Annotated in this window: 51 protein-coding genes and 6 pseudogenes (1 of these 57 cut by a window edge); 31 read left to right on the top strand and 26 right to left on the bottom strand. The window is 67.6% G+C overall.

What is annotated here, in order from left to right; all coding sequences use genetic code 11:
• The 3 genes from ACZ66S_RS40010 to ACZ66S_RS40000 all read left to right on the top strand — a co-directional run.
• Positions 1 to 232, top strand: the end of a protein-coding gene (locus tag ACZ66S_RS40010) for a hypothetical protein (RefSeq protein ID WP_469906509.1). Its footprint begins 1499 nt before the window's first position; only the last 232 of its 1731 coding nucleotides appear in the window; the start codon falls outside the window, past its left edge; its stop codon occupies positions 230 to 232.
• Positions 229 to 1122, top strand: a complete 894-nt coding sequence (locus tag ACZ66S_RS40005; RefSeq protein ID WP_469906508.1) for a 5'-methylthioadenosine/S-adenosylhomocysteine nucleosidase family protein — start codon at positions 229 to 231, stop codon at positions 1120 to 1122. The genes ACZ66S_RS40010 and ACZ66S_RS40005 overlap by 4 nt, the downstream gene beginning before the upstream one ends.
• A 62-nt stretch (positions 1123 to 1184) precedes the next feature.
• Entirely contained in the window at positions 1185 to 1850 is a 666-nt protein-coding gene (locus tag ACZ66S_RS40000) for a hypothetical protein (RefSeq protein WP_469906507.1), read from the top strand.
• Positions 1851 to 2125: 275 nt separating this feature from the next.
• On the opposite strand, the gene ACZ66S_RS39995 is transcribed toward ACZ66S_RS40000, so the two are convergent.
• Positions 2126 to 2740: a TetR/AcrR family transcriptional regulator gene (locus ACZ66S_RS39995; RefSeq protein ID WP_469906506.1), complete on the bottom strand. Its 615-nt coding sequence runs from the start codon at positions 2738 to 2740 to the stop codon at positions 2126 to 2128.
• Between the two features lie 58 nt (positions 2741 to 2798).
• Between ACZ66S_RS39995 and ACZ66S_RS39990 the strand changes: the two genes are divergently transcribed.
• The 7 genes from ACZ66S_RS39990 (at position 2799) to ACZ66S_RS39960 (ending at position 7331) form a co-directional block, all read left to right on the top strand.
• Complete coding sequence (locus tag ACZ66S_RS39990) at positions 2799 to 3257, top strand: ester cyclase (protein ID WP_469906505.1); 459 nt, start codon at positions 2799 to 2801, stop codon at positions 3255 to 3257.
• A gap of 6 nt (positions 3258 to 3263) precedes the next feature.
• Positions 3264 to 3758 carry a DUF3237 domain-containing protein gene (locus ACZ66S_RS39985; RefSeq protein ID WP_469906504.1) on the top strand — a complete coding sequence of 165 codons (495 nt, stop codon included), beginning with the start codon at positions 3264 to 3266 and terminating at the stop codon, positions 3756 to 3758.
• A gap of 437 nt (positions 3759 to 4195) precedes the next feature.
• Positions 4196 to 4636, top strand: coding sequence for a hypothetical protein (locus tag ACZ66S_RS39980; RefSeq protein WP_469906503.1), 441 nt, complete (start codon positions 4196 to 4198; stop codon positions 4634 to 4636).
• Between the two features lie 561 nt (positions 4637 to 5197).
• Positions 5198 to 5623: a hypothetical protein gene (locus ACZ66S_RS39975; protein ID WP_469906502.1), complete on the top strand. Its 426-nt coding sequence runs from the start codon at positions 5198 to 5200 to the stop codon at positions 5621 to 5623.
• Positions 5624 to 5692: 69 nt separating this feature from the next.
• The gene (locus tag ACZ66S_RS39970; protein WP_469906501.1) at positions 5693 to 6031 is read left to right on the top strand and encodes a hypothetical protein; all 339 of its coding nucleotides are present in this window, start codon (positions 5693 to 5695) and stop codon (positions 6029 to 6031) included.
• 326 nt (positions 6032 to 6357) lie between these two features.
• Positions 6358 to 6849, top strand: coding sequence for a hypothetical protein (locus ACZ66S_RS39965; protein WP_469906500.1), 492 nt, complete (start codon positions 6358 to 6360; stop codon positions 6847 to 6849).
• Between the two features lie 128 nt (positions 6850 to 6977).
• A complete protein-coding gene (locus ACZ66S_RS39960; RefSeq protein WP_469906499.1) occupies positions 6978 to 7331 on the top strand; it encodes an antibiotic biosynthesis monooxygenase family protein in 354 nt (117 codons plus the stop codon).
• A gap of 66 nt (positions 7332 to 7397) precedes the next feature.
• Here the strand turns inward: ACZ66S_RS39960 and ACZ66S_RS39955 are convergent, their stop codons facing one another.
• Both ACZ66S_RS39955 and ACZ66S_RS39950 read right to left on the bottom strand, forming a co-directional pair.
• Positions 7398 to 9962: an FtsX-like permease family protein gene (locus ACZ66S_RS39955; protein ID WP_469906498.1), complete on the bottom strand. Its 2565-nt coding sequence runs from the start codon at positions 9960 to 9962 to the stop codon at positions 7398 to 7400.
• Positions 9962 to 10750 carry an ABC transporter ATP-binding protein gene (locus ACZ66S_RS39950; protein ID WP_469906497.1) on the bottom strand — a complete coding sequence of 263 codons (789 nt, stop codon included), beginning with the start codon at positions 10748 to 10750 and terminating at the stop codon, positions 9962 to 9964. The genes ACZ66S_RS39955 and ACZ66S_RS39950 overlap by 1 nt, the downstream gene beginning before the upstream one ends.
• A 270-nt stretch (positions 10751 to 11020) precedes the next feature.
• Here ACZ66S_RS39950 and ACZ66S_RS39945 point away from each other — a divergent pair, with 270 nt between their 5' ends.
• From ACZ66S_RS39945 to ACZ66S_RS39935, 3 genes are all read left to right on the top strand, one after another.
• Positions 11021 to 12325: a sensor histidine kinase gene (locus ACZ66S_RS39945; RefSeq protein ID WP_469906496.1), complete on the top strand. Its 1305-nt coding sequence runs from the start codon at positions 11021 to 11023 to the stop codon at positions 12323 to 12325.
• On the top strand, positions 12297 to 12983 hold the full coding sequence (locus ACZ66S_RS39940) for a response regulator (RefSeq protein WP_469906495.1): 687 nt from the start codon (positions 12297 to 12299) through the stop codon (positions 12981 to 12983). Before ACZ66S_RS39945 ends, ACZ66S_RS39940 begins: the two co-directional genes overlap by 29 nt.
• Before the next feature lie 278 nt (positions 12984 to 13261).
• Positions 13262 to 13672, top strand: a complete 411-nt coding sequence (locus ACZ66S_RS39935; RefSeq protein ID WP_469906494.1) for a hypothetical protein — start codon at positions 13262 to 13264, stop codon at positions 13670 to 13672.
• A gap of 274 nt (positions 13673 to 13946) precedes the next feature.
• On the opposite strand, the gene ACZ66S_RS39930 is transcribed toward ACZ66S_RS39935, so the two are convergent.
• Complete coding sequence (locus ACZ66S_RS39930; protein WP_469906493.1) at positions 13947 to 14321, bottom strand: hypothetical protein; 375 nt, start codon at positions 14319 to 14321, stop codon at positions 13947 to 13949.
• 667 nt (positions 14322 to 14988) lie between these two features.
• Positions 14989 to 16071, bottom strand: coding sequence for an aldo/keto reductase (locus ACZ66S_RS39925; protein WP_469906492.1), 1083 nt, complete (start codon positions 16069 to 16071; stop codon positions 14989 to 14991).
• A 124-nt stretch (positions 16072 to 16195) separates the two neighbouring features.
• Between ACZ66S_RS39925 and ACZ66S_RS39920 the strand changes: the two genes are divergently transcribed.
• The 5 genes and pseudogenes from ACZ66S_RS39920 (at position 16196) to ACZ66S_RS39900 (ending at position 20986) form a co-directional block, all read left to right on the top strand.
• Positions 16196 to 17077, top strand: a complete 882-nt coding sequence (locus ACZ66S_RS39920) for an AraC family transcriptional regulator (RefSeq protein ID WP_469906491.1) — start codon at positions 16196 to 16198, stop codon at positions 17075 to 17077.
• A gap of 234 nt (positions 17078 to 17311) precedes the next feature.
• A pseudogene (locus ACZ66S_RS39915) lies at positions 17312 to 17989 on the top strand (LysR substrate-binding domain-containing protein); the annotation flags it as partial.
• Positions 17990 to 18423: 434 nt separating this feature from the next.
• Positions 18424 to 18702 carry a polyprenyl synthetase gene (locus ACZ66S_RS39910; protein WP_469906490.1) on the top strand — a complete coding sequence of 93 codons (279 nt, stop codon included), beginning with the start codon at positions 18424 to 18426 and terminating at the stop codon, positions 18700 to 18702.
• Positions 18695 to 19747, top strand: coding sequence for a polyprenyl synthetase family protein (locus ACZ66S_RS39905; protein ID WP_469906489.1), 1053 nt, complete (start codon positions 18695 to 18697; stop codon positions 19745 to 19747). Before ACZ66S_RS39910 ends, ACZ66S_RS39905 begins: the two co-directional genes overlap by 8 nt.
• Before the next feature lie 78 nt (positions 19748 to 19825).
• Positions 19826 to 20986 (top strand): oxygenase MpaB family protein, encoded by a 1161-nt coding sequence (locus ACZ66S_RS39900; protein WP_469906488.1) that lies wholly within the window; start codon positions 19826 to 19828, stop codon positions 20984 to 20986.
• A gap of 1393 nt (positions 20987 to 22379) precedes the next feature.
• On the opposite strand, the gene ACZ66S_RS39895 is transcribed toward ACZ66S_RS39900, so the two are convergent.
• On the bottom strand, positions 22380 to 23033 hold the full coding sequence (locus ACZ66S_RS39895) for a TetR/AcrR family transcriptional regulator (protein ID WP_469906487.1): 654 nt from the start codon (positions 23031 to 23033) through the stop codon (positions 22380 to 22382).
• A gap of 188 nt (positions 23034 to 23221) precedes the next feature.
• Here ACZ66S_RS39895 and ACZ66S_RS39890 point away from each other — a divergent pair, with 188 nt between their 5' ends.
• The 5 genes from ACZ66S_RS39890 (at position 23222) to ACZ66S_RS39870 (ending at position 26865) form a co-directional block, all read left to right on the top strand.
• Complete coding sequence (locus ACZ66S_RS39890) at positions 23222 to 23770, top strand: carboxymuconolactone decarboxylase family protein (RefSeq protein WP_469906486.1); 549 nt, start codon at positions 23222 to 23224, stop codon at positions 23768 to 23770.
• A gap of 92 nt (positions 23771 to 23862) precedes the next feature.
• The gene (locus ACZ66S_RS39885) at positions 23863 to 24687 is read left to right on the top strand and encodes an isocitrate lyase/PEP mutase family protein (RefSeq protein WP_469906485.1); all 825 of its coding nucleotides are present in this window, start codon (positions 23863 to 23865) and stop codon (positions 24685 to 24687) included.
• 56 nt (positions 24688 to 24743) lie between these two features.
• On the top strand, positions 24744 to 25391 hold the full coding sequence (locus ACZ66S_RS39880; protein WP_469906484.1) for a nitroreductase family protein: 648 nt from the start codon (positions 24744 to 24746) through the stop codon (positions 25389 to 25391).
• 52 nt (positions 25392 to 25443) lie between these two features.
• Entirely contained in the window at positions 25444 to 26361 is a 918-nt protein-coding gene (locus ACZ66S_RS39875; protein ID WP_469906483.1) for an NADP-dependent oxidoreductase, read from the top strand.
• 120 nt (positions 26362 to 26481) lie between these two features.
• On the top strand, positions 26482 to 26865 hold the full coding sequence (locus ACZ66S_RS39870; RefSeq protein WP_469906482.1) for an MmcQ/YjbR family DNA-binding protein: 384 nt from the start codon (positions 26482 to 26484) through the stop codon (positions 26863 to 26865).
• Between the two features lie 234 nt (positions 26866 to 27099).
• Here the strand turns inward: ACZ66S_RS39870 and ACZ66S_RS39865 are convergent.
• From ACZ66S_RS39865 to ACZ66S_RS39840, 6 genes and pseudogenes are all read right to left on the bottom strand, one after another.
• Positions 27100 to 27186: pseudogene (locus tag ACZ66S_RS39865) on the bottom strand (hypothetical protein); the annotation flags it as partial.
• 235 nt (positions 27187 to 27421) lie between these two features.
• Entirely contained in the window at positions 27422 to 27661 is a 240-nt protein-coding gene (locus tag ACZ66S_RS39860; RefSeq protein ID WP_469906481.1) for a hypothetical protein, read from the bottom strand.
• A gap of 71 nt (positions 27662 to 27732) precedes the next feature.
• Positions 27733 to 28206, bottom strand: coding sequence for a GNAT family N-acetyltransferase (locus tag ACZ66S_RS39855; protein ID WP_469906514.1), 474 nt, complete (start codon positions 28204 to 28206; stop codon positions 27733 to 27735).
• Positions 28207 to 28269: 63 nt separating this feature from the next.
• Positions 28270 to 28747 (bottom strand): annotated as a pseudogene (locus ACZ66S_RS39850) (hypothetical protein); the annotation flags it as partial.
• 155 nt (positions 28748 to 28902) lie between these two features.
• The gene (locus tag ACZ66S_RS39845) at positions 28903 to 29340 is read right to left on the bottom strand and encodes a universal stress protein (RefSeq protein WP_469906480.1); all 438 of its coding nucleotides are present in this window, start codon (positions 29338 to 29340) and stop codon (positions 28903 to 28905) included.
• A gap of 35 nt (positions 29341 to 29375) precedes the next feature.
• Positions 29376 to 30542, bottom strand: coding sequence for an MFS transporter (locus tag ACZ66S_RS39840; protein ID WP_469906479.1), 1167 nt, complete (start codon positions 30540 to 30542; stop codon positions 29376 to 29378).
• Between the two features lie 801 nt (positions 30543 to 31343).
• Between ACZ66S_RS39840 and ACZ66S_RS39835 the strand changes: the two genes are divergently transcribed.
• A complete protein-coding gene (locus ACZ66S_RS39835; protein WP_469906478.1) occupies positions 31344 to 31844 on the top strand; it encodes an ATP-binding protein in 501 nt (166 codons plus the stop codon).
• Positions 31845 to 32254: 410 nt separating this feature from the next.
• Entirely contained in the window at positions 32255 to 34114 is a 1860-nt protein-coding gene (locus ACZ66S_RS39830) for an AfsR/SARP family transcriptional regulator (protein ID WP_469906477.1), read from the top strand.
• A 14-nt stretch (positions 34115 to 34128) separates the two neighbouring features.
• On the opposite strand, the gene ACZ66S_RS39825 is transcribed toward ACZ66S_RS39830, so the two are convergent.
• Positions 34129 to 37065 carry a helix-turn-helix transcriptional regulator gene (locus ACZ66S_RS39825; RefSeq protein ID WP_469906476.1) on the bottom strand — a complete coding sequence of 979 codons (2937 nt, stop codon included), beginning with the start codon at positions 37063 to 37065 and terminating at the stop codon, positions 34129 to 34131.
• A 1038-nt stretch (positions 37066 to 38103) separates the two neighbouring features.
• Between ACZ66S_RS39825 and tal the strand changes: the two genes are divergently transcribed.
• From tal to ACZ66S_RS39810, 3 genes are read left to right on the top strand one after another with little or no spacing between them, the layout of a single operon-like run.
• Positions 38104 to 39234: a transaldolase gene (tal, locus tag ACZ66S_RS39820; RefSeq protein ID WP_469906475.1), complete on the top strand. Its 1131-nt coding sequence runs from the start codon at positions 38104 to 38106 to the stop codon at positions 39232 to 39234.
• On the top strand, positions 39225 to 39572 hold the full coding sequence (locus ACZ66S_RS39815) for a WhiB family transcriptional regulator (protein WP_469906474.1): 348 nt from the start codon (positions 39225 to 39227) through the stop codon (positions 39570 to 39572). Before tal ends, ACZ66S_RS39815 begins: the two co-directional genes overlap by 10 nt.
• Positions 39569 to 40099: a molybdenum cofactor biosysynthesis protein gene (locus ACZ66S_RS39810; protein ID WP_469906473.1), complete on the top strand. Its 531-nt coding sequence runs from the start codon at positions 39569 to 39571 to the stop codon at positions 40097 to 40099. The genes ACZ66S_RS39815 and ACZ66S_RS39810 overlap by 4 nt, the downstream gene beginning before the upstream one ends.
• 1186 nt (positions 40100 to 41285) lie before the next feature.
• Here the strand turns inward: ACZ66S_RS39810 and ACZ66S_RS39805 are convergent.
• Positions 41286 to 41885, bottom strand: a complete 600-nt coding sequence (locus ACZ66S_RS39805; protein ID WP_469906472.1) for a molybdopterin-dependent oxidoreductase — start codon at positions 41883 to 41885, stop codon at positions 41286 to 41288.
• A 154-nt stretch (positions 41886 to 42039) separates the two neighbouring features.
• The gene (locus ACZ66S_RS39800; protein ID WP_469906471.1) at positions 42040 to 42753 is read right to left on the bottom strand and encodes a sigma-70 family RNA polymerase sigma factor; all 714 of its coding nucleotides are present in this window, start codon (positions 42751 to 42753) and stop codon (positions 42040 to 42042) included.
• A 448-nt stretch (positions 42754 to 43201) separates the two neighbouring features.
• On the opposite strand from ACZ66S_RS39800, the gene msrA (ACZ66S_RS39795) reads away from it, so the two are divergent.
• Complete coding sequence (gene msrA, locus ACZ66S_RS39795) at positions 43202 to 43711, top strand: peptide-methionine (S)-S-oxide reductase MsrA (protein ID WP_469906513.1); 510 nt, start codon at positions 43202 to 43204, stop codon at positions 43709 to 43711.
• Between the two features lie 71 nt (positions 43712 to 43782).
• Here msrA (ACZ66S_RS39795) and trxA read toward each other — a convergent pair whose 3' ends face one another.
• From trxA to ACZ66S_RS39770, 5 genes are all read right to left on the bottom strand, one after another.
• Entirely contained in the window at positions 43783 to 44112 is a 330-nt protein-coding gene (gene trxA / locus ACZ66S_RS39790; protein WP_469906470.1) for a thioredoxin, read from the bottom strand.
• A gap of 101 nt (positions 44113 to 44213) precedes the next feature.
• Positions 44214 to 44987, bottom strand: coding sequence for an SDR family NAD(P)-dependent oxidoreductase (locus ACZ66S_RS39785; protein WP_469906469.1), 774 nt, complete (start codon positions 44985 to 44987; stop codon positions 44214 to 44216).
• A 151-nt stretch (positions 44988 to 45138) separates the two neighbouring features.
• Positions 45139 to 45288: a hypothetical protein gene (locus ACZ66S_RS39780; protein ID WP_469906468.1), complete on the bottom strand. Its 150-nt coding sequence runs from the start codon at positions 45286 to 45288 to the stop codon at positions 45139 to 45141.
• 960 nt (positions 45289 to 46248) lie between these two features.
• Entirely contained in the window at positions 46249 to 48093 is a 1845-nt protein-coding gene (locus tag ACZ66S_RS39775; RefSeq protein WP_469906467.1) for an AfsR/SARP family transcriptional regulator, read from the bottom strand.
• 356 nt (positions 48094 to 48449) lie between these two features.
• Entirely contained in the window at positions 48450 to 49253 is an 804-nt protein-coding gene (locus ACZ66S_RS39770) for a TetR/AcrR family transcriptional regulator (protein WP_469906466.1), read from the bottom strand.
• A 1713-nt stretch (positions 49254 to 50966) separates the two neighbouring features.
• Between ACZ66S_RS39770 and ACZ66S_RS39765 the strand changes: the two genes are divergently transcribed.
• Positions 50967 to 51203 (top strand): hypothetical protein, encoded by a 237-nt coding sequence (locus ACZ66S_RS39765; protein WP_469906465.1) that lies wholly within the window; start codon positions 50967 to 50969, stop codon positions 51201 to 51203.
• A 195-nt stretch (positions 51204 to 51398) separates the two neighbouring features.
• On the opposite strand, the pseudogene ACZ66S_RS39760 reads toward ACZ66S_RS39765, so the two are convergent.
• The 5 genes and pseudogenes from ACZ66S_RS39760 to ACZ66S_RS39740 all read right to left on the bottom strand — a co-directional run.
• Positions 51399 to 51869 (bottom strand): annotated as a pseudogene (locus ACZ66S_RS39760) (encapsulin); the annotation flags it as partial.
• A gap of 156 nt (positions 51870 to 52025) precedes the next feature.
• Positions 52026 to 52355 carry a hypothetical protein gene (locus ACZ66S_RS39755; RefSeq protein WP_469906464.1) on the bottom strand — a complete coding sequence of 110 codons (330 nt, stop codon included), beginning with the start codon at positions 52353 to 52355 and terminating at the stop codon, positions 52026 to 52028.
• A gap of 187 nt (positions 52356 to 52542) precedes the next feature.
• Positions 52543 to 53013: a peptide-methionine (R)-S-oxide reductase MsrB gene (msrB, locus tag ACZ66S_RS39750; protein ID WP_469906463.1), complete on the bottom strand. Its 471-nt coding sequence runs from the start codon at positions 53011 to 53013 to the stop codon at positions 52543 to 52545.
• Positions 53014 to 53198: 185 nt separating this feature from the next.
• Complete coding sequence (gene msrA, locus ACZ66S_RS39745; protein WP_469906462.1) at positions 53199 to 53699, bottom strand: peptide-methionine (S)-S-oxide reductase MsrA; 501 nt, start codon at positions 53697 to 53699, stop codon at positions 53199 to 53201.
• An 853-nt stretch (positions 53700 to 54552) separates the two neighbouring features.
• Positions 54553 to 54750: a hypothetical protein gene (locus ACZ66S_RS39740; RefSeq protein ID WP_469906461.1), complete on the bottom strand. Its 198-nt coding sequence runs from the start codon at positions 54748 to 54750 to the stop codon at positions 54553 to 54555.
• Positions 54751 to 55316: 566 nt separating this feature from the next.
• Between ACZ66S_RS39740 and ACZ66S_RS39735 the strand changes: the two are divergent.
• Positions 55317 to 56023: pseudogene (locus tag ACZ66S_RS39735) on the top strand (transposase family protein).
• A 58-nt stretch (positions 56024 to 56081) separates the two neighbouring features.
• On the opposite strand, the pseudogene ACZ66S_RS39730 reads toward ACZ66S_RS39735, so the two are convergent.
• A pseudogene (locus ACZ66S_RS39730) lies at positions 56082 to 56242 on the bottom strand (dihydrolipoyl dehydrogenase); the annotation flags it as partial.

The raw sequence follows: 56242 nt of genomic DNA, 5'->3' as shown, positions 1-56242 counted from the left end.
AGGTCGCCTGAAAACCATAGAGCAGCGCCTGCTCAGCGCAGCCAGCGACTTCCTCCAGGACCGAGGCGTCGATACATCCGGCTTCAACGACCGCGCACTGAAGATCATCAACAGCGGGATCTTCAACTTCGGCGACAACAACAGCTTCAGCAACAATGCCGTAGGAGACGCAGCTCAGGTCAACGTCTCCGCGAACCAGCCCGCACAGGCCGACAACGGAGCAGCTAAATGACCAACAACAAGGGCATCATCAGCCGCGGCAACAACAACACCTTCAGCAGCATCGCCATCGGAGAGAAGGCGCAAGTCTCCACAACCGCCCCCCTTCCCTCCGCTGAGCCCGCGACTGAGGCAGGCGTGTCATGGGATCTCGGGATCGTCACCATCCTCAGTGAGGAACTGCGCTCTGTCATCGACGAGTTAAAGCTCCAGCGGCACAAGGCGCCCAGCGGTCTCTACTTCTACCAGGGCGAACACACCGCCCCCCATGCCACGTTGCGCATCGTGGCCACACAAACTCAAAGCCAGGGCCAGCGCTCCACCATGGCCGCCCTGGAAAACCTCCGCCGCCACTACAACCCCCGCGTGTGGGCCCTCGTCGGCATCGCGGGAGGCATCCACGACGACCACGCCCGCATCGGCAACGTGATCGTCTCCACCGACGTCGTCTACTACGAGAACCGCAAGATCAATCCGCAAGACACCCGCCGCCGCGGAGAACACCGGCAAGCACCGGCGCACATCGTCCACGCCGTGAACGCCTACTTCACCGAGCACGGCACCCCGGCACGCATCAACGGCCAACTGGCCTCTCACGCCGGTCAACAGTACGAGGTCTACCCCGGAGTCATCGGGTCCGGTGAAGCCGTCATCGCCGACCGGGCCAGTGACATCCGCACGTACCTCACCACCTACCACGAGAAAGTCCTCGCCGTAGACATGGAAGCCGGTGGCCTCAGCCAGTACTGGCAGGAAAACTCGGTTCACGGCACAACCAACCCAGGCTGGATCGTCATCCGCGGCGTGTCCGACAACGCAGACGAACGCAAGGGCCACAGCCACCACGAACTCGCAAGCCGAAACGCCGCTCACGTCCTCAGCCGACTGCTCCCCTACCTCTGAAGGGCCAGGCCCGAGCGTCAGTCATCTGCACAGCCCACGGAGCCCCCCACCGGAGCCTCAGCATGAACGCCTTTCTGCTCGGCATACTCAGCTCCCTCGCCACCAGCGCCCTGCTCCTCGCCCTCAGTCTCCTGCATGCAGCACGACCCCTGTGGTGGCTCACCGCCGCCTGCTCCTGGTTCAACGGCACAGGGCTGCACCGCGTCTATCGCCGACAAGCCTCCGCAGAACAGACCATGCGCCAGGACCTCGCCCGCGCCCACTGGGTCAAAGTCATGGCAGGACGCGGCAACATCCTCACCCGCGAAGCCTTCGCGCCTCTGTGGTCGGGCACCAGCTCACCCGCGTCCGTCCAGATCCTGCTCCCCGACCCCGACATCCCCCGCGATTCCTGGCTCGACCGCCGCTCTCACCATGTCGCCCACTTCGACCCGGGATTTACCCCTGAACTCCTCAGAAGCCAGGTCCGGGCCAACATCGACTACCTCACTCAAGCCGCACACACCCAACCCGCTATCCGGCTGCGGCGCTACAACCTGCCCCACACATGCCGCGTCATCGCCACCGACAAGGCCGCTTACCTCACCTTCTACGACGACAACGCGCACGGCAGGAACTCTCCCTGCCTGTATGCACGAGCACCCGGCCTCCTCTACACCATCGCTCTCCAACAATTCGACACCGCATGGGCAAACAGCACCGACTCCCCCCTCACGCAACATCCCTGACACCGGATCGGACAACTGATCAGAGGCGCCACCTCTCCACCGCCTATAGCGGGCTGGCGGTGCAGGGCTGACTGGAACCGAGACGGGCGAGAACTACCCCAAGCGGCAGTGCACCCACCTAGATGGCCGTCCCGAGAAGACGAAGATTTACCCCACGCAACGAAGGTGGCCCGAGATGCCTGCGGAGACGACGTAGCTCAGCACCCTGGCCCCGTCCCCCCTGCAACGCTTGCTGCTCCACACCGCATGAAGCCGAACCCTCTTCTCTTTCGTGCTCAGCTTTGAAGCAAGTTCTCAGTCACTCTGCGCACCTGCTCAACTGCCTGTCCGTCCCCGCAACGCAGTGCGGTGTTCGCGGCAATCAGGATCGCATCGAGCTGAAAGGCCGCCAGTTCGGCGTCCGTCGCGCCGGCGTGACGGAGTTCGTGAGCCAGAAGCGTGCGCCAGTCTCGGCGGCCCGCAAAGAGCGCGTCGTGGACAGGGCCGGGGCGGCTGTCGAAGGCGGCCTGGTTCGCCGCCCAGAAGCAGCCGCCCGGGAAGAGGGGGGCAGAGGCGTAGACAAGCCACGCCTCGACCAGCGCTCGCAGACGCGGAGCGCCGTGCGGTGTGGTGCCGGCGGGGCGCACGACGGCCTCGTCGAAGACGCTGCTCGCACACCCGACTGTGGCGACCTGGAGCTTTTCCTTCGTCCCGAAGAGAGTCTGGACACCGCTCTTGCTCATGCCGAAGCCGGTGGCGAGGACGCCGAAGCTGAGCCCGTCCAGGCTGTCGAGGGAGGCCAGGTCGACGGCCTGCCGCAGAATCGCCTGCCGTGAACGCGCCCCGCGCAGCAGTCGCCGATCGACGGTCGGCTCCGCGGTCGTTTGAAGTCCGGTGTCCTCGTGGCTCATACCTGCATCCTGCCAGACCCCCTTGCCGAATACGTACGTACGGCCGTACGTTTTGTTCATGACCCCAGAGAACGCCTCACGGGCCTTACAACTGGCGCACGCCCTCGCCGCCGCCAAGAACCGGCAGGACGTACCCGCCGCCATGCGCTACTTCCACCCCGACATGACCCTGGAGGCTCCGGCCTTCGGCACCGTGGCCCGCGGCCTCGACGCCAACGAGAAGACGCTCACCCACTTCTTCACGTCGTTCCCCGACTACGAGGTCACGCTGGAGGGCCACGCGATCGGCGACGACACGCTGGCGTGCTGGGGGACAGCACGGATGACGATGACCGGCGAACGGTTCGGAGTGCGGCCGAACGGGCGACGCGCCGAGCTGCCGGTCTTCATTCGCTTCGGGTTCCGGGAGGGCCTGATCTCCAGCGAGCGGTTCTGCTTCGATCTGGCGGAGCTGTGCGCGCAGTCGGGGGTCTCGACGGACACCGTCAGAGCCACCTTGTTCACGGACGGAAGGTGAGGGGGCATGGCACTCGATCCGCGCGTGAAGGACGTCGCCGAGCCCCGTACCGTCCGCCTCTTCGACATGCTCGTCGACCTGGATCCGCGCCTCGACATCGGGCCGGGACCGCTGGGCCGGCGGATGTTCTTCGGCTCGGCGGGTGGCACGTTCGAGGGTCCACGGATCCGGGGCGACGTACTGCCCGTGGGCGGCGACTGGGGCCTGTTCCGGCCCGACGGCGTGCTCGCACTCGACGTCCGACTGCCCCTGCGCACCCACGACGGCGACCTCGTGCACATGACCTACAACGGACGTTGGGTCACCCCGCCGGAAGTGCGGGCGGCCGTGGCGGATTCCGAGCGGCGCCACCTCGTCGACCCCGCGCGCTACTACTTCCGCACGAACCCTCTCTTCGAGACGGGCTCCGAGCGCTACGCGTGGCTCAACGACGTGGTCTGCGTAACCACGGGCTATCTGATCAAGGGCGGGATCGGGTACCGGGTCTCACAACTCCTGTGAGACCCGGCAGCACCAGCACGACGCAGGCAGGCGGGTACCAACGGACGGGCAGTCCACAAATCCTGGACACTCGCTGCGCGTCCACGGCAGGGCCTGGCCGAACCTGCAAAGGAACGGGCAGGAACTGCCCGGATCGCTCGGCATTCGCGTGGTGCGCCGTTGCCGGCAACTTCACGATCTGTGGGCTTTGTTGATCACTTACGGGGTGGAACACGGTGGGAACGAGTCGTTCAGTACGGCATCACATGAGGGCCACAGCGGTGGCCGGGGCGTTGTACATCGCTTTGACGGCATGCGGAGGCAACGGTGCTGAGACATCCGGGGGCAGTGGCGGGCATAGGGGCTCCTCTGACGGCCCGGTGCACAAGCAGGCGGACCCGACCACGGTGCTGAGCGGGAAGGCGCAGGTGGAAAATGCTCTTCCGGACCCCGGGGCCATGGGGGGCCTACAGGGCATCAGCGCCTCCGTCACCACTGCGGACGGCCACCTCGACTGTCCCAGCGTGCAGGAGTGCAAGGGCAAGTGGTTCGGCCGCGCCAAGTACGCCCTGGGCGGCGACGACACGTACTACGTCAACTTTCACCTCACGACCTACACCACCCGGCAGGACGCCAGGGAAGGGCTGAAGCGCGAGGCTGGTCAGCACCCTGCGTTGTCGAAGCCCACCATCGGCAACGAGAGCCTGGCCTACTCCAAGTCGGCAGGCGGTCTGCAGGGCGTGTACCTCACCATGCGGATCGGCACGGTAGTCGCCACGACCTTCGTGGAGGGCGGTGGGGCCGAGCCGATGCTCACCCAGGGGGCGACCATGTTCGCCCAGCGCATCACCCAGATCGAGGCCGGACACACGGCCACCGCGACCCTGCCCCAGTCCTGATGGACAACCTTCAATCCATCACACTCCGCAGGCTCTCCGACAGCGACACTTAACGCGCATTGGTCGAAGGCGTCCGCAAGGGGTCGCTCAACCCGAACATCACCATGCCCGAGCACCCTGGCCCGCTGGCACGACGCCTGAGAAGCGGGGAGTGGCGCCCGAAGCGGCGCGCGGAGGCAACCGCTCTCGGGCTGGATTGGCCGTACTGCAGGGTGGGCGCGATGTGGGGTGCTGAGGACGTGGCCCGGCCACGGCAGTTCGAGGGAGCAGGCACGACGGAGAGCCGCCCGCAATCACCAATTTACTTGCCGGGCTGTGCCAGTTGATCACTGATCCTTTGACACAGTCTCGTGGGCGGGTCCGCGCCGCGTTGGCTGTTTTGAGCGGGGCAGACTGACTGATCGGTAAGGTTGGATCTTGGGGTGGGCTCAAGCAGCACGGGAGGATGGCTTGGCAGTGCCGTGGGAGATAGTGGTCTCGACCGTGGGCGGTGTCGCCGCTACGGTCGTAGGTGTCTTCGCAGGGGGCGTTGTCGGGCGCCGAGGCCAGCACGAGCAGTGGGTGAGGGACAACCAGACGGCTACCTACGCGACGTTCCTGCGGGAGTTTGTCGCAGTCGAGATAGAACTTCGTACCGCGTTTCTCGCGGACCGGCCGCACCGGCTCGACTGGGCGCCGTGGAATGCGGCGCTGGTCGCGCTCAGCCTGGTTGCCACCCGGGAGGTGGCGGCAGCCGCTGCGGAGTTGACTGGAGCTGTCGGTCGTTTCGCGGAACTGGTGGCACGTTCTCCCAAGACACGGCAGGAACTGCGGGAGGTTCAGGAGGCCCTCGCCGCAGGGCAGTTGCGCTTCGTCAACGCGGCCCGCGTCTCGTTGGACGGCTCCCAAGCGCATCTCGACTGGCAGCTCGGAGGGCCACCTGCCTGGGCGGAGACCGAACCATACGCACCCGACTCGGACGCAACCGCTGATCCATCCTCCCGCTAGCGGCTGGACTTGGCGCCGAGTGGCGGATCCGTGTCCTGTTCGTCAGTGGCGCCGGTTAGGTTGCCGGGCATGACGAGTTGGATCGACTGTGGCGTCATGGCCTGGATGGAAGAAGACCGGTACCAGGAGGACGAAACCGTCCTGGTCTGGTTCAGGGGGATCGGCCTGGCCGCCATGGCCGAAGGTCTGTCCGCGCAGCACCGGCCGCCGTTCGCTTACCGCAGCGACACGACACCTGGCGACTGGGGCATGATCGTGCACCACATGTTCAGCTCTTCCCGAGACGACTACGACGAGATCAACCAACGCAAGCTATGCCCTCAGGGTGCCGAGCTGATGGTGTTCATTCCCAACCCGTCCATTGCCAGGGCTCATAGGCTCAAGGCGTACCACTACAAGGACGGCTGACCCACCTGATCTGGAACATCTGGGGCTGCCCGCGCTGGATTGCGACATCATCACAGTGGACCGCAACCCTCTGGCCTCCTACTTCTAGGAAATCTTCAACCCGCGTGTGATGGGGAGGGGTTGGATGCCGGGCCTGCTCTCGCGATGACTCCCCCGATGAGGCGGGGGCAGTGCTGCATACGTCTTACTCGCGCCCTCACCAGCACAGTGAGCTGACCGAGGCTGCGTTTGGTGAGGGTGGCCAGCGATCTCTTCAGGTGCGACCACGCACCCTCAAGGACAGGTTCCTGGTGGGGATCACATAGGCGCTGGGTCGGAGGACTGAAATGAGCGACGAGGTCGAACGCGGTACTGCCAGCGTTCCCGTGCAGTATCACCAGTTCGACATCAGTGACGAGGACGGGCCAACCGGCCCCGATCTCGAGCGCGGGCACAACGAACTGGTCCGGGTCGCCGACGGTGTCACCATCGTCACGACCGGCATCCACACCGGTGACGTTCACGTCACCGTCACCCTCCACGAAAGCGAGCCGGCACCCGACAACGACAACTGGCCGGAGATTGTGGAGGTCTCGGCACACTCCGCATCCGGAGACCTCATGGTCCGCGGCATGATGGACGACCTGGACGAAGAACTGCCCGTCCTGTCCTTCCGCGGGCCCGGCGACTACCGCCTGCGCGTTCACGCCCGCGGCCGGGACACCGCCGTCGGCCTGGCCCCGGATCACATCACCGAGTGGTACCTCATCCAGGCCTGGCCGGCCCCCGGCCCACCAGGCCCAGGTACTCCGTCAGACCGAGCTGACAGCTCCCTCTGATACGCCGGATGGCCCAGACGGGTTGCTCAGCTCACGGTTGCGGCATTCCACGCGGCGACCGACCGGAGGACGTACATCGGCACCCGCCGACCGGTCACACGCGCCGGGCCTCCTCGGTCATTAGGGACATGAGCCATTCCCTCGCGTCGAAGACCAGCACCGACGAGCCTGTCACTGTCATCAAGAGCTATACCGTGCCGGCGGACGAAGCCGATCACTTCACCGTGGTGTACCAGGAGAACGCCCGCATCATGGCGGCTCAGCCCGGGTTCCTCCGTTCCCGCTTGCACCGTCCCCTCGGCGAAGGGCCGGAAACCCGCTTCGTGCACGTCGCGGAATGGGCGTCGGGGACCGCCCTCGACAGGGCCACCGACAATCCCGAGTGGCATGCCTCGCTGCAGCGCATGTTCGCCGACCCCGACCTTCACATCACCTCGGAACCGGCGAGCTACCGCGTCGTCGTCGAACTCCACCCTTCCTGACAAGGCGGCACCCAGCACGTCACTCCCAACGGGGGCCGGCCACCGCCTGTCGGTGCGCTTCCGGTGTCATTCCTTGGTGCCGATGGAGTGCACCGCGGGTGTCCGCAGCATCAGCCGGGTGGGCAGCATCGCTCCGGCCACCGCCAGGAGTGCTGTCGATCCGACGATCGCGAGCCAGCCCAGGACGGGAACGGTGGGCACAGGGCTGCCGGTCAGCGCGAGAGCGACGAGGGCCAGTGGAGGCACGGACAGCAGGGTGCCCAGAAGGCTGCCGACGGCCGCCACCGTGGCGCTCTCCCTCCGCATCATGCCCAGGACCTGGGAGCGGCTTGTGCCGGTCAGCCGTAGGAGCGCGAACTCCCGGCGGCGGGTTGCGGTGTTCATCGCCTGTGTGTTGATCACGGTGAGGGCGGTGTAGGCGATGATGAGACCGACGACCACGTAATTCACCCAGGCCAGCGCCCGCTGCTCGCGGACCTGCGCGTCGGCGGCCAGCGCGGTGCTCAGGGTCGTACCCGGGTAACTGCGCGCCAGTGCGGACAGTTCGGAAGCGTCGGCGGACTGCGCGCGGATCAGTACCGACTGGTCGACGTGCGCTGTGGTGTGGGGCAGCAGCAGGTCGTGGTCGAAGGTCAGATCGGCGAAGCCGAGCCCGCGGCTGTAGACGGCGATGACTTTGCCGCTGAAGGGCGTGCCGTCGCCGAGGTGGAGGCGGGCGCGATCGCCGATGTCCAGGCCCAGCCATGAGGCCGCTGTCGTGCTGAGGGCGACCGTCCTGGGGGTCAGGTTCGACAGATTGCCTTCGCGGACGTCCAGGTCGACGGTGTCGGCCAGGGCAGAGGGTTTCAGGCCCTGGGCGCTGAGTGAGACGGTCTCCTGGGTGCCCAGCAGCGTCCCCACGCCGATGGCCTTGGAGCGGACCACACCGGTGGCGGCCGTGACACCGGGCAGTTGGGCTGCCCTCTCCGCGAAATCGGGGGACATGCCCTGGGGGGCGTTCACCACCTGGGTCGCGAGTGTGCCCGCTCGGGTCTCGTCCGCGGCCTGGTGGAGCTGTGTGGTCTGGGTGAAGACGACCGTCGCGGCCAGGGACACGGCCAACAGCAGTGGGGTGACGGCTGCCGCGGTCCGTGCGGCGCGGGTACGGGAGTTGGCGGCTGCGAGCCAGCCGGTGGCGCCGGTACGGGCCAGCAGGGGTGCCAGGACGGTCATCGCCGCCCGGGTGACGAGCGGGCCGAGGACCGCCGCGGCAATGACGAGGACCAGCACCAGGGAGTTGGCCAGTCCGACCAAGGTCATGAAATCGGCGCGGTATCCCAGTCCGAGGCCGAGCACGGACACGGCCAGCGCCAGCAGGACGCCGCCGGTGATCAGGCGTCCGCGGCCGAGACGGGTGGGTTCGGTCGACGCCTCGCGCAACGCCTCGGTCGGGCGGACACGGACCGCCCTGCGTGCCGCGACGAGGGCCGCGACCACCGCGGTGAGCATGGTGGTGCCCACCGCTGCCAGGAACGGCAGCGGGCCGATCACGGGCTGGAAGTCCGGTGGCACCAGGCCGCGCCCCGCGAACTGACCGCTGAGCCAGTAGACAACGCCGACGCCGAGCGGACATCCGAGCACCCCGGCGACCATGCCTGCCACGGCGGACTCTGCCGCGATCATGCGGCGCAGTTGGCCGGGGGTGGTGCCGATCGCGCGCAGCAGAGCCATCTCACGGCGGCGGTGGCGCACCGCGAGCGAGGTGGTGGCGCACAGCACGAACACGGCCACCAGCAGAACGTTGCCGCCGATGCCGGTGGAGAGCTGCACCAGGTTGGCCGCCCCGACGGCGAGGTCGGTGAACTCCGCTTCGCCGCGGCTGTCGCCGGTGTACACGGCTGCGTCGCGTCCTCGCAGCGCCTCTTCGACTGCCGCCGCCACGTCCGACACGTCAGTGCCGGGCCGGGTGAAGACGCCGAAGGCATTGACGCGGGCACTCGAGCGGGGTGCGAGTCGATCCATCGCGGCCGAGGAGGCGAACAGCACGGATTGCCGGGGTGTGCGTCCGCCGTCGAGACTCACGAGTCCGGCCACCTCGAAGGTGAGCGGTGTGGAGGTCGCCATGATCTGCACGCTGTCGCCGGTCCGCAGCCCGGCCCGCGCCGCGAGATCACGGTCCAGGACGATCTGCCGGCTGCCTTGGGGGCTGTGCCCCTCGTTGAGCCGGAAGCCGCCGAGGACCCGGCTGTTCCAGGTATGGGCCTGCGGTACGGCTCCGTTGGCGCCGGTCACGGTCCGCTCGTCGGCCAGCAGGCGGACGGGGGTGCCGCGGTCGGGCACGACGGCAGCCACTCCTTTCACGACGGCAAGGTCCTTGGCCAGTGCGGCGTCGAGCCGTGGCCGCTCGGACAGCGGCTGGGAGCTGCCGTAGGCGGAGCCGTCAGCGGATTTCACCTGCAGGTCGACGGCCTGGCGGCCGGCCACGAGGACAGGAGCCTTGTCATACCGCTCGGGCGGCACGGAGGAGCGCAGGCCTGATTCCAGGAGTACGCCGCAGGCGGTGATCACGGCTGAGCCCAGCAGGAGGGCTGCGAACGTGGCAGCGAAGGCTCCGGCGCGCGTGCGCAGGGTCGCGAGAGCGATGCGCAGCATCAGGCGTTCCTCCTCAGCTCGGTCATGGCGGCCTTGATCTCAGGGGCGGAGGGCGCCGTCATGCGGCGTACCACGCGGCCCGCGGCGAGGAAGATCACCTGGTCGGTGTGCTGGGCGGCGGCCGGGTCGTGGGTGACCATCACGACGGTCTGGTGCAGGTCGGTGACCGCTTGCCGGAGCAGGGTGAGGATGTCGTCGGCGGTGTCCGGGTCCAGCGCGCCGGTCGGCTCGTCCGCGAAGATCACTTCCGGACGGGTGATGAGGGCGCGGGCGATGGCCACGCGCTGCTGCTGTCCGCCGGACAGTTCCGTCGGGTGCCGGGTGAGCAGTCCTGTCAGGCCCACCGCATCGGTGACGCTGCGGACGGTGTCGTAGTCGGTGCCATGGCCGTTCAGGCGCAGGGGCAGGGTGATGTTCTGCTCGACGGTGAGCGCGGGCAGCAGATTGAAGGCCTGGAAGACGAATCCGATGCGGGTGCGGCGCAACCGGGTGAGCTGCGTCTCGTCCAGTTCGCCCAGGTTCTGGCCGCCGAGCTGGACCGTTCCCGACGTCGGCCGGTCGAGTCCGGCGGCGCAGTGAAGGAAGGTGCTCTTTCCTGAGCCGGACGGGCCCATCACCGCGGTGAAGCTGCCGGCTGCGACGCCGATGCTGACGTCGTCCAGTGCGACGACCTTGTGGGAACCGCGGCCGTACTCCTTGGTCACCCGGGTCAGTCGTACGGCGTCGCGGGATGGATCGATTCCGATGGGGTCGCTGGGGGACTTTGTGCGGCTGCGTGCTCCGAGCATGGTGGAACCTCACATTGCGTGGCAGGGGTTCTTCCAGTTGATCGGGCCGGGGGGTCCTGAGCCTCCGCCTCCGCGTCGAATCGGACGCTCCGCCTGACGGCGGAGGCCCGTGCAGCCTTCCTCCCACCGAAGGAGCGCGGGACGCGCATCGGGCGTCGCCGCGGAGGGTGTCTCCTTCGCAAGGAGGAGGACCGGGAGGAGGAAGCCTCGCGGCGCGAGTCAGACCTGGGAAGGTCATCCCGCGTGATCAGCGCCTTTACCGTGGAGAGCATGAGAAAGTCGGGGCCCTTCGCGGGCCACCAGGTGCCGGCGGCAGTCACGGACGCCACACTGGCCGTCCTCGCGGCGGCCGCGTGCCTGGCCCTGCCCGCAGCGATCCCGCCCGGTGGGCAAGGCCTGCGGACACCCGATCAGTGGTGGTACGTGCTGGCGCTGCTGTCCAGCCTGCCGCTGGCCGTGCACCGCAAGCTGCCGCTGGTGAGTCTGCTGGTCATGGCTGTCGCGTCAGCGACGCTGCAGTACTTCTCCTACATCCCCCAGCTCTCCGGGCCGGACGGCACCTCCATCGGGCCCACCTATCTGGCCGTGGCCATCGCCGTGTTCCTCACGGCGGTACGCGGAGCACCGCGCGTCACGACCTTCGTGGCCGCCGTGGTCATTCCCCTGAGCGCGTTGACGGAGGCATTGCTGGCGCCCTCCGGGTACGCGCTGGCCGCGCTGCTCACGGACGCCGTGCTGCTGCTGGCGGCGTGGGCCCTGGGCCGCCTGTCCCGGGCCCGGAAGGCCGTAAGAGACGAGGTCGTACAGCGTGTCGCGGCCTTGGAGCGTGAGCAGGCGGCCAACGCGCGAGCCGCGGTGATGGAGGAACGGGCACGCATCGCCCGCGAACTGCACGACATCGTGGCGCACAACGTGAGCCTGATGGTCGTGCAGACGATCGCCGCCGACCGTATCCAGGACCGCTCCCCCGACAAGGCGCACGAACTGCACTCCGCCATCGAACAGACGGGGAGGGACACCGTCACCGAACTGCGTCGGCTGCTGGACGTGCTGCGCACCGACCAGGACGCGGATGCGACACCCTCGAAGGAACCACCCCAGCCGACCGTCGCGGCCCTGCCCGCCCTCGTCGACGCCGTGCGCGCCACCGGCGCAAAGGTGGACTACGACGTCTCGGGCACGCCGGTGTCGCTGCCGGCGGGGCTCCAACTGACGGTCTATCGCATCGTGCAGGAGGCACTGACCAACACCGTCAAGCACGCGGGACCGACCCACGCCCGGGTCCGGCTGCTGTGGGGAGAACACCCGCAGGAGCTGCACGTCCGCATCTGTGACGACGGGCCCGGCGTCGCCGAAGGGCCCGTGGCACAGGCCCCCGCAGCCGCAGGCGGCTCAGGTCACGGCCTGCTGGGGATGCGGGAGCGGATCTCCGCGACAGGCGGCACCCTGCACACCGGCCCACGCCCCGGTGGCGGATACTGCGTCCACGCCGTACTTCACCTGCCCGACGAGGACGGCATCTCGACCACCGGAGGAACAGCACACCATGCGGCCGATCAGCGTCCTGCTGGCTGACGACCAGCCGATGATCCGCACCGGCTTCCGGTTCATCCTGGAGGCGGAGGCGGACATCCACGTCGTGGGTGAAGCCGCGGACGGTCAGGAAGCCGTCGAGGAGACCCGGCGCCTGACCCCGGACGTCGTTCTGATGGACATTCGCATGCCCCGCATGGACGGGGTCGAGGCCACCCGCCTGATCGGCGAGTCCGGCCTGCCCAGCCGGGTCATCATCCTGACCACGTTCGATCTCGACCAGCATGTGGTGGACGCCCTGCGGGCGGGGGCAAGCAGCTTCCTCGTCAAGGACGGCCCGGCCGACTCCCTGGTGGCGGCGATCCGCACCGTGGCAGCCGGCGACGCCGTGCTCGCCCCCCGGGTCACCCGACGCCTGCTGGAGAGGTTCGCCGGCATGCCCTCCGAGACCACTCCACCTGTCCCACCCAAACTGGACATCCTCACTGGGCGCGAGGTGGACGTCCTGCGGACCCTGGCCCGCGGTCTGTCGAACGCGGAGATCGCCGCTGAGCTGGGGGTCGGGGAGACCACCGTGAAATCACACATCGGACATATTCTGGACAAATTCTCCCTGCGGGATCGCGTGCAGGCGGTGATCCTGGCGTACGACTCCGGGTTGGTGACCCCACACAGGGGTCACCGGCCTGACGCGAGCTGACCGCGGAACACAGCCCGGGAACGATCCAGTACTCCCTGCCGGGGTTTCTGCGGCACAGCTCCTTGAGGGTTGGGCGACTGACTCTCACTGCGCAACCAGGACCGCATGTGGCAGCGTGAGCATCAGCGGCAGTGGCGCCATATCCGCCTGTCCATGTGGAACGAGTTCCTGGCGGCCGCCAACCGACCGCCGTCGGCGCGGTCAAGTACCGCGTTACGACGCGTAGTTCCCCAGCGCGTGTCCTGGCGGTAGGGAGGACTTGCCTGGATGGTGGCGGGATGGGGAAGCGGGAGACCGGGGAGGAAGTGGTCCGTCGGGTGGGGCGCGAGGCCCTCAGCTTTCTGACCGAGGCTGGGTTCGCGATGCCGTCCGAGGTCGACGGAGGCCTTGAGTACGTCGGTCACGGTCTGAAGATCACTGTCCACCACTACGTGTGGCCTTGCGAAGTCGCGGTGTCCGCGTTCGTGAAGGTGACGCAGGATGCCTCAACTGCACGCCACCGGGCTGAGGTTGCGCAGCTCTGGGCGGAGTGCGGGCTTGGTGCGCAGAATCAACTGCCCGGAACGACAGGCACTGCGCGCCTGACGGAGGTCAGGGTGCGGGCGTACGCGAGGGCCCTGAGAGAGCTGCTGCCGTACCTGCTGGGCGCCGACCGAGAGGCAGTATTGCGCAGGGCTTCGGCACGCTGATCGACGCGCTCAGTGTCTGGCAGCCATACGGGCTCCGGGCCAGCCCCGCCTCCTACGTGACCTCCCACCCAATGGTGTCTAGAGCGAGGAGGGCGAGGACCAGGACGACCGCGCCAGTCAGTGGGAGGCGATGCCGCCGTCACCGGGGACCGGCTGAGCGCGGCCGGTCCCCCGCCGTGTCTGCCCCGGCCGAGGCACACTCCGTCATCCGCAACTCAGCCGGGGCACGGGCGAATGGGGCCGCAAAGACGGTGTCAGACCCCAGCACGTGTTCTCAGCAGTTGGGCAGCGGGTTCGTCTCGCTGGAGATCGCCGTGTCCTTCATCCAGCCCCACTGTCCGTTGTCCGCCTTCGTGAACTCCCAGCGCCTCGGGTGCGGTCCGCCCACCCAGGCCTGGTCGTCCATCTTGCACTCGAACCAACTGGGGTTGGAGTACATGTAGCCGACGATCACATCGGGGTCGGGGTACTGCGTGCTCGCTCCCATCGTCCCGTAGACGGGCGCACCCGACACGTTGTTGCACCACCAACGCCCGCCGCTCTGCCAGCACCCGCTGGCCGCTCCGACGGACGACGTGCCGGCTCCCACCACGGTGACGGCGATTGCGGCGGTGGTCAGCACCGCACCCACCCTGTTCCTCTTACGCATGTGAATCCCCCGTAGGTCCTTTGCGTGGTGCTCCCCATCACGGAGCACCGTGACATCCCCTATCGCAACACGAGGGGATGCTGACGGCCATTAGTTGGTCCGGTACAACACAACACAGCTACAAACCATGCTTCAGATTCCGCAACAGCGTGAATGTGGCCGGGGATCGAGCTGTTCTGTCGAGCGGGGTCGGCTATCGCGGCGAGCCGCGGGCAGGTGTCCCTTTCGGCTGACCCGTCCGGGGTAGGAGCCCGGCGATCTGCGGCTGGTCTGCACCGTGTGGGCGCGGAATTCCCCGAAGCAAGGCCACGGAGAGGCCACGGGCCCGAGCAAGCCGGCCGCGTACCCGCCCCGTGACGAGGCGACCGATCAGCGGTTTCCGTTCTCCGCCCGCATCCTCCGACGGCTCGGGGGTGAGACGGTTGGTCGGATCGTTCATTCGGTTACGCGTGGGACGGACGAGTCGTGTGCCGGTCAGGGCCGCGTCACGAGGAGACTGTCTCGGCTCCGTTCTGCTCGGCAGCGGCGATGCGGACACGCCGAGGCGTGGGCGTTCGGCACGCTGCGGGGCCTCGCGCAAGGAGCACCCCTGACCCACGAGTTGCAGGGGGCTGTCCTTGGCCTGCGCCGTCACCGCACGGCCCAGAAGGCCGCACGGCGTTCGCGCTCAATAGCGGGCTGCGCTCTCCAGCAGCGGTGGGTACACCGCGCTCGGCACGCCGTCGACGGTGGCGCCCGCGTACTTGAGCATCGGGCCCACCTGACGGTTGAGGTCGTAGGGGAAGTTGAGAGTGGGGGCCGACACCTCATCCAGTGCCGCCGTCTGGGCCGGGGCCAGGTCGAGCTCCAGGGCTGCCAGGTTCGCTTCCAGGTGCGCCTGGGTACGGGGGCCGATGAGCGTGGAGGTCACGCCGGGGCGGGACCGGAGCCACGACAGGGCGACCGCCGCGGGACTCGCGCCCGTCTCCTGCGCCACGGTGATCACCGCATCGATCACGGTGAACTGGGCCGGGGTGGGACCGCCCAGGACCGCCGAGCGCCGGGTGTCCTCGGGAACGGCCCCGGCCCGCCGGTACATTCCGGACAGGAAGCCGCTCTTGAGCGGGCTCCAAGGGAGGACGGCCATGCCCGCGTCCTGGGCGAGGGGGATCAGCTCGCCTTCGATGGTGCGCTCCAGCAGGGAGTACTCCATCTGAAGTGCGGTGATGGGCGTCCAGCCGCGCAGCAGGGCCATGGTGTGGGCCTTGGCGGTGAACCAGGCCGGGGTGTCGGAGAACCCCACGTATCGGATCTTGCCCGCAGTGACCAGGTCGTCGAGGGTACGCAGGGTCTCCTCCACCGGGGTGGACCAGTCGTGGTTGTGGAGCCAGTACAGGTCGATGTAGTCGGTGCGCAGCCGGCGCAGCGATTCGTGCAACTGGCCGATGATCGCTTTGCGGCCGGCGCCGCCGCCGTTGGGGTCGCCGACGTGGAGGTTGCCGTAGAACTTGGTAGCGAGTACCAGCCGGTCCCGCACGCCGGGGCGGGCGGCGAAGAAGTCGCCGAGGATCGCCTCCGAGTGGCCGTTGGTGTAGAAGTTTGCGGTGTCGACGAAGTTGCCGCCGCGGTCCAGGTAGGCCTGGAGGATCTTCTCCGATTCGTCGACGCCGCAGCCGAAGCCGCCGTCCTCGCCAAAGTTCATCGCACCGAGGCAGAACGGGCTCACCTTGAGTCCGGACCGGCCGAGACTGACGTACGAGTCGAGTGTCATGGACTGCTCCCGAAAGAGTTTGGGTAATTGCCTGCTCTTCGAGGAGACCACTGTGAGCTGCACAGTCGTTAGTGCGATCGCGCCAGACTCTTGCACGATCCTGCTTGTTTCGTCAGGATTGGACGTGTCCCTCGATGAACTCCGCACCCTGATCTCCCGCCACGTCGACCAGCCGACCAGCATCGACCGTGTTCTGCTCTCCCGCGTGGACGCCCCCACCCCGCCGACCGCGAGCATGGCCGACCCCGTGGTGGCCGTCGTCGCGCAGGGATCGAAGCGGCTGACGCTCGGCGATCGGATCTACGACTACGGCGCCGGTCAGTACCTGGTCGTCTCCGTGGACCTGCCGGTCACCGGGCACTACACGCGCGCGAGCGCCGAGCAGCCGTTCCTCGCCTTCGGTCTCACCTTGGAGCCGTCGGCCATCGCCTCGCTCCTGTTGGAGAGCGGATCTGCGGGAAGGCCGACCACCGCCACGCCTCCCGGACTCGCCGTGAGCGACGCGCCCGCCGAACTCGTCGACGCGGCCGTGCGCATGCTGCGGCTGATCGACCGCCCCGCCGACGTGCCAGTGCTCGCCCCGATGATCGAGAAGGAGATCCTTTGGCGGCTCATCACCGGTGAACAGGGCGCGCTGGTACGGCAGATCGGGCTGGCCGACAGTCGGCTGCGGCACATCGGCAGGGCCGTCAAGTGGATCCGCGAGCATCATGCGGACACGCTGCGCGTGGAGGACCTCGCCCGCCTCGCCGCGATGAGCGTCTCGCCCTTCCACCGGCATTTTCGCGCGGTGACCGCGATGACGCCGATCCAGTACCAGAAGCGGATCCGCCTCCAGGAGGCCAGACTGCTGCTGATGAGCGGCTCGAACGATGTGGCCTCCGTCGGCTTCGCGGTCGGCTACGACAGCGCGTCCCAGTTCAGCCGCGAGTACCGGCGGCTGTTCGGAAGACCACCGGGCCAGGACGCGGTACTGCTGCGCGAGCGGGCAAGCGCGGGCGGCTGATCTGAACGAACGCGCCGCTCAGTGAAACGCCGGCCGTGTTTGCCGGAGTGTGCTGCCACACCGCACGGCGGGGTGAGCTGTGCGGGGCGGATGACGTCGTACATGATCGTGAAAGCAGGCGCCGGGTGCGCGACCCTGTTCCATCCGATTTGGTCGGCGCCCCTTCCGATCGCCTTCCGCGCGGCTTGGGCGGCAGCTCGGTCTTCGAAGAGGGCAATGCTCAGCCCGTTCCCGGAGGTTCAGAAGGTGCTGGCCCCCAGCCATGAACTCGATCTGGCAACGCTGGAGCGCACCTTCACCCCGCGCCGGCAGGACTCCCCGGTCCCATCGAGCGGCCCCGGGTTGCTCGCCGCCGTACGCGTGCAGGCGCCGGGCCTACGACTGCGCTTCGTCGCGGAATCCAGCACCGACACCCCCGAACTGCGCCGCGGCGAAGTCGACCTGGAAGCGAACGCCAACCAACCCGGCGCACCGGACATCCGTGCCGAGCAGGTGGGCGAGACACGCCTCGTGGCCGTCGTGAGAAAGGGGCGCGCTTTCACCCGTGCCGCAACCGTCACCACACCGCAGTACGCCGACGCTGACCATGTCACCGTCTCGCGGCGGAACCCTCAGCAATCCCCTTGACGACGCCCTCGCCCAAGTCGGTCTGCCCGCCGTGTGGTGGCCACTGCACCCACGCAAGCGACCGCGCTGGGGCTCGCGCGCGGCTGCGACCTCGTGATCAGTGTCCCGGAAGCCACCACGAGGAAAGCGGTCGCAGACCTCGGGCTTGTCAGGCTCCCCTTGCCTCTCGAACTACCGTCGGCGGCTGTGTACCTGTCATGGCACCAGCGCTACGACGCCGACCACGCTCTCGCCTGGCTGCGCGGGCTGGCACGCACAGCGCCAGCCGCCCACGCGGCGTCGTAGCCGACGCCGTGCGACCAGTTCCCCCCGGTCCACCCAGCCAGCCGATCAGCGTCCTGACCCTTCAGCCGCGTCCATCGCTGATCAGGTCAGCCGTCCACGATCCAGCCTGCGCCAACTCCGCCCCCGATCCGCTACGCCGGTCTCGCCTCAGGCGACACCGAACCACCCACTCCAGTCCCCGTTGGCCAGGACACCATCAGCAATGGGCGATCACAGGAACTCGAACGATCGCGACAAGCGGGCTTGGCGGAACCGGAGTGCGGGCGGCCAACAGGTGCGACCACCGGCTCGTAGGGGTCGGTGCCGGCCCGTACATCCATACGGTGTGATCGCTCGTTGGTGAGTTCTCCGGGCCATCCACCTGGTGGGCCAGCACGCTGGGGGCAGCGGCGCGCGACTGGCGCCTTCACATTCCTGCGTGGGTGGGGGTAGGCATGACTCAGGGAGCGGAACGCCCTGGCCATCCGGAACAGCAAGTGGTCCTACTGGTGGCGGGGTTGGCCGATCTGGCGGTGAGCACCTTGGGTTCGGCGCTCACGACAGTGCGCGGACTGTTGCGTCGCTCGGACACCGCGGAGCTGGCCGCTGAGGCCGAGCAGGACCTGATCGCACGCGGGCGCCTGGTGCTCAACCAGTACGCGGCCGCCCCACCGGCCCATCTGGAGGTGCTCGCCCGGCAGTCCCTGGCCCGGCAGGCCGACGACAGTGTCTGAGCGCTGGGAAGCGGCCGCGTTCAAGGCCCGCGTGGATGAGGTGCTGCGCGCGTTCGTCGCCGAGGAAGCCGACCGGTTCGCGGCGGTCGATCCAGCTCTGGACCCCGTTGCTCGCCAACTGGAGCAGGCGGTCGCGGACGGCAAGCGGCTGCGGGCGGCGTTCTGCTACTGGGGCTGGCGTGCGGCAGGGCAGCCGGACAGTGACGCGCTGGTGCGAGCCGCGGGCTCCATGGAGCTGGTGCACGCCGCCGCGATCGTGCACGACGACCTCATCGACGACAGTGCGCTGCGCCACGGCCGCCCCACCGCGCATGTCGCCCTGCGCAGCGTGTTGCGGCGCCGCCCGCGCGCGACGCACGCCGCCCGCTCACTGGCGATGCTGGTGGGGGATCTGCTGATGTCGCTGGCCGGTCAGATGTTTGTCTCCAGCGGCCTGCCCGCCGCCTACCTCGGCCGGGCCCGCCCGCTGTGGGCGGCCCTGGCCCGCGATCTGATCGCCGGTGAGTGCCTGGAGATCCTGCACACCGGGGCAGTGCCGGACACCTCCGCATCATTGAAGGTGATCCGCTACAAGACCGCCAAGTACACGGTCGAGCAGCCCCTGCTGATCGGCGGCGCGCTGGCTGGCGCCGGTGAGCGGTTACGGGAGGGGTACTCCGCCTACGGGTTGCCGCTGGGTGAGGCATTTCAGCTCAGAGACGATCTGCTGGGCCTGTTCGGGGCTTCGGACTCCACCGGGAAGGCCAACCTCGACGATCTGCGCGCTCACCGGCCCACCGCCCTGCTCGCGGAGACCTGGCGTATCGCCAGTGACCAGGAGCGTGAGCAGTTGGGCGCCCTGCTCGGCCGGCGCGACCTGGACGGAGACGGTCTGGAGATCGTGCGTGCGCTGATGCGGCGGCTGAAGGCGCCGGACCGCATCGAGGAGATGATCACCGCGCGGGTCGAAGCGGCCACACGCTGCCTGCACGACCTGGACCTCCCCGGGCATGCCACCGCCGCCCTGACCGCCCTTGCCCGGTCGGCGGCTGTCCGCCACCACTGACTCCCCCGCAGCATGTCAGCCCCGCCCCCTCATGCCCGCGACGACCCTCGCCCGCCCGGCAGCCCAAGGAGCCCCGTGATGAGCTACACCGAGACGTCGATGGACGCCCTGCGCCAGGCCGGTGACGAACTCGCCGACGCAACCGTCGCCACCCTGTTCGAACGCGGTGAGGTCGGCACGTTCAACACCCTCATGCGATACGTGTCCACCGCCGATGCACCCCTGCCCGACGGGCTGCCCGACGTGGCGCGGGAGTACCTCCAGGTCACCGGCGCACCGCCGTCGTGGGTGGACTGGGCCGAGATGGAAAAGGCCCGCCTGTTCTTCATCGACAACAACGTGCACATCTCCACCGCGCTGTCGTTCGCCTCCATGCCGGCCTGCTACGTCGTTCCGCACGTGGCCCGACTGCTGTCGGCCACCCACGGCCTGCAGTACCCCGCCAAGCGGATGGCGGAGACCGGACAGTTCACCGTCTACCTCATGCAGCCCGGCGCCTTCGAGGCCGGCAGCCGCTTCATCCCGGCCGTCCAGAAGGTCCGCCTCCTGCACGCCTCCATCCGCCATCACCTCAAGCGCGAGAACCGCTGGGACAGCACCGCGCAGGGCGTGCCGATCTGCCAGGAAGACATGATCGGCGGGCAGATGTTCTTCTCCCTGCTGGTCCTGGACTCGCTGCACCGTCTGGGCATCCACATGTCCACCGACGGCGCCGAGGCCTACTTCTACGCCTGGCGAGTCGTCGGCGCGATGCTCGGCGTCGACCAGGACGCCGTCCCCAAGTCCCTCGAAGCTGCACGCGAGTTCCTCGACCGGTACATGGTCCGGCACATGGGGCCGTCCGAGGAGGGCACGCATCTGACCCGGCAACTGATCGACTTGTACGAGGACGTCGTCCCCGGCACCTTCTTCGATCCGATCGTCTCCGCGCTGATCCGCCACCTGATCGGCGACACCTGCGCCGACTGGCTCCACGTCCCCCGTACGCCCTGGGACACCGTGGTCAAAGCAGTTCCCCACCTGCTGGGCGTCCTGGAAACCATCGAGGACCGCTCACCGCTGGGCGCCTGGGCACTGGACCGCCTCGGCCACCTCACCACCGTTCTCGAACTGTCCTCCCTCACCCGAGGACGCGTCATGCACTACGCCATCCCCGAACATCTGAAGAACGACTACGGCGTCACCGCCACCGTGCCCCGCACCCACCGCTGGACCCCACCCGCACCCACCACCACCTGACACACAGCACAGAGAGACGCGTACGACGGCGCCCAGGCGGGAGATCGTCCGTACCCGCAGCACCTCCCCCGGTCGGCCGGCATCGATACCGAGGAAGCCAGCGCGGCAGTGGCGACCTCGCGCCCAACGCCGCCCGTACCGACGGCGGCTGGCTGCGCCTAGCCCAAACGCCCGCGCGCGTGCTGGGCATCCTCCATATCGTCGGCCTCGACGCCGTCATCCCCCTCTACCCGACCCTGAGCAGGGCGATCGCAGCGCAGAAGGCCGCCTGAGCTCCGGCCACCGCAGCACCGACGGCTGGGCGCGATGGCCTCGCCCGTCGCGCAACGCCCTCGCCCGCACCCCGATCGCGGCAGCGTCCAGGCCGTCCATCTCGCCCATCCCGCTGCGCAACTCCGGCCAGGTGCCTCAGGTTGCCGTTGCCGAGAACCTAATCCGCCCTGGTGGGAGGCGGTGCGAGGGTGTGCCGAGAACTGCGGGAACATGATCGACCGAGCTCCTGCGACTGGCCTGGCCAGGTGTGACGAATGTGTTCGCCCTGCTGTGCCTACTGCCGATGAGCGACCAAGGCAAGGACGCCGTAATCCCTCGCCATTCGCCCTCAGATGGGGGTACAGGAGCGCCAGCTCGACGGCCGGGGAGCGCGGTTCACCCCCGGGCGATCGCGCGAGCCTGGCAGCATTGCCGCGGCGGTCACCGACGGAGGTGCTGCGCGGGGTGCGGGTGCTGATGCGGCCGGACACGGCGATGCGCCGGCACCGTGATCTTCTCCCGCACCGCCATACGGCCCGCTCCACTGTGTGGAAGATCCTGAACGATGCCGGGACCGACCGGCACCCGAACACGCCGTAACGCCCTGGGTAGGCTTCCTGCGCTACCGCTGGTGGCCTGACGGCCTGCGACTTCTACGAGACCATCACTCCGTCCGGGACACGACCGTACGTGTTCGCCGTGCCCGAGCACGGCAGTCGGCGCATCCGGGTCCTGGGCGCCACCGCGCACCCAACCGCTTCCTGGGTGACACGCTGGGTGCAGACCTGCCGGCACGAGCTGCTGGACCGCACGCTGATCTGGAACCAGCACCCATCTGCTCACGCCCTGCCTGCCCAGCACTACAACTCCCATCGGCCCTACCAGGGCTTCGCAGGCGTCCGACCACTGCCCGCCTTGCCCCACCGATCACCGATCCGGAGCAGCTCACCCACCTCGACATGCGCCGACGTGAGAACCTCGGCGGCACCCTACACGAGTACCGACATAAGGCCTGACCTGCACGGACAGCGTCCTCGGCAAGGGCAGGGGCAGCCGCACCATGGCGGCCTCGCAGGCGCTTTGCCCAAGCACGGATCGCCGTGCACCGCCACGCTTCGCCGACCCGTACGGGCGGAAGCGGCTACCGAGCTTCGACCATGTCGGCGTCAGGAGACGTCGCAAAGGTCTGCAGGTGGTCGATGGCCGCCTGCAACGCGTCCCTCAGCGGAGCGATGCTCCGAGCGACCTGGGCTAGGAGCATGCCGCCCTGGAAGGCGGCGAGGAACAGATGGGCCAACTGCGCGGGGTCTGCCTCGGTGCTGATCCGGCCGAGTCGCTGCATGCGCTCGATTCCATCGCGGAAGATCCCCCGCCACTGGTCGAACGCACTCGCGAGCTCGTCGTGGACGTCGAGATCGGTCTTGATGATCTCACTCGCCAGGGAACCGAGGGTGCAGCCTTCTTGGTAGGCACGCTCGTAGCCGACGTAGAAATCCGCCCACTCCCGGAGCGCGTCGAGGTTGTCGAAGCCGGTGAACCTCTCGTCGCGGTGGAACGTGAGGACGCGCTCGGCCTGCCAGGCGATCACGGCCAGGACGAGACTCTCCTTGGTCGGGAAGTAGTGGTTGAGCTGCGATCCGCTGACGCCGGCGGCACGGCGGAGCTGCTCGTTGTTCGTCGCGTGGACTCCCTTCGCGTAGATGAGTTCCGCCGCGTGCTCCACGATGCGGGCACGCGTCGCCCGCCCCTTCGATGTCAGCTCGTGAGGCGCCGGAGCCGTCGTAGTCGTGACCATGCTTCGAGGATACCCCAGATTGGGCTTGACAGCCCAGAAACGAGTGGTGTTCACTCCAGGAAGTGGGCCGAGCAGCCCAAAAAATGTCCCGAGGTTCGCTGTCACAACAGCGACCGGCTCTCTGCGGCAGTAAGAACCGCCCTGGGCTCGACGCTGACCTTTCACAACTCACCGGAGGTTGATTCGCCATGTCACGCTTGAACGTTCCCTCTCCCGACGACGTCACCGCCGGCGCAAAGGGCATCCTCGACAACATCGGCGGGCAGTTCGGCTTCGTCCCGAACATGTTCGCGACCCTCGCGTCGAACCCGACCGTTCTCGACGTCGTCATGACCCTGCAGAGCACCTTGAGCCGGGTCCTGGACGCGAAGACGCGGCACACCATCGCTCTGGCCGTGTCACAGGCCAATAACTGCGATTACTGCCTGGCAATGCACACCTACGTATCGTCCGCACTCGGCGGCATGTCGAGCGATGACATCGACCTGGCCCGGTCCGGAAGCTCGACCGACCCCCAGCGTGCCGCGGTCGCTCGTTTCGCTCAGCAGGTGGTGGAGAGCCGCGGTCAGGTCAGCGACGCCGACCTCGCAGCGGTGCGAGACGCCGGGTACACCGACGCGCAGATCCTGGGGATCGTGACGGTGGCGGTGCAGGTCCTGCTGACCAACTTCATCAACAACGTCAACCAGACCGACGTCGACATCCCCGCCGTCAACTCGGCCGCCACGCACGTCTGATCACCGGGCCCCGTCGCGTCCGCGTATACAGCCGGCGACCCCTTCACCGCCTCACTTCACCGCCCCACAACGATCACTCGGAAAGGTTCGACATGCCGGGCTCCGACCTCTATGAGCGCTTCATGGCGCTGCACACTCGTGACGGTGGCCTCGTCATGCCGAACGCATGGGACGGCCTCTCGGCGCTGATGCTGGCCGACGCCGGCTTCGAGGCGATCGCGACATCATCGGCGGCACTCGCCACCACGCTCGGCCGGTCCGACGGGCGACACGAAGTGACCCGTGGTGAACACCTCGACCATGCGCGGCTGCTCGGCCGCCTCACCGGGCTACCCGTCAACGGCGACTTCGAGGACGGCTACGGCGACACGCTCGAAGACGTCGCCACGACCGTGGAAGCCGCCGTCGAGTCCGGCCTGGCCGGTATCGGGATCGAAGACACCTCAGGCAATCCTGAACACCCGATCCGCGACTTCGACGAGGCGGTGAACCGCGTACGCAGCGCCGTCGACGCGGCCAAGGGGCGCATCGTCGTCACCGGCCGCACCGACAACTTCCTCCAGGGGCGGCCCGATCTCGACGACACCATCCGGCGTCTGACCGCCTTCGCCGAGGCCGGCGCGGACGTGCTCCACGCCCCCTTCCCGCCCGACCTCGACGCACTCGTCGCGATCGTCACCGCCGTCGCACCGACACCGGTGAATGTCCTCATCTCGCCGGCGGACAGGGTGCTGACCGTCGCCGAACTGCAGAAGGCCGGGGTCAAGCGCATCAGCGTGGGTCCAGCGCTCTACACCCACGCGATGGAGGCACTCGACCAGGCCATCAAGGCTCTGGTCGCGGGCGACCTCGCCTCGGCGACGACAGGAATCAGCTTCGAGCGCATCGCCGAACTACTCGCCCGCGACACGGACTAGCCCACTCCCCGCGGACCACCGCCCCTCAGCCACTCATCGCACGAAGAAGGCAGGCAATGAATCTCGACAAGCTCATGAGCAAGCACCTGACCAGGTACTTCGACCCCAGCAGGACCATTCCGGAGGAAACCCTTCAGCAACTGCTGCGGTTCCTGCGTTCGACGCCGTCATCGGTGAACGTACAGCCCAACCACTTCTACGTCCTCGCCACGCCCGAAGGCAAAGAGCGGCTCGCCGACAACCTGGGCGAACGGTTCCAGGACAACGCCGAGAAGATCCTGAACGCGTCGCACACCATCATCCTCACCACCCGGGCGGATCTGCCCGACGCCCACCTCGAGGCGGTGTTCACGAAGGAGAAGGCCGACGGCCGGTTCCCCGACCCGGCCAAGCAGGAGCTGTGGGAATCCATGACCCGGGACTTCCTCAACCTGCGCAACTACGGCTACAAGGACCTGAACCACTGGATGGAGAAGCAGACCTACATGGCGGTGGGCCTGACCATGATGGCGGCCGCCGAACTCGGTGTCGAGGCCACGCCGTTGGAGGGTTTCGATCCGACCACGGTCGACAAGGCCTTCAAGATCCGCGAGAGCGGACACAGCACCACCGTGCTGCTGGCCCTCGGCTACCCCAACCCGGAGAAGGTGTACACCAATCCGATCTCGCGCTTCGACGCCGACGAGCTGTTCACCTTCATGTAGGAACCCGCCCGGGAACCGGCACTCACCACACATCCGAGAAAGAGGCAATTCGATGAAAGCCATTGTGGTCACCGACCAGGCCGCGGGAACGGCCGGAATGACGCTGACGGAACGGCCCGAGCCGATCCCTGCGATCAACGACGTCGTCGTTCAGATCCATGCGTCGGGCTTCGTCCCGACCGAAATGGAGTGGCCCTCGACCTGGGCCAATCGCGCCGGCCACGACAAGACACCATCGATCCCCGGCCACGAGCTGGCCGGAGTGGTCACCACCCTCGGCTACGGCACGACGGGCCTCTCGATCGGGCAACGGGTGTTCGGCCTCGCCGACTGGCACCGCGACGGGACTCTCGCGGAGTACGTGGCGATCGAGGCACGCAATCTCGCACCGCTGCCGGGCGACGTCGACTTCACGGTAGGCGCGTCCCTGCCCATCTCAGGTCTGACCGCGTGGCAAGGACTGTTCCAGCACGGCCGCCTTCAGTCCGGCCAAACCGTCCTCGCCCATGGCGCGGCCGGAGCAGTCGGGACGATGGTGACCCAGCTCGCACGTGAAGCCGGCGCGTACGTCATCGGCACCGGCCGCGCCGCCGACCGCGAGAAGGCACTCGACTTCGGCGCCCACGAGTTCGTCGACCTCGAGAACGACGCGCTCAAGGACGTCGGCAACGTCGACCTGGTCTTCGATGTCATCGGTGGCGACGTTCAACAGCAGTCCGCCGCCCTGATCAAGGCGGGCGGAACCCTCGTGTCCATCGTCGGCCCGGTGGAAGCGCGCCCCACTGACGGCCTGGCGGTGGACTTCGTCGTCGAAGCCGATCGCGCCGAACTCGGCGAGATCGTGCAGCGAGTGCGGGACGGACGGCTGCGGACCAACATCGGTGACATCGCGAGCCTCGACGATGCCGTCGGCGCCCTCAACCCCACCACGCGGCGCCTCGGGAAGACCGTCATCCGAGTCCTCCCGTAGGCAGTGGACGGTCAGGGTCCTACCGGCAGGTGGAACCGCGCCACGCCGCTTCCGGTGACCGACGGCAGGACCCGTACCGAAACACGCCAGACACTCGAATCGACAAAGGAGTTGATCACCTTGGACGGACAGGAGCTGCAGAAGATCGCGCGTGACCACACCGCGGACCTGCCCGGCGCCGACCAAGAGCGGCGTTTCGACCCCGACTGGGAGCTCCACAAGGTGGGCGGCAAGGTCTTCATGCTGATGACAGACATGCCGGGACGCCCCGTCGTGATCCTCAAGGCCGATCCGGACGACGTCACCGCCCTGCGTGAGCAGTACGCGGACATCACCCCTGGCTACCACATGAACAAGAGACACTGGATCACGGTCGAGGGCGGAGACACCATCGACGGCAACCTGGTGAAGGACCTCGTCACCGACTCCTACCGTCTCGTGGTCGGCGGCCTTCCCAAGTCGAAGCAACCAGTGGACCCACACACCTACAAACGGCACGTCTGACCCACGCCACGCCCGTCCTGTGACACGGCGTCGCGGCAGTCTTCCGGAGCCTCCTCGTCCCGCGGGGCAGGGGTCCTCAACGCCTCGGTCGGACAGATCAGTTCGGAGTTGACGTTCCTCGACCTCTGCCACGTCCACCGGCGCCGGTTTCGCACCGGCGGCCGCGTGGGCCGGGTCGGTGATCGTCTGGTGGCGAGCCCATCTCCGGGCACGGAGGGCACGGCGGGCATGGCGGGCAACCTCGACGCCGTCGCAGACCACCAGGACCTGGTCCAGGTCGGCGGCGACCTTGATGCGGCGGCCGACGGCCAGCGGATGCACCGAGCAGTCGCAGGTGTCCAGGCGCACGTAGTGGTCCCGGGGCAGTCGCGGAGATGCCTTCCCCAGCCCGGCGGCGCGATGAAGTCCGCCGGCGGGGTGAACACCCGGCCGGGCAGGACCGACGTCTCGAGATGGCCGTTGGCCCGCTCGACCGAGCCCTTGGACTCGGGATCCCGTGGCTTGCAGAGCAGGAACCTGATGTCGAGCGGACCGGCCAACGCAGCGAAGTCATAAGTCAGTTGGAGGCCGCCGGACCGCCGGGAGCCGACGGCTCCCTCGTTGCCCCAGACCAGCACCCGGGGGGGGCGACGCCCAGCTCTGTCAGCAGCCGCCACTGCCCGGCGATCGGATGTGCCGCGCACCTGGACGGCGGCATCCGCGCGGTGATCCACCGCAAATGGCCCGCGACCACGACCAGCACCGGCGGCCGCCCGACCTGGCCGAAGCCGAGCCGGATGTCGGCCGGCGGGAACATGCTCTCCATGATGTCGCGACGTTCACGCTCGGCGGAGAAAGACCTCCGCGGTGTTCACACCCATGTCCCGGTTACGTCAGGTCACGCTCGACCGCGGTGAGCTCCTCGTCAGGTCCTGCTCCCGCGGATTCGTGCTCGGGATAGGCGCCGGCGCCGGGATGGGCCTTGTCGATGAGGTCGGCGAACTCGGGGTGGCGCCCGATGAACTCACCCACCACCGGGCAGATGACGGTGATCTTCTTCCCGGTTTCGCGGATCTCGTCCAACACGCGAGAGATGAGTTCCGTGGCCACCCGGTGATTGCGGTAGGCGGGGTCGACCCAGGTCGTCAGCAGCACGACGCGGCCGCCCACGAACCGGTACGAAAGCTCGCCGATGGCTTCGGGACCGAGGGCGGCGACCCAGCGACCGTGCTCGGCATCGTTGAGCACGTCGAGCTCCCAGCTCGACTCCCCCACGCTGAGACGTGGTCCGTCCAAAGCGGCGATGAGCGCAGCGTTGTTCTCTTCCCTGGCGGAAGCCTCGGCTTCGGGATTGATCGCCATGGTCACTCCTTCTGTCGGGGGACCCTTCGTGCAGGCCCCGTCTCGGTCACGACGTGAGTTCCGGTAGGTGGTTCCGGCGACAACTGCGTCACCCCCGGCTATGAGAGCGTCTCCCGAGGCCGCGGCGTATGAGCCGGCCTGCTGTCGGTGACGACGCCGCGCTGGTCACCACACGCGGCCAGAGTGATCCCGCCCAGCTCGTCGAGGATGAGGACCTCGGGGCCGGCAATGTGACGGGTGCCCCTCAGTGGGGCACCGACACAGACCGCGGCCACAGCCTGAGCGACGTTCGCCGCGGCTACGGGCTGGATGCGCGCGGCCGGCGGGCACGGACTTGCCGTCGAGGGTCCACGACATCACCGTGTCCATGAACTCGAAGAGCTGCGTGGCGCGGACGAGCGAGTACGGCACGGAACCGGTCTTGAGGACGTCCTCTGCAACCGAACGGCGAGTGCGGCACCGCCTCGTGCCCGCTCGCCTTCAGGACGTTCACCACACGCGCCCCGATGAGCCCGATCCCACCGATCACGGCGACTTTCATGCGTCCGCCCTTTGGTCTCGTGCGGCCACGACCGCCGCGGTCGACGTCAATGTCAACGTCAACGACTGCGCCGGTCGAGCTGCTTGCGATGGGATTCGTCAGAGAGTGCAGTCCCCGTACTCGACCAAACCTGCGATCACACATGGCGCCGTCCGTCAGGTGCGGGCCGCCGCCGGCCTCTCCGGAGTGAGGAGAACGGCCAGGTGGCTGGCGTGCGTGACGATGTCGCTCACGCGGGGATTGAAGAGGGCGGCGACGACTCCGCGGTGGTGCGGGCTGAGGACGATGAGATCAGCGCCGAACTGCCCGGCCGTCTCGTTGATCAGGGCCGGCACATCGTTGCGCAAACCGTTGGCGAGCGTGCCGTCTGCCTCGATTCCCTCGTCGCGCAGAGCGTCGACGGCCTCGTCGAGGATCGCCCTGGCTTCGGCGTCGTCCTCCAGGCGTACGACGGTGTCGAGTGTGGCGGTCGCCGCGACCACATGCAGGACGTGGACGGAGGCACCGGCCAGCCGGGCCATCTCACCGGCCATACGGGCGGAGGTGAGACGCGAAGGGCTTGGATCGACCGCGACCAGTATTCGCTTGAACATGTGTGCGCTCTCCCTAAGGAATGAATGTCGTTCGGCTACTCGACGTCCTGGCGGTTCGCGATCGCAGTGAGCTGCGGGTTGCGTGCGCGGAGGACGGTGAACAGGGTCGAGACGAAGGCAAGGGCGCCGTAGCCGAGCGAGATCTGTGGCAGCGAGAAGGTGTGGGTCAGTTGGCCGGCGATGAGGGCAGGGATCGTCGCACCGCTGTAGGAGAGGAGGTAGATCACGCTGAAGGTCGGTGCCCTGTCGGCCAGGGTGCTGCCGTGCAACAGGCCTCGGGTCGCGGCGCTGATGGCGATGCCTTGACTGGCGCCGGCTACCACGGTCGCGGCAACGAACAGCAGCAATGTGCCGGTGCCGATGGCTGTGATGACGCCGATCATGCCGATCAGGAAGCCCATCATGCCCACGCGCTGGGCTCTCGCGGGTGTGAACCGGCCGCCGAGGGGAGCGCCGAGGACACTGGGACCCATGTAGGCAGCGAATGTCACTCCAAGAACGAGTGCGCTGCGCGTGTGCAGTTGGTCTTCGACCAGTGCGGGCACAAACGCTTGGTAGAAGGCCCCGGCCGCCCAGGTGGCCAAGAACACCGCTGCCGCGACCGGGAGCACACGCCTGACCCGTGCGGGCAGGCCGACCCGGGGCCGCAGAGACCGCCAGGCGCCCGGCATGGGAGTCGCGGTTTCCGGGCTTGCAGCGATGAGTGCGACAGACAGAAGAAGGAGGCCGATGACAACCAGGTAGATCAGGTCCCGTGGCCATGGCCCGTACTGGACCAGGGCGCCGGAAGTGACGGCGCCGACGGCGAGGCCGAGCATGACTGTCTGGCTGGAGGCGACCGACGCCAACCAGGCCGGCTTGGGGGGTGCGGTGTCGACGATGTAGGAGGTGAGGCTGCTGCTGGCGAGTCCGGCGCCGAGGCCCATCATGATCCGACCGGCAATCAGAGTGCCGATGTCGTGCACGTCCAACAGCAGCAGACAGCCGAGCAGGAGCAGGCTGAGGCTGGTGATCGCGAGGGGCCGCCGACCCAGATGACTGGACAGTCCCCCCAGGAACAACAGAGTGGCGAGGGTGGCGAAGGAGTAGGCGACGACGGTGATCGAGATTTCGGCGTTGGTGAACCCGTCCTCGGCCCGGTAGACGTTGAACAGCGGAATCGTCGAGCCCACGGCGGCAAAAACTGCCACCAGGGAGATCACCGCTGAGAGAAAAGCAAGCCGGTGCGTTCCCACCCTCGTGACAGGGTCGGTCACTGGTGCGGTGTTGTGCATCGAACCACGTCTCTCTCTTGTCCTGAGCCACCCCTGGGCTTCTGGGAATCCCCGGTCCGAGTGCACGGTCGTCTCGCGATCGGGACCCGGCGGGAAACGGGTCAGGTGCCCGGAGCGATCGCACAGGCCGAGACGCAGACCTAGGCGCCCTCACGCTGTTGGCGTCCGCGTTCGGGCTTGACGTGGTCAAGGCTCAACTGAGCGCGGATCGCCAGGACTTCGGTCGAGTGGTTGGTGTCGCTCATTCTCTTGGTCCTTCTGCGAGCGGTTCGACTCTTGGTCGTGGGAGCTCCGGTCAGGTGATGCACAGGCCGGCGTCATCGTGCAGGCAGTTAGTGTCGGCTCGTCGCGCCGTCTTACCGAGGGCGCCACGATCTTGTTCGCAGCCGGACGCGGATCGCGGATCGAGGCGGTGATGGTCCGGGAGGCCGCGGCGGCGGATGACGACCCGCTGTGATGGCACTGATCGTCGCCGTCCACCCGATGCCGGGCACCACCGCGCAGGCGCTCCCCGGGGGCCGGATCGCTCCAGCCACCGGATGCCCCGGACCGCGACCGGTACTGCGCGACCGCGGCCGCCCTGAACCGCGGGGGGACAGCTCCAAAACATTAGGGACGGCCCCTAATGCCCGGCTTGATCGAGGCTCGTAGAACAGAGGACGTAAGGAATCCACTGAAAGGGCCCCGACATCGATGAGGCCGTTTCCCGCAGCACGGGAAGTGATCGCCATGTACGCCACCGTCGAGGACCTGGTGTGCTCAGCCCAGGACACCTGCCCGACGCGTGACCGGCCGGACACCGCGGTGTCCGGCCCGGGTGCAGCGGTCGGCAGCCCCGTGACCCACGCGCTGGAGCACCGGCCGGTCGCCGCGGGTGCGGCACGAGCGATCACCCGCGCCGTCCTTGAGGACTGGCGCGTCGACCAGGACGCCGCGCATTCGGTACTGCTGGTGGTGTCCGAACTGGTCACCAACGCAGTCGAGCACGCCTTGCCGCCGGTGACGCTCCACCTGTATCAGGACCCGGCCGCAGCGGTCGTGTGGGTCGGCGTCACCGACGGAGGCCCGGCCCAGGACGATGGCGCCTGGACCTCCTCCTGCACCCGCGAGGAGCACGGCCGGGGCCTGGCCCTCGTCGAGGTGCTGGCCACCGGCCATGGCATCCGCTCCCACCCTGACGGCGCCGCCACACACTGGGCTCTCCTGACCGTTCACGCAGCACCGGCCTGAAGAGGCCTCCCTCGCGCACCGCCCCGCACATCACGGTGCACCCGTCCCTGACCAACCTCCGCGTGGAACCGCGTGAGGTCACCGAGGGGCACGTGTCCAAGACCAACGCCGGGCAGGCCTCCGGCCTCCTTCCCGATCCACCCTGCGCATCGACCACGAACAGGAATCACCATGAGCTCTCCCGTCCTGGAACTCACCATCGATACGGCAGTCGCGGTCACCTCCGACCTGCGCGTACCTGTGCCCGTTCGATTCTCATACGCGTGCAGCGGCCCGCACGCCGTTCAAGTCTCCACCGCACGACTCGGCGACGGCTACGCACACCTCCAAGGCCCTGCCGCCCAGGGCAGTGCGACCGTCCTCCTGGACATCGACCGTTTCCCTGAAAAGCCGTCAGGGCGGTAGAGGTCATGCACGCGGACATCCAGTTCTCGGTCCTGGGCCCGGTCCGATTGCACAAGCAAGGGCTGGAGAAGACGGCCGGCCAGCCAAGGCAGTGCGCGGTACTTGCTTCGCTGTTGCTCAGGGCCGGCCGGCCTGTCAGCCTCTCGAAGCTGGTGGACGACGTGTGGGGGGACGAAGCCCCACCGTCGGCCGTGGGCTCCGTGCGCACCTACATCTACAGGCTCAGGCGAGCGCTCGGTGAGCGTAGTGACAGCTCGGTGAACCTGGTCGACGGTGGCTACCTTCTGCGCATCCCACCGGATGCTGTGGACCTGAACAGGTTCAAGGAAACGACGGCCAAAGCGCGAGAGGCCCGCAGCAACGGCGACCTGGAGACCGCGACGAACCTGCTGACCAAGGGCCTCGCATTGTGGAAAGGGGAGGCTCTTGCCGGGGTCCCGGGGCCGTTCGCAAGCCAGCAGCGCAGGGTCCTGGGCGAGTTGCGTCTCGCATGCGCCGAGGACCACCTGGCCTGCGAGGTGGAGAGGGGGCGCTACACCGAGGCTGCCGCTGAACTGTCCGCTCTGCTCGTCGAGCACCCGCTGCGTGAGCGCGTATGCGCCCTCCTCATGACCGCGCTGTACGGCGCGGGGCGGCAGTCCGAGGCTCTGACGATCTACCACTCGACCAGTCACCTGCTGCGTCAACGCCTCGGCGTCAACCCGTCGCCGGAACTGCGGCAAGTCCACGAGCGCATCCTCTCCGGGCGATTTCAGTTGCCGAGAAGCACCGACCGCACAGCCGGCGGTCGACATACCGCCCCTCCCCGGCCGCCGGCCCAACTGCCGGCAGCCCTGCCCCACCTCGTCGGGCGCGAGAAGGAACAAGAGCGGGTCGAGCGTTTGATCGCCGATGCCGAGGCGTCGTCCTCGGTGGCCATCTGCGTGGTCGGCGGAGCGGCAGGCGTCGGCAAGACAGCCTTCGCCACCACGGTCGCCCATCGTCTGGCGGACCGCTTCCCGGACGGACAGCTCTTCGCCGACCTGCACCGGGAAGGGCCAGGAGCCGAGCCGAGGGACCCGGCAGGGATCCTCGCGGACTTCCTGCAGTCTCTGGAGGTCCGGCCTGAGGCCGTACCCGAGACCACACAGGCTCGAGGGCTCATGTTCCGGGACCTGCTGGCCAAGCGCCGCATGCTCATTGTGCTCGACAACGCCTGGAACGCAGAGCAGTTGAAGCATCTCCTCCCAGGGAGCCCCGGTTCCATGGCCCTCATCACCAGCCGCACGCAACTCCACGCGCTGGTGGCTGCCTACCAGGCGGTTCCCCTGACCTTGCTGCCACTGAGCCAGGGGGACGCACGCGGCTTGCTCGCCCGCCGCCTCGGAGCAGCGCGGACGTCTGCTGAGCCCGAAGCCGTCGACCGCATCATCCACCTCGCCGGACGTCTACCCCTCGCACTGGCCAATGTCGCCGCCGGCGCGGCCTACCGCCCTCAGATGTCCTTGGCGAGCCTGGCCGACGAATACGCACCGTCCGAGCACGGCACCTTGGATGCTTTCACCAGCGAAGCGGACCCGGTGCTCGACGTTCGCGCCTCCATCGCGCGGTCGTACCGTTTGCTCGACCCAGAGGCCGCCTCCCTCTTCCGCGCCCTCGGCGCCCTGCCTGGCCACGTGTTCACCACGTCCGACGCCGCCAGAACAGCCGCGCGGCCCGAACAGCGGGTGCGCCAGACCCTTTGGCGGCTGATCCGCGCACACCTCGTCTCGGAGATCGTGCCGGGCACGTACACCTGGAACCGGCTCGTGGCCGCCTACGCCGCAGAGCAAGCGGGCTCAGACATGTCTGAAGCGTCCGACCAGGCCGTGGATTCCCCCTCGTGAGGTTTCCACCTCATTCACGACGCACTCAGTGCGGCGGGAAGCTGTGCGCGGCTGGTAACGGACAGCTTGCGATAACAGTTTGAAAGGTGGACCTCGACAGTCTTCGGGGTGACGAAGAGAGTTTGGGCGATCTGCCGGTTCGTCTGGCCACGTGCCGCCAAGTCCGCGACTCTTCTCTCGGACGGGGTGAGCGCGCCTGGACCGGTGAGTGCCGTGCGCCGAGGGCGGGCTCCCGCGGTGGTGAGTTCGGCACTGGCTCGGTCTGACAGGGGTACGGCACCGCAGCGGGTGGCGAGCTCAAGGGCCTGCCGTAGGGGCGGACGAGCGTCGTTGCGATGACCAGCCTTGCGTAGTGCGGCACCGAGGTCGACCAGGGCCTTTGCAAACTCAAGGTGCGCAGGGGACTCCTTGAGTACGTCTACTGCTTCTTCGAATAGTTCAATTCGGTCCTGGGGCGAAATCAGGCCAGACACACGCAAGGCCCGACCGAGAGCGCGAGGGGCGCCCCATCGTCGAGCACGGTTGAGATTTTCATCCGCGATGACGCGAGCCTCACTGTCGCGATCAAGGTAGTGCAGAGTCAGTGCGGCCAGTGTTCTCCAGTCCGCGACTGCCGGGTTCTGAATCTGGTAGAGACGGCATGCTTCCTCTGCCTGTCGGGCAATTTCGAGAGCCGTTTCATGGTTACCTCGGACTTCTTGCAGCCGGCTGAGCGCCGTCAGGGACAGGTAGACCGGTCCTGGAGGGCAGGTTGTTGCTGTAACTCCCACCTCGGCAAGAGTGCGCTCAGCCTCATCCAGATGTCCTTGCTCGATCAAGGCCTCGGCCAGAACTGTGCAGCCCAAAAGGCGGGTGACCGCCGAACCGTTCAGTTGTCCGACTCGAATCGTCTCACGTCCATCTTGTTCGGCCCCTGCAAGATCACCGTGCCACAACAAGGTGTAGCCGCGATGAATGTAGACGGAGGCCAATGTGAAGAGGGAACCGCCCACATGAGCCCGTTTCACCGCACTGTCCAGGCTGGCTATTGACATGTCGTCGTCAGCCGCCGCCAGGGACCACCATCCGCACGCCAACGGCCCGTTGGGATCTGCCTGGTCGACAAACGCAACATCCGCGAGGGTCTCGCGTGCGCGAAGCACTCCGGAAGGGTCCCCAAGAGCAGCATTGCGGCCAGCAACCGCACAATATAGAAGGCGGTCTCCGTAGCCGTGGCCGTGCGGGAGTTGACGTAGTTCCGGCAAGCAGTCGACTATGTCTTCCCTTCCGGGGACATACCATGTACTGGAACTGAGGAGGCAGGCCTGAAGGCGCTTCCTGAGATCATTATCAGTGGCCGGAAGTTCCGAAATCGTTGATTTTTGTATATCAACTCCGGCGTCCGGCCTTGCGAGGTAAATATAGGCCATACCCAAAGAGGGCGCAATTTCTGCGCGTTCAGCGGGATCCATGCCTTCCCACGCTTCTTGCAGAAGACGAGCCCCAGTCACGACATCAAACAGTAGTGCAGTTTTCCCGGCTTCCAGGAGAACCGCTCGGCGCTCGTCACCTTTCAGCGACTCGTCAAGGCTTCGCCGCAGGTAGACATAGGCGCTCTCCGGAGCGCCGCGTGCCGCTGCAGCAGCCGCGGCAGCACGCAGGTCCGTAACGGCCACCGGATCCATGGTTGCCGGTATTCGCATCAGATGGTAGGCCACCTGCTCTGCGGGAGAGCCGTTCTCCCGCAGAAGTATTGCGGCACGGTGGTGTGATGTGGTGCGGTCGGCGCGGTCAAGGGATTCATAGACAGCATTACGCACAAGGGGGTGCACAAAGGAGAGAGTCGGAGACCCGTACACCTCGTCGATACGTATGATTCCCCTCTGCTCCAGGAGGATGGCGCACTCAAGTGCCCTACTGATGGAGTCCTGCCCTGCCAGGCGCGCAGCGCGCATCAGCGGCGAGCGGTCGCCCAGAACTGCGACCGCCCGAGCCAACGGTGCGCAGGCCGCCGGCAAGGCCATGAGGCGGGAGGCGACCAGATCGGCCACTGCAAGCCCCCCGAGATCGGCCACCTGTCCGACGTTCCTGTCGCTGGCTGACAGGCCCTGCGCGGAGAAGGTGAGACCGAGTTCACGCAACAGCAACGGGTTCCCACCGGTGGCCCTGTGACAGGTGATTGCGAACTCTTCCTCCACCTCTCCATCCATTACCTGCTGCAGCAAGGTCGCGGTCGCCTGGGCGCTGAGCTCCTTCGGATTCAGCTCTGCGAGCGCCGGAGCGGAGAGTATGTGCTGCAGCAGTCGCTCATCAGTGGCGTGCTCCCCCGTGCGGAGCGCAACGGCTACCAGCAGCGGTTGCGTCTCAATGCGAGGCAGGAGGTACGCCAGATACCGCAATGAAGGTCTGTCGCACCACTGAAGATCGTCCACCACCAATACGAGCGGGCGGTCTTGGCATGCGTTGATGGTGAGCCAATAGAGACCGTGCAGAACCGCGAAATCGCCAGGTTCACCAGCATTGGAGATGGCCTCAATGGCTTCTCTCGCTTGCTTGGCTGCTCCCGTCCACAAGGACTCCCGAGCGGTCCGATCAGCGTTGAACGCCAACTCTTCAAACAGTTGCCGCACCACACCGAAAGCAAAATCCTGTTCGAATTCAGTACTGCGTGCAGTCGTCACGCCGAACCCGGCCTGGACTGCTGCCGTCCGGATCTCTGACAGCAGTCGGCTCTTTCCGGTACCAGCCACTCCCTTCACCAGAAGCAAACCGCCGCCCTTTTCAATCCCCTGGATGGTGTTTGTTATGACGGCAGACTCTGTCTCTCTTTCGAGCAGTTCAAGTACTCTACGCAGCATTGCTCCAGTATTCTCCTGTATCTGCCGTTCATCAAGGCTCAGTGGTATTTGCGACAGATGTGGATCGGGGAGCCTGCGCGTTCCGGGGTGGCCGTCGAACGTCCGATGCTCCATCAGCTCAAGGTCGAAGTCACCCGTGCACGCGAAGATCGGGCGGGCCCTCGGCGAGTTCCTCACCGAGCAAAGGACTCCCGGCATGACCGGCCTGCGCGCCGTGCGCAGTGTCGGCGTCCGCCTCTGCGTGAAGAAGCTGCTGCCCCGCATCACGCCACTGGTCGTGCCGTCCGACGGCCGGGGCCTGCATGACCCCAGGGTCGCCGAACACGCGCCGGCTCTCCTCCTCGCAGCCGAACGGGGCCTCCCCCGCAGCATCCGCGACCGGCACGCCCGACGCTGGGCACGCTCCCCACCTGCCCCGGCCACTGGCCGACAGCTTCGCGATCATCGTCGGATACGGCCATCGCGGCGGCGATCGAGCACCAATTGCTCGCCTGCGAGGCCGAGCTCGTCCGCGGGACAAGCCGCCGCCGACCCGGCGAGCGCGTGCACGGCATCCGCGGACGGCCCCAACTGCTCCCCCACGCCGACATCGCGATCCTGGCGCTGCCGCAATCCCCGGTCACCGGTGGCCCGTTGTACGCCGCCCCCTGGCGCCGTTCCCCGACAACGCACCCGTACTCGAGGGCGGAACGGCTCGCGACGCGCTCCGGCAGGCGTCGTACCCCGCACACCGGCCCTCCTGGATCGCGTCGACGCCTACCATCGTGGTCCCGGACCACGGAACGAGCCGGTCCCTCACGTGCACCCCGCCAACCGACGTGGCGAGCGTGCCATCCACAGCGCGTCTACTCCGCGTCGACGTGCCGTTCTTCCCTCTGCCCATGCGCAAAAAGGCGCATTATGCTCGAGCCGTACCGAGGCGCCTTCGGCTTGTGGTCGGACCATGAGACGCCTTCGGCACCATCCCCGTAAAACGGCCCCTGCGCCGACCGGGCCACGCCGGTGCGACACGTAAGCCCGGCGGCGCAGCCTGGAGCGCCGCAGGCACGGCCTGTGCGCACGGGTCGCACTCCCTGGCCGTCGTCCGCAGATGTGAGCACTCCCGGGCGGCCCTTGCTGCCCGCCTCGCCACCCCTGGAAGGTGTGGGACACATGACGAGCATGTTGAAGGATCTGTCGGACGCCGGTGTGTCCGTGTGGCTGGACACCCTGTCACGGGGGCGGATCAAGTCGGGGAGCCTGGCGGAGCTGATCAGCGGCCGCTGCGTGGTGGGCGTCACGACGAATCCGACGATCTTCAGGGACTCGATATCGCTCGGCGTGGAGTACGAGGCCCAGATGTCCGAACTCGCGGTGCGCGGCGTGTCGGCCGAGGAGGCTGTCCGGACCGTCACAGCGACGGATGTCCGCGACGCCGCCGACCTGCTCCTTCCGGCCTTCCTCGCGTCCCCCGTCGGCCAGGACGGCCGCGTCTCCATCGAGGTCGATCCGCACACGGCTCATGACACCACGGCGACGATTGCCGAGGCACACCATCTGACCTGGCTGGTGGACCGTCCGAACACCTACATCAAGATCCCCGCGACCGAGGCAGGCCTGCCCGCCATCACCGAGACCATCGCCCAGGGCATCAGTGTCAACGTGACGCTGATCTTCTCCCTGGCCCGCTACCGCCAGGTTGCCGAGGCTTATGTGGCCGGCCTGGAGAAGGCCCGTGCCGGCGGCTTGGACCTGTCGCAGATCTCGTCGGTCGCGTCGTTCTTCGTCTCCCGTATGGACACGGAGGTCGACCGGCGCCTCGACGCCCTGGGCACCCCAGAAGCCAGAGCCCTCCGGGGCAGAGCCGCCCTGGCCAACGCCCGCCTGGCGTACGAGGCCTTCGAGGAGACCTTCTCCGGTGAGCGCTGGAACCGCCTGCGTCGTGCCCGGGCGAACAAGCAGCGCCCGCTGTGGGCCTCCACGGGCGTCAAGGACACGGCGTACGAGGCCACCAAATACGTCTCCGGACTCGTTGCCCCGGACACCGTGAACACCATGCCCGAGGCGACTCTGCTCGCCGTCGAAGCACGGGAACACGCCGCAGGTCGCGCCCTCCGCAGCAAGTACGACGAGGCGCGGGCCGACCTCCAAGCGATCGAACGCCTGGGCATCTCCTACGCCGAAGTCGTCCAGCAACTCGAGGACGAGGGCGTGGCGAAGTTCCAGGAGTCCTGGGACAGCCTTCTCACCGCGACCGAGTCCCGGCTCGAGGCCTGCACCCGCAGATTGCACACATGGTCATGAACGACGCCCGCACGGGAACACCCCGGTCCTGGTTCCAGCCCCGGGCCAGCGGCATGCTGACGTGGCTCGACAACGCGGGCTGCCGGGGCCTCGACACCGAACTGTTCTTTCCTGCAGGGCCGAAGGGCCCCGGCAAGCGTGAGGCCGACGAAGCGAAGGCCGTGTGTGCGACATGTCCGGTCCGCCGGCCGTGCGCCAGTTGGGCCCTCGCCACAGCACAGGAGTACGGCATCTGGGGTGGAATGGACGAGGAAGAACGGGTCCGGGTCCGCAGGAGAACAATTCTCAGCACCCGGGAGAACGGCCCCCCGGGGAAGAAAGGAACTGACTCGGTTTGAGCTCCCCACACGTCACTCACGACGAGCTGGTGCAGGTGGTGCAACTCCTCATGTCGCCCGTGCACCGCTACTCCGGACGGCCTGCTGAGGGGCCGTCACAAGACCCTGTCGGCGGGCTGGTGCAACACGTCCGAATACGCCGTCACCTCGGAATCGTCGGCGACCGGTACTTCGCCCAGCCGGCTCACCAGGACGCCTCGGTGACCATCATGGCGTCGGAGAACCTGCCCACCCACATCGCCCCCGAAGTCGGCCTCCAGCAGACGCGACGGAACATCCTGCTCCGAGGCGTCGACATCGACGCCTGCATCGGTCGGATCGTGGAGCTCGACACCGGCGACGGACCGATCGCGTTCGCCGTCAACCGCGCCGCACGGCCCTGCGCGTGGATGGACGCTGTCATCGGACCCGGGGCCCAGCGCGCGCTGCGCGGAAGGGGCGGTGTACGGTGCACACCGCTGTCGGACGGCGTCCTCCGCGTCGGCACAGCCGACTTCCACGTAGTCGGGCCGCGCCGGCGGCACTGAAGGCCGCCGCGGGGTTTGCGCACGAGATGCGATACACGGTCTGGCCGGTGTGATCGCCGCGGGCGCGAACGGCGCCCGGGCATTGGTGCCGGCATCAAGATCGTCGCGATCAGACATCAGCCCGACGGAACTGCCAATGAGGCCGCGTCACTCCCGCACCGCTGGCAGCGCTCGACAATCGGCCGGAGGCGCCCTTGAGGGACAGGGTGGCGGCCGGCGCCGACTCCACGCGTCGGCAGGTGACTTCGCCGACCCGGCATGATGTCGAGGTGAGCATCATCGTCGAGTTGTTCGCGGCCCCGGATGACGAGTCAGCCGCTCTGGCCCGTCAGACAGGGCCACGACGCGCATTCGAAGGATGCCGCTGTCGCGTGGTCCTTGCAGTGGGCGGAGGACGGCGAGCCCATCGGCACGGAGATCGCCGAGGTGATCCTGAGTGCTTCGGTTCGCCCTCGTCGGCAGCGCCCGACACCAGGGCCAAGGCGTCTATTGCCGGGGCGCATAGGGGTTCACGTGACCGCTCGACGGTGTTGCGTTTCTTGTAGCGGTACTCGTCGAACCCGGGCGGCCGTCCGCCGTGTGAGCCCTTCCCAAGGCGGGCGGCCTGGCTGTCGATCTTCTCCGGCTTCGTGTGACGGATACCCTGCCGTCTCAGGTACTCGCGAACAGGACCATTGCTGTATACCTTGTCGGCCGCGAGGCCGTCGGGCTTCACACGTGTCTTCCCGGCTCGGACCGGGGGACGCGGACCCTCTCCAACATGGCAATGAAATGGGTGCAGTCCGCCCGCTGGCCTGGGGTGACGACGGGACAGGGGGTGGTACCGGCCGTCCCCGCTCAGGTGGAGCTTGCTCGTGAACCCGGCCCGCAAGTGGCCCCGGCCCACCTCCAGCACGACCTGCACCAGGCGGACCACCACGCTCTGCCACGGCGTCTCGCCCCGGTGTTCCCCTTCTTTGGCCCCCTTTGATGCGCGTGCCGGCGGTGGATCAGTTCGGGCACCGGCCGCATGTTGGTGGGTTCCGTTGCCCGAGCAGAGACGATGGCGGCCACCGCCCACAACGGCCGTTGCTGACCGGCAGGAATGGCCGCAGCCGTTCCCACTTGGCATCTGTCAGATCGCCCATTCCCATGTCCACATCGACGAGCCAGATGCGGGCGAGACACATGATCGGCCGAACAGGTCCTAGTCTCCCTGGTACCGCTGCTCTCGCCACGGGTCACCGTAGTTGTGGTAGCCGGCACTCTCCCAGAAGCCGGGCACGTCACCGTGTCGCAGTTCGATGTCGCGCACCCACTTCGCGGACTTCCACAAATACAGGTGGGGGACCAGCAGCCGGGCGGGGCCCCCGTGTTCGGGTTCCAGCTCGCCACCGCCGTAGCCGTAGGCGATCCACGCCTTCCCGTCGACCAGGTCGGCGAGGGGGATGTTCGTGGTGTAGCCCCCGTAGGAGGTGATCAGGACGTGCTCTGCGGCCGTCTCGATGTCCGCGAGCAGCACGTCCAGGGATACGCCCCGCCATTCGGTGCCGAACTTCGACCACTTCGTCACACAGTGCAGGTTGACGGTCGGGGACTCGGCCGGGAGCGCCATCAGGCCCGCCCAGTCCCACACTTGCTGCTTCCCGGTTTCGGTGCTCACCGTCAGCCGCCACTCGTCTTTCCGGATGCGGGGAGTGGGCCCTGCGGACAGCACCGGGAAGCCGGTCGTCTCGTACTGCCCGGGCGGCAGCTTCGTACCCGCCGACGGCCTTCGGCCGTGGAATCCACGCGAGATGAACGTCATGCTCGCCGTCCTTGTCAGTCCAGGGGCCCCTGCGGCTCCCTCGGAGGTCAGCGCCCGCAGGGAGTGACTTCTTACCTCAGGCGCCTCGCCACGTGTGCGACCGCGGTCACAGCCCGGCGGTGATCCCGCGTGGACCGGCGCGGTAGCCGCTGCGTCAGCCCGCGGTGCCGAGGTGTCCACCGGCAATGAGCCGAGCCCGCACCTTCTTACGGGCGTCGAACATCGTCTTGTACAGCGCGTTCCGGTTTGTCTCCAGCTCGCTGGCGAGCGCGTCCAGGGGAACACCGTTGACCACGGCGACGAAGACCTTCCGCTGGTGGGCGCTCAGTGCTGTCGCGACTGCGTCGCGCACGGCCTCGATGAGTTCGCGGGCCTGCCAGTAGCTGACGGGGTCCACGCCGGCCCGGTCGGGCACCTGCGCCCATTCCTCCGAATCGAAACGGGCATGTGACACACGCCAGAAATGACGACCCAGCTTGCTGGACACTTCGAGGGCGACAAACCGGTACGCCCATGTGGTGAATCTGGCTTCGCCTCGAAATTCATGGATTTTCCGCGTGATCCTCATCAGAGCGTCCGCAGCCGCCTGATGCGCGAGATCGTCCAGTTCCGGCCCGGAAATCCGATAACGCGAACCCCGGCGGAACGCCTCTTCCATGGCGATACGCACCAACAGCTCGTGCAGTCGCGTGCAGGCCTGCTCGTACTGAGGTCCACAGTCGTTCTCCAGCGCGTCCACCCAGGCGGCGGACGCAGGGTCGAGTTGGCGTCGCTCCATGGTGGGCCCCGCTGCCGGAACGCTGCCCTTGGTTCCGGCAATTCCACTCGAAGCCGTGCGGCACGTTTTTCTGACATCCGTAGAGTGCATGGCCTTCAATCCCTAAATCATCTCGTACGAACGAGACAATCACGGGACCATCTACAGCCCGTCTACGCGAAGTCGCTGTTCTCACTCTCGCCCTGCGCACGTTCCTGGACTTTGTTTCAACGAGTTCCTGCTTATTTCAGCAAGTGGCGCAGGTGCGGCGTTGAGTGCACTTTTGTGCACACCCGAAGGGCCGCCCCGCCGAGCGGCCCAGGTGCGACTCGCCCGGTCCCGGACGGACTCTTCGAGCGGGTCGAGGCGTCGCGCTCGTCTCTGAGGTAAGGAATCCCCGACCGATGCAGCTAATGGTGGACGAGCCAGCGGTCCGGCCGCGCTGCGTCCGGGCCCCTGTGCGGCTGCCACGACCGCGCGAAGGCGCGGACCTTGGCTGTCGGGGCCGGTCCAGCACCGGAGGTCGGTGAATTCCACGGTCACAGAAGGGGAATGCAGGGTGTTGGCGGCAAGGGAGTATGCCGTGTTGGCGGGCGGATGCTTCTGGGGCGTACAGGAGTTGTTCCGCAGGTTTCCGGGTGTCGTGGACACGCGTGTCGGTTACACCGGTGGCGAGGTGGTGCAACCCACGTACCGGAACCACGGGAACCACGCGGAGGCGGCTGAGGTCACCTTCGATCCGTCCGGGACGGACTACCGCAGCATCCTGGAGTTCTTCTTCCAGATCCACGACCCCACCACGTTGAACCGGCAGGGCGACGATGTCGGCATCGGCTTCAGGTCCGCCATCTTCTACCTGGACGAGGAGCAGCGACGCACCGCACGGGCGGTGATCACGGAGTGCGACACCTCTGGGTCGTGGCCGGGGAGACTGGTCACCGAGGTTGTCCCGTCCGGCACCTTCTGGGAGGCAGAACCTGAGCATCAGGATTACCTTCAGCGCCATCCCGACGCCTACATGAGCCAGTACGTCCGACCGGACTGGAAGGTGCCTCGAACACCGGCCTGACCGTCTCGGCGTCTGCCGCACCTTGGTGCGGCAGACGCCGAGACGGGCGGACACACTCCTTCAGAGCCCGCTCATATCAGGAAATCCTGCAGCTCCCGCTCCAGAACCGACTTGGGCCTGGCCCCGATGACCGTTTTGACGACCTTGCCGTCCCGATAGACGTTGAGCGTGGGGATGGAGCTGACGTCGTACTGCTCGGCCGTGAGCGGGTTTTCATCGACGTTCAGTTGGACGATCGTGATCTTGTCGCCGTGCTCGGCTGCGAGCGCCTCGAGAACCGGCGCCACAAGACGGCACGGACCGCACCACTCGGCCCAGAAGTCGACGAGTACAGGCTTGCCGCTCGTGAGCACCTCGCTTGCGAAGGTCTCGTCGGTCACGCTTTTCAGACTGCCTGCCATGTGGGCTCCTTCGTGCGCAGTCGGCATGGATCGATGCCTTGGGGCGGCCCCGCCGGGCGCAGTTGTCAGGTGGCCGCGCCGGGCGGGGCGCGAGATGTTTCCTAGTTGCGGCCGGCCATGACACCGCCGTCGACGTTGAGGATGGCTCCCGTGGTCCAGCTCGAGGCGTCGGAGAGGAGGAAGACGATCGCCGAGGCCAGGTCCTGGGGGGTGCCGACCCGGCCGAGTGGGTGCAGGCCGCCCAACTGGTCCATCGCAGCGTTCAGTTGGTCCGCGGGGAAGACCTTCTCGAACAGCGGCGTCCTGGTCACGGCCGGAGCCACGGCATTCACCCGGATGCCCTCGCCGGCGAGCTCGATGGCCAGGTTGTGGGTGAGGGCGTGCAGGCCCGCCTTGGCCATCGAGTAGGCCGACGACGGCGTCACGGCGAGGGCCTGGTGCGCCCACATGCTGCCCACGTTCACGATGGCGCCGCCCTGGCCGTAAGCGACCATGCCCCGGACGATGGTCTGGGTCAGGAAGAAGGACGCCCGGTTGAGGTCGTGGTAGGCGTCGTAGTCCGCGACCTCGTAGTCGAGGAAGGGCTTGGGCTGGAAGAATCCCGCGGCGTTGACGAGGAGCGTGGCGTCGGGGTGGTCCTCCGCCAACTGCTTCTGCGCCTCGACGACCTGGTCCTGGTCGGCCAGGTCGGCCTCGACCGACCAGGCGCTGCCTGAGCGGGACAGCTTCGCCACCGCGTCGTCGAGCTTCTGACCCGCGCGGCCGACGATCACCGCACTGCCGCCTGCGGCGATCACGTTCTCGGCGGTCTCGAGGCCCATGCCGCTGGCACCGCCGATCACGACGAGTTTCCTGCCTTCGAAGTCCGTGGCCACGGAAATCACTCTCCATCGAATGGTGAACAAACACTCCTTGCTGTGATGCGACGCTTCCACGGCGTGGTCTACAACAGCTCTACAAGGCCTCTACAACGCCATCCACAACCGGCCGTTCGAGGGTTTGCTTCCCTCCGGGTTCCAAGGGAGGTCAGGTGCCGACCGGGTAACTGCTGGTGATGGCGACGCGGTTGAAGACGCTCATCACGGTTGCCAGCCAGGCGATTGCGAAGAGCTGGTCTGCAGTGAGTACGGCCGCGGCGGCGTCGTGATCGTCGTCGCTGACGTGTCCATCCGGCACGCACGTGATCGCCTCGGTCTGGCGAAGGGCGGCGCGGTGGTCTCGGAGAAGCAGCCGGTCTCTTCCCGTCCGGGCAGCACGGCGATCCGGTCAGGGTTCTCACCCTTCTTGCGGGCGGGCCTTGTGAGCGGCCGGTGCTGCTTGCCGGTGTTGACGCGTGGGGAGTCGGTCATGGTGCGTGTGATTCCCTTCCCTTCGTGTGGCCTGCCGGGCCACGGCGGGCGCACCCGGGTGGCCGGTGGTGTGTGCTCTGGCAGGGGCAGGAAGAGGCGACGCAAGCGCACGGCCCCGTGCATCCGCGGAGTTCACTGCAATCCGTCGCCCGTCTGCTGTCTCGTCAGGGCGACGAGGCGCCCCCTCCGGGTGTGACAGCTCGGACGCGTGCGAATCTTGTCGGGCCGCGTGACCCGGCGGTACGCGGTCGCCGATTTCGGCGAGGTCGATACGGTCCGGCTGCATGGCGCCCCATACGCGCCATGCCCTCGGCGACGCGCTCGCCGCCGTGGATGAGCCTGCGCGCCGCGACACTTGGCTGCCCGCCGTCGCTGACGTGGACGGCCCTGGGATGCAGGAGTCCGACCAAGCCGGTCAGGTCTCGGCTTCGTAGGCTGCGCGGAAGACTGTGAGGGCGCGTTGGCGTTCCCCTTCGATGCCTGCGGCATGGCCTGCCTTTCCTCGGCCACCCGACGGCGTGCCCGCGAGGCGAGCTGCCGGACACCGGGCCCGGAGACGTCCAGAACTTCGTCGATCTTGCCGAATTCAAGGGCGGAAGACGTCATGCAGGATCGACGGCGAACACCGCGGGCCGGTGCCTCTCCCCTTCGATCGCTCATGAAGATCGCGTGGGCTGGTCAACGCCGGCACCGAACTCCGGTCCGTGACGGGAGCCAGGTTCCGACCGCCGACGGGGGCCTGGTCTCCGCACGCGGCCCGGGACACATGGTGGCGAGCCTGCTCGCCCTACCAACCGGTCAGTTCGCCCTGGCCGAGGAGCCCGTCCTGCGCCTGCTCCGCTGCATACGCGGCCACAAGACGGTTCCAGCTATACCGGCCCGGGCCGACCTCCGAGACGAGGTGCGCCCGAATGAGGCGCGACAGGACCTTGCGGACTCGGCACTCGGGTCGCCCGGCCAGGTCCGCGACCTGCGATGCCGCGAACAGGGGGTCCGGGCAGGCGCTCAGGTCGCGGAAGAGCGCGGCTGTCTCCTTGTCGAGCAGGCGGTACGAGCGAGTGAGGGACGCGCGGACGTCGAGCGCCTGGTCCTCCTCGCTCGCGAACGCGTCAAGGGTTCGGTGTTCCAGCGCCTCGTACTCGTCGGCCAGGCTCGCCAGGCGCATCTGTGGTCGGTAGGCGGCGCGGGCGGCGACGTTGGCCAGGGCCAGCGGGAGCTGCCCGGCCAGCCGGACGATGCGGTCGACGGCCTCTGGTTCGGCTGCCGTCCTCGCCGCGCCCAGCCTGCGGGCGAGGAGGCTACGTGCGTCCGCCTGGCTCAGAGGCATGAGCGTCAGGGGAAGCGCCTGGTAGGCCGCGACGAGCGCGTGCAGTTGCATACGACTGGTGACGAGGGCCATGGAGCCGAGCCCTCCGGGGAGGAGGTGTCTGACCTGGTCCGTGTTCCGTACGTTGTCGAGCAGGACGAGCACGCGACGGTTGGCCAGCAGGCCGCGGAACATGAGTCCCCGTGCCTGCGTCGTCTCGGGCATGTCCGCGGGGCGTACTCCCAAGGACTGCAGGAGGTCCTCGAGCACGTGCGCGGGGTCCCGCGGCTCGACGTCCGGTCCGGCTCCCTGCAGGTCGGCAAAGAGCTGTCCGTCCGGAAAGCGGTCCGCCAGACGGTGGGCAACAGTGATGGCGAAGGCTGTCTTGCCGACGCCGGCCAGTCCGCCGATCGTGCAGATGGCCACGGAGGACGATGCTTCGGCGTCGATGACCAGCCGCTCGACCTCCTCCTGCTCCCTCTCGCGGCCTACGAGGCTCGGCAGGGCGGCCGGAAGCTGGGCCGGGGCGTGAGGCGAGGGTGCGCACGGCGCACTCTTGGGGAGGTCGCTGGTCTGCGTGAGCTCGAGTCGCCCGGACAGGATTCGCTCGTGGACCTGCTGCAGTTCCGGCGACGGGCTGACACCGAGGCGTTGACGCAGCAGGTGACTGGTTGTGTGGAAGATCGTGAGGGCCTCGGACTGCCGGCCGGCACCGTAGAGCGCCGTCATGAGGAGGCCGCATACGCGCTCTCGCAGCGGGTGCTCAACCAGCAGGGCGGACAGTTCGGCCGCGGCTTCGGCGTAGCGCCCTCGCTCCACCTCACAGGCAAGCTGCTCCTCGGCACAGGCGAGACGCAGCTCGCCGAGGACGCTGCGCTGCTGGTCAGCGAACGGCCCCGGGACACCGGCGAGGGCTACTCCCTTCCACATCTCCAGGCCCTTGGTCAGCAGGCTCGTCGCGGACGCCAGGTCGCCGGTGCTGCGCGCCTCTCGCGCTTTCGCCGCGGTCTCCTTGAACCTGTTCAGGTCCAGGGCGTCCGGTTGGATGTGCAGTCGGTAGCCTCCGTCGACCAGGCGTACGGAGCTGTCGCTCTGCTCTCCCAGTGCCTGTCTGAGCCTGTAGATGTAGGTGCGCACGGAGCCTATGGCCGACGGTGGGGCTTCGTCCCCCCACACGTCGTCCACCAGTTTCGAGAGGCTGACAGGCCGGCCGGCCCTGAGCAACAGCGAAGCAAGTACCGCGCACTGCCTTGGCTGACCAGCTCCGGCCTCGACCCCCTGCCTGTGCAGCCGGACCGGGCCGAGAACTGAGAACTGGACTCCCATATACATCGTGCCTACCGCCCTGGGGATCCTTGTGAGGCTTGCTGCTCGGCCGTCCACAAGGGACTGCCGTCCCCCAAGGTACCCCAGGGTCGTCCCATTTTCAGGACTAAATAGTCCTCTACTTGTCGAAGCTGTGCGCCTTTCACGCAGAGGACCGACACGTCTCGGTAACGTCTGATGCGTGTGTGAAAGCTGACATACGGCCCAGCGCGTTGGCCAACGCCGTCCTCTGGGCGCCCAGGAGGACGGCAAAGTCCAGCAGATCAGGGGAGTGACTGCGGCGCGACCGTCCGTGGCGCCGTACCGGAATTCCCGCTCCCAGCTCGCCCGCTCCGGACGCTCAGCACCCTCCCCGCTTACCCTTCAGACGTATCCGCATCGCCGTCTTCAGCGGGCACGGCATAAGTCCTGACGTGGGCGATCGCCATGTCGAGGGCGATCCTCATGGGCTTGACGTCCTGAGCGGTCTGCGCGAGGAGGTACCCGCCCTGAAGGGCGGCCATGAGACCGGTGGCGAGCTCTTTGGCGTCCGCATCGGCACGGAGGACTCCCGAGTCCTTCATCCGCACCAGTCCGGCCTCGAGGAAGCCCTCCCAAGTGGCGAAGTGCCGGGCGATGGCCTTGCGGGCTTCTTCGTCCTGATCGGCCAGCTCGCCGGCGAGGGAGCCGAGGGGGCAGCCGTACGCCCCGTTCCGGAGCGCGTTGCGCTCCACCACCGCATCCCGCCAGCGCTCCAGCCCACGGAAGGAATTGAGCCGTCGCAGTAGCTGCTGGTGACGATCGAGCACTTCCGCGGCCTGCAACGCGACGACGTCCCGCACCAGCGCATCCTTGTCGGGGTAGTGGCGGTAGAGCTGGGACTTGCTCGTTCCGCTGGCAGCCCTGACGTCGTCGAGGGTCGTCAGGGAGACGCCCTTGACGTACATCATGTCCACGGCGGCCCTCAAGATGCGCTCTCGAGTCGCCCGCCCGCGCTCGGTCAGCCGGGAGCCGTTCTTGTCGGGTGCCTGTTCCGCCACATCGGCCAGATTACCGCTGCGGACCGTAGCATGTTCTAGAAAGGACCTCAAGGTCCTTTTCCGGCCCGTGCGCGGATCAGGAGTTCCGGTCAGGTCTGCCAGCTCTTTGACGACCACATCGGCGCCATGCGCGTACGACACGTCGGCGCGACCTGCCCTGGCGACGCCGACCGCGCCCCGAAGTGACCCGGTCGTCCGGCGTCCAGGCCTGCCTGTGCATTCTCGGAGGCCGCGCACTGTGCAGGGGGCCGGCCTAGATCGCGAACAGATGTCAGGCACGTGTCGGGGCGGGCTTGCCGCGCAGGTGCCGATTCGCGGTCACCCCTGCGTTTATCCACGTGTCGGAAAGTGTCTCCCGACGCGTCGCTCGCCTGAGGATCTCGCGGCAGTTGGCGCTCGAAGTGACCCCAGCGGTGAGCAGCCCGATGTCACGGGCCGCCAAGAGGTGGGCCATGGTGTCCTGTCACACCTCGGCACCCTGCGACCGGGCCCTGGCCTTGAACAGGCCGTCTATTCCAGCGGACCAGGCGTGCACGGTATCCGGGGCCGGAGGGTCGGCAGGACTGTCGTCAGGCCGTTCGATCCCGAGCGAGGTCAGGAAGCACCGCACACGTTCGGCGCTCGGCCGACCGCGGTCGAAGAGACAGGCCCGTATCACGGCAGGCGGGCCAAGCGTGACAGGGTCGCCTTTCTCTCAAGTGCCGCTAGGGCGACCGGCGTTGCCCGCCGCGCCGCCGTCGCGGAACGCCGTAGAGGTCCGGTCGACGCCGGATCAGCGAACCGACGCCTACTGGTCCGTTGGCCGTTGTCGGCACCGCACCCCTGGCCGGGCTCGACCGACCGAGGCGAAGTGGACGAGCCGCTGAGGTACTGGCACTCACGTCCCGGTGCCACTGCGACCGATGCCGACCGGTACTGAGACCGGACAGTAAGAACAAGCTGCAAGAGGGCGCTAACACATGTGTCGCACCGGGACGGCCTGGGTGCTGTGCGCTGTGAGCCATGTGCTCGGACCTTGCTGGCCCGCTGCACCACAGGTTCGTGCCCGACTCCCCCACCGGTCGAGGCCGGTGGCCCTGCGAAAGGACGCCGATGGTGGACGGCGCCGTGGCGCAAGGGCTGTCCGCCTGGGATGTGCCACGCTCGTCGACGCCGCGGGCCGTGTCCACTGCCTGCGGGCCCCACATCCCCGCCATGGTGAACCCCGGCCCATGACCCCTACGGGCCACTCGGGCAGAAGCCCGCCGCGGGAGAGGTGCTCGTGCTCTCCAGCGGCGGCTATCCCGAGGTGTCGCAGGGTGGGGGCACCAAGCTGGCCGGGGCAGACAGCGTCGGCATCGCCGGCGTCCTGGCCGAGGCCGGCTGCGGGACTTCGACCCCCTACGCGCGTACACCTTCGCCATCTGGTGCTCGCTCGAAGAGGTCCGCTGGGCGGCGCCACGATCATGTCCCTCGCGTACGGAATGGCCGTCGAGCTCTGCGGCGTGTGCATGAACCCGGCGACTACGGGGAGGACATCTCGGCCGAGGAGGACGAGGCAGCCGGAATCATCAGGATCGAGAACGCGCAGCCGGGCGGATGAGGTGCACGCAAGCCGCAGGCCGGCGGGGACTGCGCAGGCCGCACGCCGCCGCTCTGTCGCGCGGACGCCGTACAGGCGCCGCCGACGTCGGTGGCCAGCACCGGGATGCCGCGGGCCTGGCTCTCGAGGTCCGGTCGCGATGGCGAGCGGAGGCCGGCTCCTCGACGCCCAGCGTCCCTTTGCCATGTCCGTTGCCTGACCCTACAGGCACCCGCCCAGAGGGGCTGCCGTAGGGGACCCTTCCGAGCACTTCAGAAACAACGAGGTGGGTTATGACGCAGACATCGCACCGGATTCCGCACATCGTGGTGCACACCCCGGCGCTGGACGGCTCCCGCAGGGTCACCGAGGGTGACGTGATCCTGGGAGTCGCCTCCCATCTGGACGACGTCATCGAGATACTCCGACTTACCGACCTCGATCAGATCGACGTCGAGGAGAGCGAACACATCGAGTGGCAGGGAGGCGGGCCGGAAGAATGGCCGGGACTTTCCGAACACCCGCAGTGACCGGGGCACTGCCCGGCTCTGGCATGTCATAGCTGGGCCCTGGCGGTGGCGGTCACCGGCTGCGGCCGACCGGCGTTTCACCCGGTCATGTGCAGGTCGGCTGCAACACGAGGGCTGCGACCGCCTCGCTCCTCCGTACAGAGTGACAGTGGTCGCTTCGTGCGAGAGGTAACCGGTCGGCACGTCCTGGCCAAGGCGCATCTCGAGGTCGCCGCCGCGGGTTGAGAGCAGGAGGGCGCCGTCGATGGCGTGCGCCCAGACGGTGTCCCCGTCGAGCAACCTGGCGACGTGCTTGACGATCGGGTACCCGTGGCCGTAGGGCTCATTGCCCGCCGCATACGCCTCAGTGCTCAGCGCAAGAGAGTACGGGCCATCGGCGCCTGCCGGCCGCAGGGCGGAGACCGCCCGGCTGACCGCGTCCGGGGAGTCGCGAACGTCGGCGGGAAGCTTCACCGGTGAGTTGGAGGAGCTTCCCGCAGACCGGCGATGCCTGCGACCGCGTACCCTTCGAAGACGGTTCAGCCCTCCACGTCTGCGAGCCGCCGGCCCTTGGCGGGTTGCCCGTCGGCGTCCTCGGTCCCTCGCGCGACATCGTCGACCTGGCGGCGGTCGACGATGAACGGGGCACCCGGACCAACGGCTGGAAACGGTGCACGTGGGCGACATGCCATACGCAGGGGCGTCTGCTTCGTCACGGTCTCCGGGGGAGATCCCGCGGCGACACCGAGGCTCGCAGGGGCTGGTGGTGACCGGTGTTCGACGTGCGGCCACGGCGATACGGTGCGAGGGAGACCGCACTTCCTCCAGCAACGGCTCCTGCGTTCATTGGTATCGACCCTCGAAGTGGCTTCCGCTTCGCAGATCCGAGAACCGGAGGCCGACCGCCTCTCCCTCCTCCGCCATCCAGCGCAGGTCGTAGCAGGCCCGGTAGGACGGCGGCCAGAACGAGCAGAAGTGGCCGGAGTCGTCGACGGACCACGTTCCCTCGGTCTCCCGTCCGCCTTCGTTGTAGCGGGTGGTGCCGTCGGAGCTGAAGGTCTGCGTCGCCCCGTCGCTGTAGACGAGACGGGCCGCGGTGAGAGCGGCAGGAATCTTCTCGGCGGGCACAGGTGCGCCGTCTTCGGCTGATACGCCGTGGAGCTTCTTGTTCACTTCGAGGACCTCCCATGGGCCCAAACGGGGCTGTTGCGAGCTGTGGCGATGCGGGGCGTTGGTGTCGCGCAGAGGGGTGACAGCGGAACGCAGCCGGCGTTCCGACCCCACGCACCGAAGCGCGCTTCTGTCGATGGGCGAGGCGGTGGTGTCCCGACGGCCGCTCACAGACCGCCTGTCCGGCCGATCACTCTGCTTCGGCGGCGTTGCCTTCCGGCATGCCGAACATGCTCAAGTACTGGCCGTAGCCCTCCTTCTCGAGTTCCCCGACGGGGATGAAGCGCAGGGAGGCCGAGTTGATGCAGTACCGGAGGCCGCCCCTGTCACTGGGCCCGTCGGGGAACAGATGCCCGAGGTGGCTGTCTCCGTTCACCGACCGGACCTCTACACGGACCATCCCGTGGCTGGTGTCGGGCCGTTCGACGACGTGACCGGACTCCAGGGGTTTGGTGAAGCTGGGCCACCCTGTGCGGCTGTCGTACTTGTCCACCGAGGAGAACAGGGGCTCTCCCGACACGATGTCCACATAGATGCCGGGGGCCTTGTTGTCCCAGTGGGCGTTGGCGAATGAGGGTTCCGTCTCGTCGTGCTGGGTTACCCGATACTGTATTTCTGTGAGCTGCGTGAGGCGTTCAGGCCTCTTGGTGTATTCCGGCATGGCTGCCTCCCGGGCGGTGTGGCTGTATCGGCCCTTCTGGAATTTCGCGTCACGTGCGACCGCTCCCTTACCAGCAGCGGTATCGCACGGCGATTCCGGCGCCGGCGCAGGTGCCACCGGTCGCAGTGGTCGACCTTCGGGAGTGGAACGACAAATTTGCCGGTATCAGCAGTCTCCGCGGCCGACTACGACGCCTTGGGCAACCGCCACTCCGGGCGGACGCGGTGGCAGGTGTAACCGTTCGGATAGCGCTGCAAATAGTCCTGGTGCTCAGGTTCGGCCTCCCAGAATGCGCCAGCCGGCATCACCTCGGTGACAACCTTGCCCGGCCACAGGCCCGAAGCGTCCACCTCAGCGATCGTAGCCTCGGCGATGCGCCGCTGTTCCTCACCGAGATGGAAGATGGCCGACCGGTAGCTGAGGCCGACGTCGTTGCCCTGCCGGTTCAGCGTGGTGGGGTCGTGCACCTGGAAGAAGAACTCGAGGAGAGCCCGGTAGTCGGTCCGGGCGGGGTCGTATGTGATTTCGATGGCCTCCGCGTGGCTGCCGTGGTTGCGGTAGGTCGGGTTCGCCGTTTCGCCCCCCGTATAGCCGACACGCGTCGAGACCACGCCGTCCAGGGCCCGAAAAAGCTCCTGCATGCCCCAAAAGCATCCGCCTGCCAGAATCGCCTTCTGGTGTGCCATTGCCGTGCCGCCCTCCTGTCGATTCCGCCATCTCGACCCGACGGGCCCGAGCGCTTGGATCGTGCTCCTCGACCCCGGCCGTGGTCCGCCCGACGCGGCGCCCTCAGGCTGGGCACCGTGACGGCGGCCGTACAGCGCCCATGGTGGTTGGCTGCAAGACCCGCGGATTCCTTACGTCTCTTTGCGGACGATGCGGACGGCTGCATCCCGACGGTGTGTGGGATGTCGCTCACGTAAAGTCGTGCCCACGGGCCAGGGGAGGAACAGCAGCCCTACGCCGGCGGTCGCCCAGTCGTCACGCGATTGCTGCTGTGCAGGGCGCGGCGATGAGGATCGCATCGAACCCGGTTTGTGCTCGATCAGGCCGTGCCGGGTCGTGATGGTCGATGACCTCGGCAACTCCGAACTCGCGGAGCGCTCCACAGCGGCCCGTGAGGCTGTTGCCGTCTTCTCCACATCGGCGGCTGCGGCAGTCGGACGGCCGGGGCACCGGAACTGCCGCCTCCGTTGGTGATCGGGAGGCGTTGCCGTGCGGTGAGCCGCAGCGCTTTCAGATCCGGCAATGCGGTGAGGCCGTCGCCGGGAACTGCGGCCGCCGCGGTGGCTTCCGGTGCACCAGGGTCGGGGGTGTGCGGGCGGCGGTGCACCGATGCCGGGATCTGGATCTACGCCGGCGGCCTCGACCTCGGGACCCACCCAGCCCCGCACTGGGCGGCGGAGGTTCAGCAAGACAGAGGAGGATGACGCCCGTCACCCGAGGGCGGTGACTCCGATTGCCTTCATTGCTCCTCGGGGCGGTGCAGGCCGGGAACAGCCCGGTCTGGCCGCTCCCGGACGCCTCAGCGGTGCTCTTTCAGGGGAGCAACTTCTCCACACCGGCAGCGCCCTCTTCATCGAGAAGGCGGCGTGCCTGTGCAAGCCTCTCCGGTGTGATGTCGTGGCCGGATGCCAGTACTACATCTTCCGGGTCGGGCAATTCTTCCGTTCCCGTGTGGAGAACCGCATCCGGTGTGTGCGGGCCCCACTCATCGTCGCCAGTGCCTTCAGACATCATCTCTCCTGCGTTTGAACAAGTTGGACGGGCGTCGCTCCGCGCCATGTCCGGCGTGAAAGATCGACCCTTGACATGGGCGGCAGTCTTCACTGACTGCCGGAACTCTCGTGCTGGTTCGCAGCCCAGGCATACGCCTCTGCCAGGTCCTTCAAGGCCGCCGCAACCGCTCCATGGTCCTTGTGCTCCGCCTGCTGTCGCGCTTGGGACGTGATGGCCTCGAATAGCGCTGCCCGAGCATCCTGTTGCGCCGTAGAGTCAGCACTGCTCACGATGTCCTCCGCATTCCCGTCCGGGCAAGAAGCCAGCCCAGCCGACTCACGCCGTTCTCGTTGCAACTAATGGGTTCGGCAAGGGAGTTGGGCGCCAGGCCGGTCAGCAAGTTGTTTCTCCGCGCATGGTATTGCAGCGTTGATCTACAGCTCATCTATGCAGGATCGATGCCCCGTGGAGCGATCGGTCCTGCCAGAGGGTGTTGCACAAGGCCATGAGCTGGGCATCTCCCTTGTTTCGCTGGGGTCTTACGCGCTGAGCGGGTGCGGTTGGAGACGTTCACAGGACTGCGGATGACGCAGTTCTCGGGTCTGTTGAAGGTGGTGCGGAAACGGGGCGGGAACGGCACGCTGCGGGGCCGGCCGTGGTCATTGCCGTTGGCCGAGCGGGTGCTCCTGGCCGCGGTGTACTACCGCACGAACCTGACGATGCGGCAGATGGGCCCGCTGTTCGGGGTCTCTTCCTCCACGGTCTGCCGGGTCATCCAGCGGCTTGGTCCGCTGCCGGCGCTCGAACCGGTCTCCCCACGGCCGAAGTGGCGGACCGGTTGTGGATCGTGGACGGCACGCTGGTCCCGGTCCGCGACCGGAGCGTGGGCTCATCGTCACGCAACTGGCGATTCTCGGCGACCGTGCAGGTCATCGTCGATGCCAGCACCCGTCTTGTGATCGCCGTCGCCCGCCCGGTGCCGGGCACCACCGCGGACGCACCCGCCCGGCGGGCTTCCGGGCCGACCGAGCGGTGCCAGGGCGTGACAGTCCTGGGCGACGGCGCGTACCTCGGGATGGTCGTGCCGCACCGCAAACGCCCTCACCGGCCCTTACTGCCGGGCAGGGAGGACGACAACGCCGCCCACCGCAAGGCGCGTGCACGGGTGGAGCACGTGATCGGCCGGATGCAGAACTACAAGATCCTCCGTGACTGCCCGCAGCGCGGTGACGGCCTCCACCACGCGGTCCAGGCCGTCACCCACATGCACAACCTCGCCCTCGCAGCATGACCAGAAGACCGCAATCACAGGCACTGACCTGCCCGAAGGCCACCTTGTGCACCACCCTTCAGTGCAGCGGCTTGCCGGCCAGCGCCAGGTGCGCCTCGCCCAGCGCCTCGCTCTGCGTCGGGTAGGCGTGGATGAGCTGGGCGACCTCGGCCGGCAGCGCTTCCCAGTTGTAGATGAGCTGCGCCTCGCCGACCTGCTCGCCCATGCGGTCGCCGACCA

Source organism: Streptomyces sp. NPDC107471 (assembly GCF_055582845.1).
This window is presented reverse-complemented; position numbering and strand designations above follow the sequence as displayed.

Bases quoted from the DNA above. Each gene is read 5' to 3' on its own strand.
- ACZ66S_RS39890 (WP_469906486.1), top strand. From the start codon at position 23,222: ATGTCACGCTTGAACGTTCCCTCTCCCGACGACGTCACCGCCGGCGCA.
- ACZ66S_RS39945 (WP_469906496.1), top strand. From the start codon at position 11,021: ATGAGAAAGTCGGGGCCCTTCGCGGGCCACCAGGTGCCGGCGGCAGTC.
- ACZ66S_RS39860 (WP_469906481.1), bottom strand. From the start codon at position 27,661: ATGTTCCCGCCGGCCGACATCCGGCTCGGCTTCGGCCAGGTCGGGCGG.
- msrB (WP_469906463.1), bottom strand. From the start codon at position 53,013: ATGCCGGAATACACCAAGAGGCCTGAACGCCTCACGCAGCTCACAGAA.
- ACZ66S_RS39900 (WP_469906488.1), top strand. From the start codon at position 19,826: ATGAGCTACACCGAGACGTCGATGGACGCCCTGCGCCAGGCCGGTGAC.
- ACZ66S_RS40000 (WP_469906507.1), top strand. From the start codon at position 1,185: ATGAACGCCTTTCTGCTCGGCATACTCAGCTCCCTCGCCACCAGCGCC.
- ACZ66S_RS39970 (WP_469906501.1), top strand. From the start codon at position 5,693: ATGACGAGTTGGATCGACTGTGGCGTCATGGCCTGGATGGAAGAAGAC.
- ACZ66S_RS39990 (WP_469906505.1), top strand. From the start codon at position 2,799: ATGACCCCAGAGAACGCCTCACGGGCCTTACAACTGGCGCACGCCCTC.
- ACZ66S_RS39825 (WP_469906476.1), bottom strand. From the start codon at position 37,065: ATGGAGCATCGGACGTTCGACGGCCACCCCGGAACGCGCAGGCTCCCC.
- trxA (WP_469906470.1), bottom strand. From the start codon at position 44,112: ATGGCAGGCAGTCTGAAAAGCGTGACCGACGAGACCTTCGCAAGCGAG.
- ACZ66S_RS39885 (WP_469906485.1), top strand. From the start codon at position 23,863: ATGCCGGGCTCCGACCTCTATGAGCGCTTCATGGCGCTGCACACTCGT.
- msrA (WP_469906462.1), bottom strand. From the start codon at position 53,699: ATGGCACACCAGAAGGCGATTCTGGCAGGCGGATGCTTTTGGGGCATG.
- ACZ66S_RS39940 (WP_469906495.1), top strand. From the start codon at position 12,297: ATGCGGCCGATCAGCGTCCTGCTGGCTGACGACCAGCCGATGATCCGC.
- ACZ66S_RS39935 (WP_469906494.1), top strand. From the start codon at position 13,262: ATGGGGAAGCGGGAGACCGGGGAGGAAGTGGTCCGTCGGGTGGGGCGC.
- tal (WP_469906475.1), top strand. From the start codon at position 38,104: ATGACGAGCATGTTGAAGGATCTGTCGGACGCCGGTGTGTCCGTGTGG.
- ACZ66S_RS39965 (WP_469906500.1), top strand. From the start codon at position 6,358: ATGAGCGACGAGGTCGAACGCGGTACTGCCAGCGTTCCCGTGCAGTAT.
- ACZ66S_RS39950 (WP_469906497.1), bottom strand. From the start codon at position 10,750: ATGCTCGGAGCACGCAGCCGCACAAAGTCCCCCAGCGACCCCATCGGA.
- ACZ66S_RS39910 (WP_469906490.1), top strand. From the start codon at position 18,424: ATGACTCAGGGAGCGGAACGCCCTGGCCATCCGGAACAGCAAGTGGTC.
- ACZ66S_RS39830 (WP_469906477.1), top strand. From the start codon at position 32,255: ATGCACGCGGACATCCAGTTCTCGGTCCTGGGCCCGGTCCGATTGCAC.
- ACZ66S_RS39960 (WP_469906499.1), top strand. From the start codon at position 6,978: ATGAGCCATTCCCTCGCGTCGAAGACCAGCACCGACGAGCCTGTCACT.
- ACZ66S_RS39740 (WP_469906461.1), bottom strand. From the start codon at position 54,750: ATGTCTGAAGGCACTGGCGACGATGAGTGGGGCCCGCACACACCGGAT.
- ACZ66S_RS39930 (WP_469906493.1), bottom strand. From the start codon at position 14,321: ATGCGTAAGAGGAACAGGGTGGGTGCGGTGCTGACCACCGCCGCAATC.
- ACZ66S_RS39775 (WP_469906467.1), bottom strand. From the start codon at position 48,093: ATGGGAGTCCAGTTCTCAGTTCTCGGCCCGGTCCGGCTGCACAGGCAG.
- ACZ66S_RS39895 (WP_469906487.1), bottom strand. From the start codon at position 23,033: ATGGTCACGACTACGACGGCTCCGGCGCCTCACGAGCTGACATCGAAG.
- ACZ66S_RS39815 (WP_469906474.1), top strand. From the start codon at position 39,225: ATGGTCATGAACGACGCCCGCACGGGAACACCCCGGTCCTGGTTCCAG.
- ACZ66S_RS39765 (WP_469906465.1), top strand. From the start codon at position 50,967: ATGACGCAGACATCGCACCGGATTCCGCACATCGTGGTGCACACCCCG.
- ACZ66S_RS39875 (WP_469906483.1), top strand. From the start codon at position 25,444: ATGAAAGCCATTGTGGTCACCGACCAGGCCGCGGGAACGGCCGGAATG.
- ACZ66S_RS39925 (WP_469906492.1), bottom strand. From the start codon at position 16,071: ATGACACTCGACTCGTACGTCAGTCTCGGCCGGTCCGGACTCAAGGTG.
- ACZ66S_RS39985 (WP_469906504.1), top strand. From the start codon at position 3,264: ATGGCACTCGATCCGCGCGTGAAGGACGTCGCCGAGCCCCGTACCGTC.
- ACZ66S_RS39805 (WP_469906472.1), bottom strand. From the start codon at position 41,885: ATGACGTTCATCTCGCGTGGATTCCACGGCCGAAGGCCGTCGGCGGGT.
- ACZ66S_RS39995 (WP_469906506.1), bottom strand. From the start codon at position 2,740: ATGAGCCACGAGGACACCGGACTTCAAACGACCGCGGAGCCGACCGTC.
- ACZ66S_RS39835 (WP_469906478.1), top strand. From the start codon at position 31,344: ATGTACGCCACCGTCGAGGACCTGGTGTGCTCAGCCCAGGACACCTGC.
- ACZ66S_RS39980 (WP_469906503.1), top strand. From the start codon at position 4,196: ATGGGGGGCCTACAGGGCATCAGCGCCTCCGTCACCACTGCGGACGGC.
- ACZ66S_RS39880 (WP_469906484.1), top strand. From the start codon at position 24,744: ATGAATCTCGACAAGCTCATGAGCAAGCACCTGACCAGGTACTTCGAC.
- ACZ66S_RS39845 (WP_469906480.1), bottom strand. From the start codon at position 29,340: ATGTTCAAGCGAATACTGGTCGCGGTCGATCCAAGCCCTTCGCGTCTC.
- ACZ66S_RS39955 (WP_469906498.1), bottom strand. From the start codon at position 9,962: ATGCTGCGCATCGCTCTCGCGACCCTGCGCACGCGCGCCGGAGCCTTC.
- ACZ66S_RS39800 (WP_469906471.1), bottom strand. From the start codon at position 42,753: ATGCACTCTACGGATGTCAGAAAAACGTGCCGCACGGCTTCGAGTGGA.
- ACZ66S_RS39855 (WP_469906514.1), bottom strand. From the start codon at position 28,206: ATGGCGATCAATCCCGAAGCCGAGGCTTCCGCCAGGGAAGAGAACAAC.
- ACZ66S_RS40005 (WP_469906508.1), top strand. From the start codon at position 229: ATGACCAACAACAAGGGCATCATCAGCCGCGGCAACAACAACACCTTC.